The organism is Laedolimicola intestinihominis, from assembly GCF_040096155.1.
In the GTDB taxonomy this organism is placed as follows: Bacteria; Bacillota; Clostridia; order Lachnospirales; family Lachnospiraceae; genus Laedolimicola; species Laedolimicola intestinihominis.
Map to the genome: position 1 here is coordinate 57,672 of NZ_JBBMFE010000011.1, position 56,675 is coordinate 114,346.

The 56,675-nt window shown below is 45.1% G+C and carries 61 protein-coding genes (1 of these 61 only partly in view); 44 read left to right on the forward strand and 17 right to left on the reverse strand.

Features of this window, described 5'->3' with window-relative positions; all coding sequences use genetic code 11:
• On the forward strand, positions 1 to 1,113 hold the 3' portion of the coding sequence (locus tag WMO29_RS11730; RefSeq protein WP_349164915.1) for a GDSL-type esterase/lipase family protein. Its footprint begins 360 nt before the window's first position; the window shows 1,113 of its 1,473 coding nt (coding positions 361–1,473); the start codon falls outside the window, past its left edge; it ends in the stop codon at positions 1,111 to 1,113.
• Positions 1,110 to 2,285 carry a substrate-binding domain-containing protein gene (locus WMO29_RS11735; protein WP_349164916.1) on the forward strand — a complete coding sequence of 392 codons (1,176 nt, stop codon included), beginning with the start codon at positions 1,110 to 1,112 and terminating at the stop codon, positions 2,283 to 2,285. Before WMO29_RS11730 ends, WMO29_RS11735 begins: the two co-directional genes overlap by 4 nt.
• A 16-nt stretch (positions 2,286 to 2,301) precedes the next feature.
• Here the strand turns inward: WMO29_RS11735 and WMO29_RS11740 are convergent, their stop codons facing one another.
• Positions 2,302 to 3,171: a helix-turn-helix transcriptional regulator gene (locus tag WMO29_RS11740; protein ID WP_349164917.1), complete on the reverse strand. Its 870-nt coding sequence runs from the start codon at positions 3,169 to 3,171 to the stop codon at positions 2,302 to 2,304.
• A gap of 212 nt (positions 3,172 to 3,383) precedes the next feature.
• Between WMO29_RS11740 and WMO29_RS11745 the strand changes: the two genes are divergently transcribed.
• From WMO29_RS11745 to WMO29_RS11770, 6 genes are all read left to right on the forward strand, one after another.
• Positions 3,384 to 4,742, forward strand: coding sequence for a sugar phosphate nucleotidyltransferase (locus WMO29_RS11745; RefSeq protein WP_349164918.1), 1,359 nt, complete (start codon positions 3,384 to 3,386; stop codon positions 4,740 to 4,742).
• Between the two features lie 58 nt (positions 4,743 to 4,800).
• The gene (gene gmd, locus WMO29_RS11750) at positions 4,801 to 5,868 is read left to right on the forward strand and encodes a GDP-mannose 4,6-dehydratase (protein WP_349164919.1); all 1,068 of its coding nucleotides are present in this window, start codon (positions 4,801 to 4,803) and stop codon (positions 5,866 to 5,868) included.
• Positions 5,869 to 6,049: 181 nt separating this feature from the next.
• Positions 6,050 to 7,036, forward strand: coding sequence for a GDP-L-fucose synthase family protein (locus WMO29_RS11755; protein ID WP_349164920.1), 987 nt, complete (start codon positions 6,050 to 6,052; stop codon positions 7,034 to 7,036).
• A gap of 56 nt (positions 7,037 to 7,092) precedes the next feature.
• The gene (locus WMO29_RS11760; RefSeq protein WP_349164921.1) at positions 7,093 to 7,923 is read left to right on the forward strand and encodes a class I mannose-6-phosphate isomerase; all 831 of its coding nucleotides are present in this window, start codon (positions 7,093 to 7,095) and stop codon (positions 7,921 to 7,923) included.
• Positions 7,924 to 7,932: 9 nt separating this feature from the next.
• A complete protein-coding gene (locus tag WMO29_RS11765) occupies positions 7,933 to 9,423 on the forward strand; it encodes a phospho-sugar mutase (protein WP_349164922.1) in 1,491 nt (496 codons plus the stop codon).
• Between the two features lie 269 nt (positions 9,424 to 9,692).
• Entirely contained in the window at positions 9,693 to 10,355 is a 663-nt protein-coding gene (locus WMO29_RS11770) for a hypothetical protein (RefSeq protein WP_349164923.1), read from the forward strand.
• A gap of 47 nt (positions 10,356 to 10,402) precedes the next feature.
• On the opposite strand, the gene WMO29_RS11775 is transcribed toward WMO29_RS11770, so the two are convergent.
• The gene (locus tag WMO29_RS11775; protein ID WP_349164924.1) at positions 10,403 to 11,425 is read right to left on the reverse strand and encodes a LacI family DNA-binding transcriptional regulator; all 1,023 of its coding nucleotides are present in this window, start codon (positions 11,423 to 11,425) and stop codon (positions 10,403 to 10,405) included.
• Positions 11,426 to 11,687: 262 nt separating this feature from the next.
• Here WMO29_RS11775 and WMO29_RS11780 point away from each other — a divergent pair, with 262 nt between their 5' ends.
• The 16 genes from WMO29_RS11780 to larC all read left to right on the forward strand — a co-directional run bounded on the left by WMO29_RS11780 (position 11,688) and on the right by larC (position 25,800).
• Positions 11,688 to 12,812, forward strand: a complete 1,125-nt coding sequence (locus tag WMO29_RS11780) for an ABC transporter substrate-binding protein (protein ID WP_349164925.1) — start codon at positions 11,688 to 11,690, stop codon at positions 12,810 to 12,812.
• Positions 12,813 to 12,917: 105 nt separating this feature from the next.
• Complete coding sequence (locus tag WMO29_RS11785; RefSeq protein ID WP_349164926.1) at positions 12,918 to 13,763, forward strand: ABC transporter permease; 846 nt, start codon at positions 12,918 to 12,920, stop codon at positions 13,761 to 13,763.
• Positions 13,760 to 14,533 carry an ABC transporter permease gene (locus WMO29_RS11790; RefSeq protein ID WP_349164927.1) on the forward strand — a complete coding sequence of 258 codons (774 nt, stop codon included), beginning with the start codon at positions 13,760 to 13,762 and terminating at the stop codon, positions 14,531 to 14,533. Before WMO29_RS11785 ends, WMO29_RS11790 begins: the two co-directional genes overlap by 4 nt.
• Positions 14,515 to 15,267, forward strand: a complete 753-nt coding sequence (locus WMO29_RS11795; RefSeq protein WP_158361512.1) for an ABC transporter ATP-binding protein — start codon at positions 14,515 to 14,517, stop codon at positions 15,265 to 15,267. The genes WMO29_RS11790 and WMO29_RS11795 overlap by 19 nt, the downstream gene beginning before the upstream one ends.
• A gap of 14 nt (positions 15,268 to 15,281) precedes the next feature.
• A complete protein-coding gene (locus WMO29_RS11800) occupies positions 15,282 to 16,028 on the forward strand; it encodes an ABC transporter ATP-binding protein (protein ID WP_158361514.1) in 747 nt (248 codons plus the stop codon).
• A gap of 12 nt (positions 16,029 to 16,040) precedes the next feature.
• Positions 16,041 to 16,838: an SDR family NAD(P)-dependent oxidoreductase gene (locus tag WMO29_RS11805; protein ID WP_349164928.1), complete on the forward strand. Its 798-nt coding sequence runs from the start codon at positions 16,041 to 16,043 to the stop codon at positions 16,836 to 16,838.
• A gap of 16 nt (positions 16,839 to 16,854) precedes the next feature.
• Entirely contained in the window at positions 16,855 to 17,679 is an 825-nt protein-coding gene (locus WMO29_RS11810) for a transketolase (protein WP_158361518.1), read from the forward strand.
• A 5-nt stretch (positions 17,680 to 17,684) separates the two neighbouring features.
• A complete protein-coding gene (locus WMO29_RS11815; protein WP_349164929.1) occupies positions 17,685 to 18,617 on the forward strand; it encodes a transketolase family protein in 933 nt (310 codons plus the stop codon).
• Positions 18,618 to 18,621: 4 nt separating this feature from the next.
• The gene (locus WMO29_RS11820) at positions 18,622 to 19,647 is read left to right on the forward strand and encodes a zinc-dependent alcohol dehydrogenase (RefSeq protein WP_349164930.1); all 1,026 of its coding nucleotides are present in this window, start codon (positions 18,622 to 18,624) and stop codon (positions 19,645 to 19,647) included.
• A gap of 1 nt (position 19,648) precedes the next feature.
• A complete protein-coding gene (locus WMO29_RS11825; RefSeq protein ID WP_349164931.1) occupies positions 19,649 to 20,317 on the forward strand; it encodes a ribulose-phosphate 3-epimerase in 669 nt (222 codons plus the stop codon).
• Complete coding sequence (gene araD / locus WMO29_RS11830; RefSeq protein ID WP_158361525.1) at positions 20,314 to 21,051, forward strand: L-ribulose-5-phosphate 4-epimerase AraD; 738 nt, start codon at positions 20,314 to 20,316, stop codon at positions 21,049 to 21,051. The genes WMO29_RS11825 and araD overlap by 4 nt, the downstream gene beginning before the upstream one ends.
• A gap of 18 nt (positions 21,052 to 21,069) precedes the next feature.
• Complete coding sequence (locus WMO29_RS11835; protein WP_349164932.1) at positions 21,070 to 21,903, forward strand: triose-phosphate isomerase; 834 nt, start codon at positions 21,070 to 21,072, stop codon at positions 21,901 to 21,903.
• Positions 21,904 to 21,913: 10 nt separating this feature from the next.
• Entirely contained in the window at positions 21,914 to 23,368 is a 1,455-nt protein-coding gene (locus WMO29_RS11840) for a lactate racemase domain-containing protein (protein ID WP_349164933.1), read from the forward strand.
• 69 nt (positions 23,369 to 23,437) lie between these two features.
• Positions 23,438 to 24,157 carry a sulfite exporter TauE/SafE family protein gene (locus WMO29_RS11845; RefSeq protein ID WP_349164934.1) on the forward strand — a complete coding sequence of 240 codons (720 nt, stop codon included), beginning with the start codon at positions 23,438 to 23,440 and terminating at the stop codon, positions 24,155 to 24,157.
• Positions 24,158 to 24,254: 97 nt separating this feature from the next.
• Positions 24,255 to 25,043, forward strand: coding sequence for a nickel pincer cofactor biosynthesis protein LarB (gene larB / locus WMO29_RS11850; RefSeq protein ID WP_349164935.1), 789 nt, complete (start codon positions 24,255 to 24,257; stop codon positions 25,041 to 25,043).
• Positions 25,036 to 25,800 carry a nickel pincer cofactor biosynthesis protein LarC gene (larC, locus tag WMO29_RS11855; RefSeq protein ID WP_349164936.1) on the forward strand — a complete coding sequence of 255 codons (765 nt, stop codon included), beginning with the start codon at positions 25,036 to 25,038 and terminating at the stop codon, positions 25,798 to 25,800. The genes larB and larC overlap by 8 nt, the downstream gene beginning before the upstream one ends.
• A gap of 30 nt (positions 25,801 to 25,830) precedes the next feature.
• Here larC and WMO29_RS11860 read toward each other — a convergent pair whose 3' ends face one another.
• Together WMO29_RS11860 and WMO29_RS11865 are read right to left on the reverse strand one after the other, a co-directional pair.
• Positions 25,831 to 26,400: a chromate transporter gene (locus tag WMO29_RS11860; protein ID WP_349164937.1), complete on the reverse strand. Its 570-nt coding sequence runs from the start codon at positions 26,398 to 26,400 to the stop codon at positions 25,831 to 25,833.
• Between the two features lie 40 nt (positions 26,401 to 26,440).
• The gene (locus tag WMO29_RS11865; protein ID WP_349164938.1) at positions 26,441 to 27,040 is read right to left on the reverse strand and encodes a chromate transporter; all 600 of its coding nucleotides are present in this window, start codon (positions 27,038 to 27,040) and stop codon (positions 26,441 to 26,443) included.
• Between the two features lie 104 nt (positions 27,041 to 27,144).
• Between WMO29_RS11865 and WMO29_RS11870 the strand changes: the two genes are divergently transcribed.
• Both WMO29_RS11870 and larC2 read left to right on the forward strand, forming a co-directional pair.
• Complete coding sequence (locus tag WMO29_RS11870; protein WP_349164939.1) at positions 27,145 to 28,035, forward strand: LysR family transcriptional regulator; 891 nt, start codon at positions 27,145 to 27,147, stop codon at positions 28,033 to 28,035.
• Positions 28,028 to 29,032 carry a nickel pincer cofactor biosynthesis protein LarC2 gene (gene larC2 / locus WMO29_RS11875; protein ID WP_349164940.1) on the forward strand — a complete coding sequence of 335 codons (1,005 nt, stop codon included), beginning with the start codon at positions 28,028 to 28,030 and terminating at the stop codon, positions 29,030 to 29,032. The genes WMO29_RS11870 and larC2 overlap by 8 nt, the downstream gene beginning before the upstream one ends.
• Here larC2 and WMO29_RS11880 read toward each other — a convergent pair.
• The gene (locus WMO29_RS11880) at positions 28,941 to 30,323 is read right to left on the reverse strand and encodes an alanine/glycine:cation symporter family protein (RefSeq protein ID WP_349164941.1); all 1,383 of its coding nucleotides are present in this window, start codon (positions 30,321 to 30,323) and stop codon (positions 28,941 to 28,943) included. The genes larC2 and WMO29_RS11880 overlap by 92 nt on opposite strands.
• A 332-nt stretch (positions 30,324 to 30,655) precedes the next feature.
• On the opposite strand from WMO29_RS11880, the gene loaP reads away from it, so the two are divergent.
• The 13 genes from loaP (at position 30,656) to WMO29_RS11945 (ending at position 43,878) form a co-directional block, all read left to right on the forward strand.
• Positions 30,656 to 31,183, forward strand: a complete 528-nt coding sequence (loaP, locus tag WMO29_RS11885; protein WP_349164942.1) for an antiterminator LoaP — start codon at positions 30,656 to 30,658, stop codon at positions 31,181 to 31,183.
• A 91-nt stretch (positions 31,184 to 31,274) separates the two neighbouring features.
• Positions 31,275 to 32,408 carry a glycosyltransferase family 4 protein gene (locus tag WMO29_RS11890; protein WP_349164959.1) on the forward strand — a complete coding sequence of 378 codons (1,134 nt, stop codon included), beginning with the start codon at positions 31,275 to 31,277 and terminating at the stop codon, positions 32,406 to 32,408.
• A 39-nt stretch (positions 32,409 to 32,447) separates the two neighbouring features.
• Positions 32,448 to 33,569 (forward strand): glycosyltransferase family 1 protein, encoded by a 1,122-nt coding sequence (locus WMO29_RS11895; RefSeq protein ID WP_349164943.1) that lies wholly within the window; start codon positions 32,448 to 32,450, stop codon positions 33,567 to 33,569.
• A complete protein-coding gene (locus tag WMO29_RS11900; protein ID WP_349164944.1) occupies positions 33,566 to 34,804 on the forward strand; it encodes a hypothetical protein in 1,239 nt (412 codons plus the stop codon). The genes WMO29_RS11895 and WMO29_RS11900 overlap by 4 nt, the downstream gene beginning before the upstream one ends.
• Complete coding sequence (locus tag WMO29_RS11905) at positions 34,801 to 35,961, forward strand: glycosyltransferase WbsX family protein (protein WP_349164945.1); 1,161 nt, start codon at positions 34,801 to 34,803, stop codon at positions 35,959 to 35,961. The genes WMO29_RS11900 and WMO29_RS11905 overlap by 4 nt, the downstream gene beginning before the upstream one ends.
• 9 nt (positions 35,962 to 35,970) lie before the next feature.
• Positions 35,971 to 36,573 carry a CatB-related O-acetyltransferase gene (locus tag WMO29_RS11910; protein ID WP_349164946.1) on the forward strand — a complete coding sequence of 201 codons (603 nt, stop codon included), beginning with the start codon at positions 35,971 to 35,973 and terminating at the stop codon, positions 36,571 to 36,573.
• Between the two features lie 111 nt (positions 36,574 to 36,684).
• Positions 36,685 to 37,779, forward strand: coding sequence for a DegT/DnrJ/EryC1/StrS family aminotransferase (locus WMO29_RS11915; RefSeq protein ID WP_349164947.1), 1,095 nt, complete (start codon positions 36,685 to 36,687; stop codon positions 37,777 to 37,779).
• Between the two features lie 30 nt (positions 37,780 to 37,809).
• Complete coding sequence (locus WMO29_RS11920) at positions 37,810 to 38,235, forward strand: sugar 3,4-ketoisomerase (protein WP_349164948.1); 426 nt, start codon at positions 37,810 to 37,812, stop codon at positions 38,233 to 38,235.
• A complete protein-coding gene (locus tag WMO29_RS11925; RefSeq protein WP_349164949.1) occupies positions 38,228 to 39,160 on the forward strand; it encodes a glycosyltransferase family 2 protein in 933 nt (310 codons plus the stop codon). The genes WMO29_RS11920 and WMO29_RS11925 overlap by 8 nt, the downstream gene beginning before the upstream one ends.
• The gene (locus tag WMO29_RS11930; protein WP_349164950.1) at positions 39,157 to 40,131 is read left to right on the forward strand and encodes a glycosyltransferase family 92 protein; all 975 of its coding nucleotides are present in this window, start codon (positions 39,157 to 39,159) and stop codon (positions 40,129 to 40,131) included. The genes WMO29_RS11925 and WMO29_RS11930 overlap by 4 nt, the downstream gene beginning before the upstream one ends.
• Positions 40,118 to 41,218, forward strand: a complete 1,101-nt coding sequence (locus WMO29_RS11935; RefSeq protein ID WP_349164951.1) for a polysaccharide pyruvyl transferase family protein — start codon at positions 40,118 to 40,120, stop codon at positions 41,216 to 41,218. Before WMO29_RS11930 ends, WMO29_RS11935 begins: the two co-directional genes overlap by 14 nt.
• A 2-nt stretch (positions 41,219 to 41,220) precedes the next feature.
• On the forward strand, positions 41,221 to 42,678 hold the full coding sequence (locus WMO29_RS11940; RefSeq protein WP_349164952.1) for a lipopolysaccharide biosynthesis protein: 1,458 nt from the start codon (positions 41,221 to 41,223) through the stop codon (positions 42,676 to 42,678).
• A gap of 3 nt (positions 42,679 to 42,681) precedes the next feature.
• Positions 42,682 to 43,878: a Coenzyme F420 hydrogenase/dehydrogenase, beta subunit C-terminal domain gene (locus WMO29_RS11945; RefSeq protein ID WP_349164953.1), complete on the forward strand. Its 1,197-nt coding sequence runs from the start codon at positions 42,682 to 42,684 to the stop codon at positions 43,876 to 43,878.
• 185 nt (positions 43,879 to 44,063) lie between these two features.
• Here the strand turns inward: WMO29_RS11945 and WMO29_RS11950 are convergent, their stop codons facing one another.
• The 12 genes from WMO29_RS11950 to WMO29_RS12005 form a co-directional block, all read right to left on the reverse strand.
• On the reverse strand, positions 44,064 to 45,368 hold the full coding sequence (locus tag WMO29_RS11950; protein WP_117613365.1) for a tyrosine-type recombinase/integrase: 1,305 nt from the start codon (positions 45,366 to 45,368) through the stop codon (positions 44,064 to 44,066).
• Between the two features lie 3 nt (positions 45,369 to 45,371).
• The gene (locus tag WMO29_RS11955) at positions 45,372 to 45,608 is read right to left on the reverse strand and encodes a MerR family transcriptional regulator (RefSeq protein WP_065532041.1); all 237 of its coding nucleotides are present in this window, start codon (positions 45,606 to 45,608) and stop codon (positions 45,372 to 45,374) included.
• Positions 45,609 to 46,030: 422 nt separating this feature from the next.
• Positions 46,031 to 46,291: a helix-turn-helix domain-containing protein gene (locus WMO29_RS11960; protein ID WP_022263773.1), complete on the reverse strand. Its 261-nt coding sequence runs from the start codon at positions 46,289 to 46,291 to the stop codon at positions 46,031 to 46,033.
• On the reverse strand, positions 46,272 to 46,712 hold the full coding sequence (locus WMO29_RS11965; RefSeq protein ID WP_065532039.1) for an RNA polymerase sigma factor: 441 nt from the start codon (positions 46,710 to 46,712) through the stop codon (positions 46,272 to 46,274). Before WMO29_RS11965 ends, WMO29_RS11960 begins: the two co-directional genes overlap by 20 nt.
• Positions 46,713 to 47,176: 464 nt before the next feature.
• Positions 47,177 to 48,136, reverse strand: a complete 960-nt coding sequence (locus WMO29_RS11970) for a D-alanyl-D-alanine carboxypeptidase family protein (RefSeq protein WP_005422939.1) — start codon at positions 48,134 to 48,136, stop codon at positions 47,177 to 47,179.
• 44 nt (positions 48,137 to 48,180) lie between these two features.
• Complete coding sequence (locus WMO29_RS11975; RefSeq protein WP_227235243.1) at positions 48,181 to 48,672, reverse strand: hypothetical protein; 492 nt, start codon at positions 48,670 to 48,672, stop codon at positions 48,181 to 48,183.
• A 29-nt stretch (positions 48,673 to 48,701) separates the two neighbouring features.
• On the reverse strand, positions 48,702 to 49,889 hold the full coding sequence (locus WMO29_RS11980; protein WP_005422943.1) for an ABC transporter permease: 1,188 nt from the start codon (positions 49,887 to 49,889) through the stop codon (positions 48,702 to 48,704).
• The gene (locus WMO29_RS11985; RefSeq protein ID WP_005422944.1) at positions 49,879 to 50,592 is read right to left on the reverse strand and encodes an ABC transporter ATP-binding protein; all 714 of its coding nucleotides are present in this window, start codon (positions 50,590 to 50,592) and stop codon (positions 49,879 to 49,881) included. The genes WMO29_RS11980 and WMO29_RS11985 overlap by 11 nt, the downstream gene beginning before the upstream one ends.
• A gap of 8 nt (positions 50,593 to 50,600) precedes the next feature.
• Entirely contained in the window at positions 50,601 to 51,437 is an 837-nt protein-coding gene (locus WMO29_RS11990; protein WP_005422947.1) for an efflux RND transporter periplasmic adaptor subunit, read from the reverse strand.
• Between the two features lie 146 nt (positions 51,438 to 51,583).
• Complete coding sequence (locus tag WMO29_RS11995; protein WP_005422949.1) at positions 51,584 to 52,672, reverse strand: sensor histidine kinase; 1,089 nt, start codon at positions 52,670 to 52,672, stop codon at positions 51,584 to 51,586.
• A complete protein-coding gene (gene vanR, locus WMO29_RS12000; RefSeq protein ID WP_005422951.1) occupies positions 52,659 to 53,357 on the reverse strand; it encodes a VanR-ABDEGLN family response regulator transcription factor in 699 nt (232 codons plus the stop codon). Before vanR ends, WMO29_RS11995 begins: the two co-directional genes overlap by 14 nt.
• A complete protein-coding gene (locus WMO29_RS12005) occupies positions 53,350 to 53,532 on the reverse strand; it encodes a helix-turn-helix domain-containing protein (RefSeq protein WP_005422953.1) in 183 nt (60 codons plus the stop codon). The genes vanR and WMO29_RS12005 overlap by 8 nt, the downstream gene beginning before the upstream one ends.
• Before the next feature lie 160 nt (positions 53,533 to 53,692).
• On the opposite strand from WMO29_RS12005, the gene WMO29_RS12010 reads away from it, so the two are divergent.
• The 5 genes from WMO29_RS12010 (at position 53,693) to WMO29_RS12030 (ending at position 56,623) form a co-directional block, all read left to right on the forward strand.
• Positions 53,693 to 54,052: a helix-turn-helix transcriptional regulator gene (locus WMO29_RS12010; protein ID WP_173907081.1), complete on the forward strand. Its 360-nt coding sequence runs from the start codon at positions 53,693 to 53,695 to the stop codon at positions 54,050 to 54,052.
• Between the two features lie 244 nt (positions 54,053 to 54,296).
• Positions 54,297 to 54,626, forward strand: a complete 330-nt coding sequence (locus WMO29_RS12015; RefSeq protein ID WP_005422959.1) for a plasmid mobilization protein — start codon at positions 54,297 to 54,299, stop codon at positions 54,624 to 54,626.
• Complete coding sequence (locus WMO29_RS12020; protein ID WP_117688306.1) at positions 54,587 to 55,927, forward strand: relaxase/mobilization nuclease domain-containing protein; 1,341 nt, start codon at positions 54,587 to 54,589, stop codon at positions 55,925 to 55,927. Before WMO29_RS12015 ends, WMO29_RS12020 begins: the two co-directional genes overlap by 40 nt.
• A 92-nt stretch (positions 55,928 to 56,019) precedes the next feature.
• The gene (locus WMO29_RS12025; protein WP_117688307.1) at positions 56,020 to 56,250 is read left to right on the forward strand and encodes a helix-turn-helix domain-containing protein; all 231 of its coding nucleotides are present in this window, start codon (positions 56,020 to 56,022) and stop codon (positions 56,248 to 56,250) included.
• A gap of 4 nt (positions 56,251 to 56,254) precedes the next feature.
• Entirely contained in the window at positions 56,255 to 56,623 is a 369-nt protein-coding gene (locus tag WMO29_RS12030; protein WP_005928622.1) for a DUF6050 family protein, read from the forward strand.
• Positions 56,624 to 56,675: the final 52 nt, after the last annotated feature.

Here is a 56,675-nt window from a genome sequence, read left to right on the forward strand (position 1 = left end):
ATCAATAAGGCAGTCATTATGTTCGGTATGAACGAGGCCTTGCATAACTGGTCGGCCAAGCGGTATATTCAGAGTATTAACCAGCTGATTGAGCTACTGAATGACCGGGGAATTACCAACGATCAGATTATTCTGGTGGCGCCTACGCCTTACGACCAGACCCGAAGCTCCAATTATGATGAAAATGGTAAGCAGAAGGATGACACCGATGATTTGCTGAGTGAATATACCGGAGAACTGAAGATTCTGGCGGACGAGCTGGGAACTCACTATATTGATTTGCATACGCCGATGCTCTGGGTGACGGAGATCGTGCAGGGGCGCATCCCGGATGACACGCTGACAGTCACGGACAATGTGCATCCCAATGCCATGGGAAATACGATCGCCGGCTTTTTCTTCCTGTACCAGCAGGGAGCGGATAAGGAGGTGGCGTCCGTGGAAGTGGATGAGGATGAGACGGCAGTGACCCGCAATGCCACTGTGGCGAAGCTGAAGCGAAAGGGAGACCGCTATGTGTCCTTCCGCTATCAGCCACACAGTATTCCGATGGCAGTGACCTATGAATTTAACGAGGCGAGTCAGTATTTTGAGATTGTTGATGAGATAAGCTGGGAAAACCTTCAGGTAGCCGGTCTTCATCCGGATGTGACCTACCGGGTTTATATGAATCGGATTCTGGTGGGACAGTACAAAGGTTCCGAACTGGCGCAGGGCGTCAATCTGACGAACCTGGACTGGAATCCCGGTCAGGAAGCTGCCAAGCAGATGGAGACATTGAATCAGAGCTGGCACACCAATTCATCGGATTACCGGGCAGTGGTCAGACAGGCCATGAAGGGAAAGGCTACGCAGGCGGATGTGGATGCGGCTTACGGTATGTGGAGCGGAACCACAGCGGCACTGATCGGACAGATGTATGACATCGCCGGAAAAAGTGTGGAACACGCCAGAGTCGTGGAAATTGTAAGTGAAGATTATCATGTCTGGATGGGACAGGAAATCTGGCAGTGGATCGTGGCGGCAGTAGCAGTCATAGCGAGCATGGGGGGATTTATCCTATGGAGAAAGAGACGGAGACGTCTTCGGAAAGAACAGGAGAATGGAAAATGAAAAAGTTTGTAGCAATGTTGTGTGTGGCAGGGCTGCTGACCGGATGCGCGGTGAGTGGCGAGAAGAAAACAGATGAGGTAAAGCCGGAGGCTCCGGCGCAGACCGAGGAAACGAAAGAAGAGACAGCGAAGCCGGAGGAAAAGACGGAGACCGCTGCGGAGACAGAGAACGAAGGTGACGAGCAGGTTATGCCGGAAAACTTCCGGGAGCTGTTCGCGATCGAAGCGGAAGGCATTGATTATCTGTCGGTGGAAGGGATCGAGGTGCCGGAAGGCACTGCTATTTCTATGATTGGAAAGGATTCCGCAAGCGGCTTCTGGAAGCGTGTAAAAGCAGGCGCGGAGCAGGCGGTGACAGATATCAATGAAGCGCTGGGTTACACAGGAAACGCCAAAGTGAAGCTGACCTACGATGCTCCTTCCAAGGAGAATGTATCCGAGCAGATCGACATCATTGATCAGATGCTGGACAAAAACCCGGACGCCCTGATTGTGGGCTATGTTGACGTGAATTCCGGCAAGACCCAGCTGGAGCTGGCGGAGTCCAACGGCGTACCGGTGTTTGCGGTGGATTCCAGCATCCAGAATTCCCTGATTGAGACGGAAACCAAGACCGATAATTACAAGGCGGCTGCTGAAGCGGCAGACAGACTCTGTGAAGCTATCGGAGATTCCGGTGAGGTAGCGCTTCTGGTACACAGCTCCGAGACCGAGACCGGCATCGAGCGCGAGAAGGGCTTCCGGGAGGAAATCGAACAGAATCATCCGAATGTACAGATTATAGATACAACTTATGTAAACCAGGATGAGCGCAGCGCTGAGGAGATCGTGGCAGCTGTCATGGCAGAACACCCGGAACTGAAGGCATACTTTGGAACCAATGATAATGTGACCCGTGTGCTTGCCGCCGTGGTATCTAAGTTTGCGCTGGAAGGACAGACTGTACTGGCCGCAGGCTTTGATACCTCTGCCAAGCTGGTGCAGGCTGTGAAGGACGGCACATTGACAGGCATTATGGGTCAGGACGCCTTTGGCATGGGCTATGCCTGTGCCGTATCCGCGCTCCGCTCCATTGCGGGTCTGGACAATGCTTCCGTAATCGAACCGGGTTACTACTGGATTAACGCGGAAAATGCGGATGACTCCGTAACCCAGATGCTGACTTATAAATAGAATCATACAGGAAATATTAATTTTTCCATTTTTTTCGAAACTCCGAGGCGGTAATTCCCTCGGAGTTTTTAAATTGACGGTTCAGATAGCTTGCGTCATAGAAACCGCAGCTGCGGGCAATCTCATCCAGAGTCAGGACAGAGAAGCGTAGGAGTTTTTTTGCCCGGGTCAGCCGCCGGGAGATTACATACTGGTTCAGCGTGGTTCCATAGTACTGGTGAAATTCCCGGGACAGATGATATTTACTGATAAAGAACCGCTCCGAAAGCTCGTCCAGGGAGAACTTTTCCGTATAATGCTCATCCAGATATTTTTTTACCTCGGTCATCTTCAGGCGGCCCGGGTATTTTTCTTCCCTGGATTCTGTAATGTCCTGCAATAAAATGGACAGAATATCTACAATCAGACGGGCTGAATTGATCTCCGTCTGAAAATCGGAATTTTCATTCAACTCCAGAAGTCCATCCAGCTTCTGCCGCAGCGTGGGAAAATCAGCCGGCATGAAAGCCGGCGCGCTGTTGGCCGCGAAATACTGATAATATTCCCGGGAGGAGGAGCCGTTAAAATGCACCCAGATGAGCTCCCAGGGATCGGTCTCACTGCTCTGGTGATAATAGGGCACCATGCAGTCGATGAAAAAACAGGAGCCCTTATGCAGCTCATAAATCGTACCGTCATACATGAGCATGCCGCTGCCGGAGAGCACTAGCACCACCAGATAGGATTCCAGATTCTTACGGCTGGCCACGTGGCTTTCGCGAAGCTTCAGATAACCGGTTTCCTGCACATAGAAAAAGGCCGAGCGGGCGAAGGCGCTGGGCGTCTGAATCCGCCGCCGGGAGCTTTCCAGGTAGGAATCCGGGAATTTATCAAAATAGTTTTTCATGGGAAATGACCTCCTGAACGGGGAATAGCAAACAGCAATAAAATACCTATTTACGGCAATATCCTCACTTGTTAAGTATAATATACAGGTATATACTAGCAAAAGCAAGAAAAAGATAAGAAGAGATGTAGACAAAATAATACATATTTAGATGCTTTCGAAGCAGGAATGCAAGAAAGCGTGAGAGTGTAATCTGGCAAAGGAGAAGCTGTATGTACTACGTATTACTGTCCGGAGGCTCCGGAAAACGGCTCTGGCCCCTGTCCAACGACGCGCGGCCCAAGCAGTACCTGAAGGTGGTCAATAAAGAGAATAATTCCATGGAACACTGCTCTATGCTCCAGAGAGTCTGGGAGCAGCTGGGCGAAGCGGGTATCGCAGGGCAGGCCGTCATCACGGCTGGCAGCGAGCAGGTGGAGCTCATCAAAAGTCAGGTGAAGGAGGCACGGATCGCAGTGGAGCCGGGTCGCCGGGACACCTTCGCCGCTGTGCTGCTCTCCTGCGCCTGGCTTCTGAAGCACGGAGCCAGCCGGGAGGATTATGCGGCGATCATGCCGGTGGATCCCTACACCGAGGGCAGCTACTTTGAGACGGTAAAGAAGCTGGAGGCGATCATGCGGGAATCCGGCGCAGAGGTAGGACTGATGGGCGCAGCGCCCAGCTACCCGGCCACCAAATACGGTTACATCCTGCCGGGAGCGCGGAAGGACGGCTGGTTCGAAGTCCGGGGCTTTGCGGAGAAGCCGGACGAGGAAAAGGCTGGGGCCCTGCTGAAAGAGGGCGCATTGTGGAACTGCGGCGTATTCTGCGTGAAAATCGGGGATATCTTGAAGCGCACAGGGACTTACGGCGTACCGGAGGATTACGATGCCCTCTGCGCTGCCTATGAAAGCCTGCCGAAAATCAGCTTCGATTACGAGGTGCTGGAAAAAGCGGAGCACCTGGCCGCGGTGGAGTTCAACGGGTACTGGAAAGATCTGGGAACCTGGGACGCCCTGGCAGACCAGATGAGCACCGACACCATCGGAAATGTGGTGCTGGACGACACCTGCGAGAACACCCAGGTCATCAACGAGCTGAAGATGCCGGTAGCCGTCATGGGAACCCGGGATCTGGTGGTGGTGGCCGCCCAGGACGGCATTCTGGTAGCGGATAAAAGCCAGACCGCCAATGTGAAGGCCGTTGCGTCAGCCTTTGATACGAAGCCCATGTTTGAGGAGCGCCGCTGGGGCACCCTGGAGACCCTGGATGATACCGAGAGCCAGGGCCAGACAACTTTAACCCGGAAAATCTGCATTTACGATGGAATGACATCCAGTTATCACTACCATGAGCACCGGGATGAGATCTGGACGGTTCTTCGGGGTACCGGAGAATTAATTCTGGAGGGCACGAAGATTCCCTTAAGCCAGGGAAAGGCCGTCTGTATCCGCAAGAATCAGCGGCACGCGGTCAAAGCCTTCCATGATTTCGAGTACATTGAGATTCATGTGGGAACCAGCAGTGGAAATGAGGATATCAATCGAATCACATTCCATTGGGATGAGATAGAACTGAGCCATATTTTGTAACGATCAGTACAGCCGGAGGCTTTGCAGCGGAAGGTGCAGAAAAATGAGGAGAACGAAGATGAAAAAGACAGCGTTAATCACAGGAATTACAGGACAGGACGGCTCCTATCTGGCGGAGCTTCTGCTGGAGAAGGGCTATGAGGTATACGGCTTATTCCGCCGGGGCTCTACTAACACTGCGGAACGTATCGAGCACCTTTTAAAGGAGCGGGAAGCGAAAGGTGACGGCCTGCATCTGGTCTACGGCGACATGACAGACTCTATGAATCTGGTGCGCCTGATGCTGGAAATCAAGCCCGACGAAATCTATAACCTGGCGGCCCAGTCCCATGTGGCAGTTTCTTTCGAGGAGCCGGAATACACAGCCAATGCGGACGGCATCGGTGTGCTGCGGGTGCTGGAGGCAGTTCGCATCGCGGGCCTTGCGAAGACCACCCGCATTTACCAGGCGTCTACTTCCGAACTGTTCGGCAAGGTGGAGGAGATTCCCCAGAAAGAGACCACCCCGTTCCACCCCCGTTCCCCTTACGCGGTGGCAAAGATGTATGGCTACTGGATCACGAAGCATTACCGGGAGGCCTACGGCATGTTCGCGGTAAATGGTATTCTCTTCAACCATGAATCCGAGCGTCGGGGAGAGACCTTCGTAACCAGAAAGATCACCCTGGCGGTAGCCAATATTCTGGCGGGCCGTCAGGAGAAGCTGTACTTGGGCAACTTGAACGCCAAGCGCGACTGGGGCTACGCAAAGGATTATGTGGAATGTATGTGGCTGATTCTTCAGCACGATACCCCGGAGGATTTCGTCATTGCCACCGGAGAGACAAGAACCGTCCGTGAGTTCACGGAGGCGGCTTTTGCCCATGCGGGCGTACAGCTTTGCTGGGAAGGCGAGGGCGTGGACGAGAAGGGCATCGATATGGCTACGGGCCGGGTGCTGGTGGAGGTAGCTCCCGAGTTCTTCCGTCCGGCGGAGGTAGATCTGCTGCTGGGTGACCCAACCAAGGCGCGCGAGACTCTGGGCTGGAATCCGCGGAAGACTTCCTTTGACGAGCTGGTGAAAATCATGACTGAGCATGATATGGAGCTGGTGAAGAGGTCGGCGACGGCGGGCGTGTTGAAATAGAAGGAAAAGCAACTGTCAGAAAGCGGCCCATATCAGGAATGTAAAATAAACAGAAAAGATAAAGACAGGAACAGTAAAAGATAATTTGAATGACAGTAATTGTATGATGATAAAACAGATAAGTACAAAGAAATATATTTTCTAAGATTCGTAAAAGTGTAAGAAGAAAGCAGGGAATATCATGACAGAAATAAAAGAAACTCAGGCAGTCGAGCCCCTCGACCGCAACAAAAAAATCTACGTGGCAGGCCACCGCGGCCTGGTAGGCAGCGGACTGGTGCGCTGTCTTCAGAGAGCCGGATTTAAAAATATTGTAACGAGAACCCACGCCGAGCTGGACCTGACCCGTCAGGCCGATGTGGAGGCCTTCTTCGCCGAGGAAAAGCCAGACTACGTGATTTTGGCCGCAGCCAAAGTGGGAGGCATCCACGCCAACGATACCTACCCGGCGGATTTCATCATGAAAAATCTGCAGATCGAAACCAACGTTATCGACGCGGCTTATAAAAATCAGGTGCAGAAGCTGCTGTTCCTGGGAAGCTCCTGCATCTACCCCAGAGATTGCCCGCAGCCGATTAAGGAGGAGTACCTGTTAAGCGGCTATCTGGAGAAGACCAACGAAGCCTATGCCCTGGCGAAAATTGCAGGCCTGAAAATGTGCGCCTTCTACAACCGTCAGTACGGCACTCACTACATCAGCGTCATGCCCTGCAATCTCTACGGCATCAACGACAACTTCGCCTTGGAAAATTCCCATGTACTTCCGGCCCTGATCCGCAAGTTCCATGAGGCAAAAATCAACCAGGCCCCCACCGTCACCGTCTGGGGCAGCGGCAAGCCCTTGCGGGAGTTCCTGAACGTGGACGACCTGGCAGACGCCTGCCTGTATCTGATGGATCACTACGATGGCGATGACTTCTTCAACGTGGGCTACGGTCAGGAAGTGACCATCCGCGAGCTGGCCGAGCTGGTGAAGAAGGTGACCGGATATGAGGGCGAGATTGTCCAGGATCCGACGAAGCCCGACGGAACGCCCAGAAAGCTCACCGATATCAGCCGCATCAGAGCCACCGGCTGGGAGCCGAAGATCGATCTGGAGACAGGACTGCGCCAGACTTACGAGTGGTTTTGCGGGCATTATGCGACAGGTGATTTCGCGCAGCGATAAAAGAAAATGTAAAAAACTGGAACCAAAAGCACAACGCAGAAAGGGGGACGCCACGCATGCAGCCCGCACAGCCGCAGAAATTAACGCCTATCCGAAAAACCTACATCTGGGGTACCGAAGACTGGATGCTCTCCTGGTTCAACGAGGGCCTGGAGGACGTTCCCCTGCTCATTAAAATCATCAAAGCCCGGGAGGCTCTGTCTGTGCAGGTACACCCGGGCAACGCATTTGCCAGAGAAAAGGAACAGAAAAGCGGCAAGACCGAGATGTGGTATGTGCTGGACTGCGAACCCGGCGCATATCTGTATTATGGACTGAAGCACAAGATATCCGAGGACGAATTCCGCAAGCGCATCCAGAACCAGACCATTCTGGAGGTCTGCCGGAAAATGCCAGTGAAGAAGGGCGACGTCTTCTACATCCCGGCGGGGCTTCTCCACGCCATCGGCGCCGGTATCACCGTGGCGGAGATTCAGCAGAGCTCCGATGTAACCTACCGGGTCTACGACTACAACCGGGAAAATGCCAACCATGAAAAGCGCCCCCTCCACATTGAGAAAGCCGCCCTGGTGGCAGGCTTCATGCCGCCTCTGGCCGGACACCGTCCCATGGGTCCCCGTATCCGGAAAAATGGATATTCCAGAACTTTATTAGTGCAATGTCCGTATTTTGTGGTACAATTATATGAGATAAGCGAAAGTGTGACCGGCAATACCGCCGGAGGCTTTCAATCGCTTCTGATTCTGGAGGGCGAGGGCGTCCTGAAGACCCGCTTCGGGGAAATGTCCCTGAAGGCTGGAGACAGCATTTACCTTCCCAAGGAGACAGGAGACTATCAAATCATCGGAACATTACAGCTTCTCCGCTCAACCGCGGAGCGAAAGTGAGGTAAGAATATGAATCTGAAATTTGGAACAGGCGGATTGCGCGCCACCATGGGACCGGGACCGGACCATATGAATCTGGAGACCATTCAGGAAGCGACCCTGGGCGTAGCGGCTTATGCGAAGGAGCAGAGCGGCAACCCAAGCGCAGCGCTGGCCTACGACAGCCGGAACCATTCGGAGGAGTTCGCCCGCGAGGCGGCCCGGGTGCTGGCCATGCAGGGCTGCAAGGCATACATTTACCCGAAGCTGATGCCGACCCCGACCCTTTCCTTCGCAGTGCGCCATCTGAAGACAACCGTGGGCATCGTGGTGACCGCAAGCCATAACCCACGGGAATACAACGGCTACAAGGTATATGGTTCCGACGGTTGCCAGGTGACCAACGAGGCGGCGGACCGGATTCAGCAGCATATCTGGGCAGCAGATAAGAGCCAGGCCCGGGGCGGCAAGACCTTCGAAGAGTACGTGGAGGACGGACAGATCGTCCTGATCGACGAGAAGATCCTGAAAGCGTTCCTGGCGGCTATCATCCGCAAGCGGACGAAGAAGGAGCTGACCTCCGGCCTGAAGGTAGTCTACACGCCGTTGTACGGCGCAGGCCTGATTCCGGTCACCAGTATCCTGAAATACATCGGTATCAAAGATCTGCAGATCGTCACCGAGCAGGCAAAGCCCAATGGCGACTTCCCCACCTGCCCCTACCCGAATCCGGAGTCTCCGGACGCCCTGAAGATTGGCCTGGAGTGGTGTGAGAAGACCGGCGCGGATCTGCTGATTGCTACGGATCCGGACAGCGACCGTCTGGGCGTGGTGGCGAAGAAGGGCGATAAATATGAGCGCCTGAACGGAAATGAAGTGGGCATTCTTTTGCTGGAGTACATCCTGCGCTGCAGAAAGGCAGCAGGAACCCTGCCGGAGCATCCGGTGACTGTCCGCACCATCGTAAGTACCTCCATGGTCGACCGTATCGCGGAAGCCTACGGTGTGGAAGTCATCCAGACCCTGACCGGCTTCAAATGGATTGGCGAGCAGATCGGCAAGCTGGAACAGGCAGGAGAGGAAGACCGCTACGTCTTCGGCTTCGAGGAGAGCTGCGGCTACCTCATCGGCAGCTATGTACGCGATAAAGACGCCGTAGGCGCAGCCATGATGTTCTGTGAGATGGCCGATACCTACAAGGCCGAGGGCAAGACGGTCTGGGATGCACTGGATGACCTGTACGCCAAGTACGGACACTATGAGACAACTCTCAAAACCTATGAATTCAACGGCGCCGAAGCCGACAAGCGCATAGCCCAGATCCGCGAGGGCCTGAACAGCCCGGAGGGCATGAAGTTTGGGGGCTCCAAAGTAGTGCGCTATAAAGATTATAAAGACGGCGTCGACGGCCTCCCGGCCTCCAACGTCCTCCAGATGTGGATGGAAGACGGCAGCGAAGCAGTAATCCGTCCGTCGGGCACGGAGCCGAAGATTAAGGTGTATACAGAGAAGCTGGTATAAAAGCTGAGAGATAAAGAAAGGACACTTCCCATCTAGGAGGTGTCCTTTTTCATGAAGCAACCATAAGAAATTACAGCTGGTAAATTCCTACGGATAGAAAAGAGTAAAAAATCTTATAAATAAGGAGGATTTTGTAGAAAAACAGAGAAGGTGGCGAGGAATTTTGTCGTTTGATACTGTCTACGCTTTTGGAGCGAGAGGTAGGCAAGATTCATATAAATACTCAGAAGGTAATTTCGGCCGGAGCACCTAATCTCCGAGGAATACGTATGGATGTAGAAATTATCGAAAGTGCGGGGGAACTTATAAACGTATATGATATCGAACCGTGTCGCTATCATAAGAGAGGGTTGGAGAAATCAAATCGTTTTTATCAGGCAAAGATTGATAGTCGATATATGAAGAGCGGGGAACGTGATTTTACAAAATTACCCAATCTGTATATTATTACAATTTTACCGTATGATCCATTCGGAGAGAATTACATGATGTACCAGATTATAAATCAATGTCTGGAGGTACCGGGGCTTGAATATAAAGACGGATTGCGGTATATTTATTTTAATACAACAGGAAAAAAGGGCGGAAGTCCTGCAATTCGAGAATTGCTTCAATATTTTCAGAACAGTACAGAGACCAACGCTAGAAGTGAAAGATTACAGAGGATACACGAACACGTCAAAAAGGTAAAGGTATTGCCGGAGGTGAGAGAAGAATTTATGAGGTTGGATGATATTATTTACTATGAGCGGGAAGAAGCAGATCAGAATCGCGCAGTTCAGGATATCCTAGAACTGTTGGAAGACTGCGGTGAAGTATCAGAAGAACTCAAAAACAAAATCAAAGTGCAGACCGATAAAAAAACTTTGAGAAGATGGCATAAGCTTGCAGCGCGGGCAGAGAGTCTGGAGGAGTTTAAAACGAAAATGTAAAATAAGAAAGGACACTTCCTATCCCGGAGGTGTCCTTTCTTACAAGACTATTTCCTGGGTGCCGCACAGCTCTCCCGTACCGCCAGATAGAATGGAAGGGAAATCTTCATGGGCAGATGATGTCCGCCCTGAATACGGTCAATTAAAATCTTGGCGGCAGTCTGTCCCATTTCATCCAATGGCACATGAATCGTAGTAAGCATTGGTGAGAGATACTGCGCGGTATCAATATCGTCAATACTAATTACAGATACATCCGCAGGAATTTTGAATCCGGACTCCTGTAAAGCTCGCATGGCTCCGATGGCAGTCAGATCATTGGGGCAGAAGATGGCAGTCATGTCCTGCGTGCGGCTAAGCAGCGTCTTGGTGCCGTTGTAGCCGCCCTCGGAAGAAAGCATCACATGGGAAATAAATTCATTGCGGATTGGAATATTGCGCTTGCGCAGAGTGGCCAGGTATCCGGTATAACGTTCTTCATTCTTCGTTTCGCCCACATAAGCGATCCGGGTATGCCCCAGTCCAATCAGGTATTCCAGAGCTGCCTCCGTGGCCTGAAGGCTTTCGCAAAGCACCTGATCATATTTTGCATTTAAACTATTCAATCCGGCATAAATTACATAATTAAAATATTTCTTCAGGAAACTCAGCATAGGCTTATCACACCGTCCGAGAACCGCCACGCCGTCTACCTGATTGTTTGTGATCAGATGAAAGGTAGTCGGATCCTGAATATCAATAGAAGTAAAAGAATACTTCAAAATATAATTCTGCTTGAAAGCCTCTTTCTCGATACTATGGGCCAGATGGGAAAAAAACGGATCCGTAATGGCATCTGGAGTTCTGGCAAAAAGACAGGCAATGGAACGGGAAGGCTCTGTCATAACAGAGGTCATGCCGTTTTTCAGATTTCTTGCGTTGGAATTGGGAATATAACCAGTACGCCGTACAATTTCCCAGATACGATTCTGTACTTCTTTGCTTGCAACATTGGAATTCCCCTGATTGATAACGCGGGAGACGGTTGAGATAGAGACACCGGCTTCCTGAGCAATTTCTTTTAATGTCATAAAAATCTCCTCTTCTGTAATGTCTGCGATTGCTTAATAAAACTCAAACTTCCCCCGGTAATATAAGGCGCGTCCAAGTTGAAAAAGAGAAGTGTTAGAACCATAATATACAAAACAAATGAGAAAGTCAATAAATGGGAGTCAAGATCTGATATATTACACAAACGTTTGCGTAAAACCATGTTGATTATGAGGTGAAAATAAACTAAAATAAAGGCACAGAGAGGTGTAAAAACTATAAAATGTACAAGGAGGACAAGAAATGAAAAGGTTAGTTGCACTGTTACTTACAGCGACCATGATTGCCAGCCTGGCAGCGTGTGGAGGAGCGAAAGAATCGGAGACCACAGACACAGCGACAGCTACCACAGAGCAGGGGGAAAGCTCTGAAGCAGCAGAAGATGTGGATGATACAGTCTATGATATCAAGGTGAGCGGACATCCATATATTCACGCATTGCCGAGCGTATATGCGATCGAGCAGGGATACTTTAAATGCGAGGATCCGACTGTGGACATGTATTCTGGCGGCCCGGTTCAGAACGAGGCTATCGCTTCCGGTGCATGGGATGTGGGAACCACAGGTACCGGCGGTATCGTACTGGGAGCTGTTGGCTATAACCTGAAAGCAATTGGGTTTACGGCACCGGATGAAAACACCGTAGACCTTTGGGTACGTCCGGACAGCCCGCTTGCAAAGTGTACGCCGGACGAGATGGGTGTATACGGAACAGCGGACGACTGGAAGGGTCTGACCGTTCTTTGCGCGACAGGTACATCCTGTCACATGATGCTGATTGGACTTCTGGAGCATCTGGGCCTGACAGAAGACGATATCAATCTGATTGATACCTCTGTTGCAGATTCCTATGCGGCGTTCAAAGCAGGAACCGGTGATGTGGTTGCGCTGTGGTCTCCGTTTGGTTTCCAGGCAGAGGAAGATACCGATTGGGTAAAGGTAGCCAACGCAGTAGGACTTGGAATTACCCAGCCGTGTGTTATCGTAGCTACAGAGGACGCTATCCAGAATGACTGGGACGGCGTATATGCATACCTGAAGGCTTATTTAAAGGCAGCGGCCGAGCTGAACGCAGATCCGGAAGGAACCGCACAGATGCTGTATGACTTTGAAGAGGAGCAGGGCATCAGCTTAAGCGAGACAGCAGCTGTGAAGGAAGTAGAGAACAGACCGTTCGCGTCCATCGAGAGAAATGAAGAGCTCTTTACCGTAAGAGATGACGGCGGATGCGAGGCAAATGATATCCTGCTGGTATTCGCAGAGTTCTTCGAGGGCCAGGGTAAGATTTCCCAGGATGACCTGAACAAGCTTCGCGAAAATGGCATGGTAGACACTAGCTTCATGGAAGCATATATGAGTGGAAAATAGAATAAGAGCTTGCAGAATGTAACATGACATAAGTAGAGAAGGGTAGTATAGATGGCAGTTTGTACTGCCCTTCTTCTGACTTATTTACATAATGGAGAGAGGTATATGAGCGATAAATCGAAAGAAATTTCAACAGAGGTCGCCAATTCCATTCTGATAGAAGCAAAGGCCAAACGGAAAGAAAACCGACAGCTCCTGTTGATATCTACCATCAGCGTGCTGGTATTTCTGGGAATTTGGGAATTGGCTGTTCGCGTAGGATGGATCGACAGTAAATATCTGTGCGCGCCCACTACAGTAGTAAAAACATTCATACAGAAATTATCGGATCCGAAACCGGACGGAGCGGTACTGGGCGTTCATATTATAACCAGTCTGAAGCTGGTTCTGGTAGGGTACTGCAGCGCGGTTATTGTGGGCGTTCCGCTGGGACTAATCATGGGTTATTATCATACCTTTGATAAGCTGGTATCTCCGATTTTTGAAATCATTCGACCGATTCCGCCTATCGCGTGGATTCCGCTGTCAATTATCTGGCTGGGAGTCGGAACGACGGCAAAAGCCTTTATTATTTTCCTGGCTGCGTTTGTTCCCTGTGTCATCAATTCTCATACCGGCATCAAGCTGACGCCGGCCGTATATCTGAATGTGGCCAAGACGTCAGGAGCCAGCAGGTGGGAGATTTTCTGGACTGTCAGCAAAAATTACGCTATGCCACTGGCCTTTACCGGCATACAGGTAGCCTTGGGAAATGCATGGTCCACGTTAGTGGCGTCGGAGCTTCTGGCAGCTACGGCAGGTCTGGGCTATATGATTCAGCAGGGCCGTTCCCTTGTCAGACCTGACATTATCATCGTAGGAATGCTTACCATTGGCGTAATCGGAGCTATTCTGACGACGCTGTTGTCCAAGCTGGAAAATCATGTTGTGAAATGGAGGAGCAGAGGATGAAAAAGAATCGTTCGCAGGCACGGGATATCATGCTTTCCACTCTGTCTATCCTGGGACTGATTGTTGTCTGGTTTCTCGTGTCAAACAGTAAGCCGGATTTTTTTCCGACGCCTATGGCGACCATTGAACGTTTTATAAAACTGATTGAAAAACCGGTTATGAAAATTTCGATTCTGGGACATATATTTGCCAGTCTGAAGAGAGTTATGCTTGCGCTGATTGCAGCTATCATTCTCGGGGTTGGAATCGGACTGGTTATGGGCTGGAATAAAAAAGTAAGAGCAGCTATTAACCCGATTCTGATGGCGTTGCGTCCGATCCCGCCAATTGCGTGGATACCGCTTATCATCCTGCTGTTTGGTATCGGAGAGTTCCCGAAGGTACTTCTGGTATTTATCGGAGCATTTTTCCCGATTGTTATGAACACTATGTCAGGTGTTTCACTGGTAGACGATATGTATCTGAAGGTTGGAAAGATTTACAAGGCCAATACCGGGCAGATGCTGAGGCATGTGGTATTTCCTGCAGCTATGCCGGCGATTCTGGCGGGTATCAAGATCGCTATCAGTTCTGGATGGATGGTAGTGGTAGCGGCAGAAATGCTGTCCAGTAAATCCGGACTGGGATTTTTGATTAACCGTGGACGTGACAGCTATGATGTGGCCCTGATTATGGTAGCCATGATTCTGATCGGCGTGGTAGGAGCCCTGTTAAGCGCCGTATTTACACTTATTGAAAGGAAATTATGCGGATGGATGAGCAAAGAATAGTACAGGTTCGACTGGAAAATATATCCCGCTCCTTTGTATCCAGAAAGACAATTTTCGAAGCCGTTAATCATGTAAGCATTGATGTATACAAAAACGAGTTTCTGGTTTTGCTGGGACCGGGGCAGTGCGGTAAAACCGTTCTCCTGAATATGGTAAGTGGACTGGAGACGCCGACAGAGGGAAAAGTAGAATTTGTAGACAGTGATAAGACAGATTTGGGCTTTGTATTTCAGAAGACGGCAGTATTTCCGTGGAAAACCGTTATGGAAAATGTGGAAATGCCTTTGGAATTAAAGGGTGTTCCGAAAAAAGAACGCAGAGAGCGGGCACAGTATCTGATCGATCTGGTAGGCCTGCATGGATTCGAGAATGCGCTTCCGAAGCAGCTTTCCGGAGGAATGAAACAGCGAGTGGGAATTGCGAGAGCCTATTGCAATAATCCGCAGGTACTGCTGATGGATGAGCCTTTTGGAGCGCTGGACGCGCAGACCAGATATCAAATGGAAGAAGAGATCTTACGCATCTGGGAGCAGGAAAAGAGAACGGTTATCTTTGTTACGAATAATATTGAGGAAGCCGTATATCTGGCGGATCGGATTATTCTTCTGAGCGCTTGTCCGGCGACAGTAAAAGAGGTATATGAGATCGCATTGCCCAGACCGAGAGATTACGTGGATACAGAATTTTTGAAGATTCGTGAAGCGATAGAGGCAAATACAGACTTGGCGTTATAGACAGGAGGTATATCATGGAAAAACGAGAAGTGAAAGTCCAGGTAAATCATCTGACAAAGCGCTTTGGTGATTTGCTGGTATTAGACGATATCTCATTTGAGATCAACAAGGGAGAGTTTGTCTGCATTGTAGGTCCTACCGGCTGTGGAAAGACAACATTTTTGAATCTTCTGACAGGGCTTCTGGAGCCTACAGAGGGAGAAATTCTGATTGACGGAGAGCGTGCGGATCCGAAGAAGCACAGCATTTCATTTGTATTTCAGGAGCCCTCGGCTTTTCCGTGGCTGACGGCTCAGCAGAACATCGAATACGGCCTGAGAATCAAGAAGAAACCGGAACAGGAAATTGTTTCACAGCGCGAGAAAATTATCGGCCTGTTAGGTCTGGAAAAATATAGAGACGCTTATCCGCATGAAATGTCAGTCAGCATGGAGCAGAGAGTGGTTATCGGACGTGCCTTCGCGTTGAATCCGGATCTGCTTCTGATGGACGAACCCTATGGACAGATGGACATCAAGATGCGCTATTATCTGGAAGACGAGGTTATCCGGCTCTGGCAGGCGACGGGAAGCACAGTACTTTTTATCACGCATAATCTGGAAGAGGCGACTTACCTGGCAGAGCGTGTACTGATACTGACGAACAAGCCTGCGAAAATTAAGACGAGTATTGATGTGGATCTGCCCAGACCGCGACAGATTGCGGATCCGAAGTTTATTGAAATCCGAAAAGAAATTACCGATATGATCAAGTGGTGGTAGAAAGGAGCAGTTATGAAAAATCTGAAGGACAAGGTTGTATTTATTACAGGCGGCGCCCGTGGACTGGGTTATGCTATGGCAGAGAAATTCGCGGCAGAGGGCGCGAAAATTGTGATTGGTGATATTCAGGAAGCCCTTGCGATGGAATCAGCAGAGAAGATTCAGAAAGAATTCGGTGTGGAAACCTATGCGTTCCAGATGGATGTTACCAGCGTAGAGAATATCAAGGCTGCATTTGCAAAGGTGAAAGAGCGCTTCGGAAAACTGGATGTACAGGTCAATTGCGCGGGAATTCAGATTCGCTGCCCGTCTAAGGAATTCACAGAGGAAAACTGGGATAAGCTGATGAACGTGAATCTGAAGGGCGTATTCTTCTGCTGTCAGCAGGCAGCTCTCTTGATGGGCGACAGCGGCGGAGCCATCGTTAATATCTCCTCCGGAACATCCACGCAGACGACACCGGGACGCGCGCCTTATGTTATCTCCAAAGGCGGCGTAAACGCCATGACGGCAGTGCTTGCTTCGGAGTGGGCAGAGGACAGAAACGGGAAAAAGGCTATCCGTGTCAATGCGGTAGCGCCTGGCTGGATTCTGACTAATATGGTACAGGACGGCTATCGATTGGGTGTCGTATCTGAGAATCAGATTCTGGCAGCTGTTCCGTTCAAACGTCTGGCAAACCCGTCCGAGATCGCAGACGCAGTCGTATTCCTCGGCTCCGATGAGTCCAGCTATATCACAGGACAGACATTATTCGTAGACGGTGGCTGGAGCGCTCTGGGTATGCCGGCCATGGATCTGATTAAATAAGGAGGGAAGCAGGATTATGAAATTAGCTTATTCTTCAGAAGAATTGAAAAAGACCGCCAATGATATTCGCATCAATATCGTGGAGAGTATCCATTGCGGCGGCTCCGGACATCCGGGCGGCTCCCTGTCCATAGCGGAAATGATGGCCGTATTGTATTTCCACGAGATGGATGTGGACGAGAAAAATCCGAAATGGGAGGATCGGGATCGATTCGTGCTTTCCAAAGGTCATGCGGCACCCGCTTATTACGCGGCGCTTGCGGAGCGAGGCTATTTTGATAAAGAGGTACTGAAAACCCTGCGCCATATTGACAGCATTTTACAGGGACATCCGGATATGAAGAAGGTTCCAGGCGTAGATATGTCCACAGGTTCTCTGGGACAGGGAATCTCCGCAGCGGCAGGTATGGCCCGCTTTGCGAAACAGACCGGAAAAGGCTTCCGTGTATACAGCATTCTGGGCGATGGCGAGATCCAGGAAGGCCAGGTATGGGAAGCGGTTATGAGCGCAGGTCACTTTAAGCTGGATAATCTGACGGCATTTCTGGATAACAACGATCTGCAGATCGATGGCCATGTGAGTGCGGAAATGTCGGTGTATCCGATTCGGGAAAAATTCGAAGCCTTTGGCTGGAATGTGGTAGAGGCCGACGGCCATGATGTGGATGAACTGGTGGAAGCTGTAGCGAAGGCGAAAGCCTGCGAAGGAAAACCGACCCTGATCTGGTGCAAAACCGTGAAAGGAAAAGGCGTATCCTTCATGGAAAATCAGGTGGGCTGGCACGGTGGAGCCATCAACGATGAACAGTATGAGACTGCAATGAAAGAGTTAAAGGGGTGAACAGTATGAATTCAACGAGAGAAGCATATGGACAGGCACTGGCAGAATTGGGTGAGAAGTATCCGATTTATGTATTTGACGCAGACCTGTCAAAAGCCACACAGACCGTTCATTTTGCCAAAAAATTCCCGGAGCGGTTTACGAACATGGGAATTGCGGAGTCGAATATGATAGGCTACGCGGCTGGGTACGCAGCTTGCGGCGCAACCGTATTTGCCAGCACTTTCGCGGAATTCGCAGCAGGAAGAGCCTACGATCAGATTCGCAATAGTGTGGCATATCCCCATCTGAACGTGAAAATCGCCGCGACCCACGGCGGTGTGCTGATCGGAGCAGACGGCGGTTCCCACCAGTGCGTGGAGGATCTGGCCCTGATGCGCGCCATCCCCGGAATGGTGGTTTTATGCCCGGCGGATACGGAGGAGACCAGACGCTGCGTAGAGGCAGCCATTCTGTATGACGGCCCCGTCTATCTACGTTTTGGCAGAATGGGAACCCCGGAAATCTATGAAAACGGAAAGACCTGTACCTTTGAGATCGGAAAGGGAACTGTAGTAGAGGATGGAACAGATGTAACACTCATTGCAGTGGGGGATATGGTAAGCCGCGCGGCAGAGGCGGCGAAGAAGCTGAGCGAAGAAGGCATTTCCGCGGCAGTCATTGACATGGCGTCGGTAAAGCCCATCGACGAGTCACTTGTAATTGCATACGCGAAGAAGACCGGCTGTATCGTAACAGCAGAGGATCACAATATTATGGGTGGACTTGGCGGAGCAGTCAGCGAGGTACTTGCGAAGCATCAGCCGGTTCCCCAGGAGATGGTAGGACTTCAGGATCAGTTCGGACGTTCCGGAACCCCGGCGGATCTGGCGGAATATTACGGACTGACGGCGGAGAAGATTGTGGAAGCAGCGAAAAAGTGTATGCAGAGGAAATAGGACTATGAAAAAAATTGTATTTACATCCGCATTGCATACAGAGATACAGGAAGCGGCTATACCAGGCTATCAGGACAATCAGGTTCTGCTGAAGATTGAACGAATCGGCGTGTGCGGAACCGATATTCAGGTATTTGCCGGAAGAAACCGATATATGCAATTTCCGGTTGTACCATTCCATGAAGGAATTGCGCGTGTGGTAAAGGCCGGAGCAGACGTAATACACGTAAAAGCCGGGGACAGAGTAGTGATTCGTCCGATTATCAGTTGCGGGACCTGTTATTCCTGCCGTCATGGTCATGAAAACGCGTGTGAAAACTTTGATTGTCTGGGCGTCCAGTCAGACGGTCTCGGAGCAGAATATTTCGTTATCGACAGTGAATATGTTTACCCGATTCCGGAGAGCTGTCCTTTGGATGAAGCGGTGTTCATTGAGCCCTTTGCGGTGGGAATCCATGCGGCCCTTCGGGGACAGGTGCAGGGTAAGCGCGTCCTGGTGGTAGGCGCGGGAACTATCGGCAATTTTACAGCGCAGGCCTGCCAGCTTCTTGGAGCTTCGGAGGTCGCTGTGTGCGATCTGAGTGACGACAAGATTGAGATGGCGAAGCGAGCCGGTATTCAGCACTGTGTAAGCAGTGCGGGACGCTCCCTGAAGGATGTGGCTTATGAAATTTACGGAACCTTCCCGGACGTTATCCTTGACTGCGTAGGCGCGAAGGTGATTCTGCCGCAGATTCTGGAGTTGGCGGGAAAGACGACTACGGTGGTAATTGTAGGAAATTATTCGGAGCCTGTACTGATTGATGTGGCGACCATCCAGAGAAATGAGTTAAATGTATTGGGCAATATTACGTATACGGCGGAAGATTTTCAGAAGGCAGTGGAACTCATGGTGAGCGGAAAAGTATATACCGAAGGCTTTATTTCCGCAAAATTCCCCTTTGACGAGGTACAGGGCATGATGGAATTTGCGCTGGAAAAGCGGGGCGTCAATATGAAAGTAGTTCTGGAATACAACGGGGAGGGATAGCATGTATCATATTTCACCTTCTCTGCTTTGCGCAGATCAGATGGAGCTTAGGCAGACTGTCGTCGAGGTGGAAAAGCTGGGTGTTGACTGGCTGCATATCGATGTGATGGACGGCAATTTTGTACCGAATTTCGCCTTTGGAACCGACTGTATCCGGGCCATTCGGAAGGAAGCGAAGGGCCCCCTGTATGCGCATATGATGTGTACAAAACCGATAGAGTTTATCAAGCCCTTTGCGGAGCTGGGAGTGGATTATTATTGTTTTCATTATGAGGCTACCGTGAATCCGTTCCGAGTGTGTCAGGAGATAGAGAAAAATGGCATGAAGGCCGCCATCGCGTTGAATCCGTCCACGCCGGTGGAACTGCTGGAGGATCTGCTTCCGGGTCTGTCCTGTGTAACCCTGATGTCCATAGAACCGGGATTTTCCGGCCAGAAGTTTCTTACGCATACTTATAAAAAGATACGGAAACTTCGGAAAATGGCAGGCGACAGCCCGGTGCGGATTGAGATCGACGGAGGAGCCGATATTCCCATATCCATGAAATGTATCGAGAACGGAGCAGATGTGATCGTGGGCGGATACTTCAACCTGTTTGACAGCGCGTATTCGCTTTCGGACAAGTACAGAGCCTACAGTCAGGCATTGAAGAACGGAGGGATAGAGTGACAGTACAGGAATTAAAAGAAATCGTAGTTGAGGCAAACAAAGAGCTGCCGAGGCGTCATATGGTGCTATATTCCTGGGGAAATGTAAGCGCCATTGATCGGGACAAAGGAATCATTGTAATTAAGCCCGTGGGTATTCCCTACGATGATCTGACCACGGAAAATGTAAGCGTTGTGGATTTGCAGGGCAATAAGGTGGCCGGAGAGAAAAATCCGTTGAACCCGTCTGTGGATCTGGATATTCACCGGGCGCTGTATGAAAATTTCCCGGAGTGCAACGCTATCGTACATACACATTCTACCTACGCGACAGTGATGGCGCAGCTACACCGGGACGTGCCCTGCTTTGGCACAACCCATGCGGATTACTTTGCCGGATCCGTTCCCTGCGTGGAGGCTCTTTCTGACGAAGAAATCATTCATGATTACGAATGGAATACAGGCATGGCGATTGTAAAGTATTTCCAGAAATATGGTATATCACCTGCAGATGTGCCTGCGGCCCTGTCCATCAATCACGGTCCTTTTACCTGGGGCGAGGACTGCTGGGATGCAGTTCACAAGGCGGTAGTACTGGAAGAAATCTGTAAAATGGCGGTTCATATGCTGGCTATCGAACCGGACTGGCAGCCCATTCCAAAGGTCATGAGCGACAAGCATTTTTACCGTAAACACGGGGCGAACGCGTATTTTACCAATGACGATCACGGACATGGAATGGTACATAATAAATAAAAACTTACGGAGGGGTATATGAAGCATATTTATGTAAACTTAAAGCGCTTTGAAATCCCGGTTGAGCTTGGGGGCTTAAATCGGCTGGCGCCGGTATCTAAATGGGGCGAATACATCGTAACACATACACAGGAGGAGCTGAAGAAATACGATCCGCAGGAGGTGGAATTCGTTCAGATCTATCCTGAGTCCCAGATTCTGAAGGCTTCAGAGGCAAAGAGCGAGGGCAGTCCAATTAAGATCGGAGGCCAGGGCGTGTACCGGATGGATGCCGGACGGGACGGCTTCGGCGCGTTTACGACCAATTGCCCGGCGGCGTCTATGGCGGTGATGGGGGTAGATACCATCGTAATCGGCCACTGTGAGGAGCGTGCGGACAAGCTGGGCGTGATGCAGGCGGCAGGCGTGACGGACACAGCAGCAGTGAACCGGATCTTAAACGAAGAAGTGAAGCTGGCGCAGGCAAGAGGCATGAAGGTTCTTTACTGTATCGGTGAAAAGAGCGAGGAACAGGAGCACTGGCAGGAGGTTCTGGGCGAGCAGCTCCGGATAGGTCTGGATGGCGTGGACAAGACAAAGGTTGTGTTGGGGTATGAGCCTATCTGGTCCATAGGACCCGGAAAAACACCGGCAGATAAAGCGTATATTACCAAGATAGCCCGGTTCGCGAAAGAGGTGACCGGCGGCTGCGACATGGTATATGGTGGCGGCCTGAAGAAAGAAAATGCGGAAATGCTGGCTTCCATCGACGAGATTGACGGCGGGCTGATTGGCCTGACCCGTTTTACCGGCGAGATTGGCTTCTATCCGGATGAATATCTGGAGATTATCAAACTGTATCTGGGAAAGTGAGGAGAGAGGTATGAAACTTGATTTTGAATATGGCCATGGCACAATGACAGCAGAGCTTCCGGATACTACCGATGTATTTATTCCGGGAGAGACCATTCCAGATCCGCCCTGTATCCCGGAGGATCAGATCGTAGCCAAAACACGGGAATCCATACGCAATCCTATGGGAATGAAACCGCTTTCCGAGCTGGCTCATAAGGGAAGTAAAGTCGTTATTGTAATTCCGGATATTGTAAAGGGCGGTTGCCAGCCGACCTCCCACAGAAAAGTAGCGATTCGTCTGATTGTAGATGAGTTGTATGCGGCAGGCGTGGAGAAAAAAGATATTCTGCTTCTGTTTTCCAATGGCCTGCATCCCAGAACCACCACAAAAGAGGCAAAACAGATTCTGGGTAAGGAATTATTTGACGAGTTTTACTGGACCCATCAGATTACAAGTCATGATTCGGAAGATTATGAGCATCTGGTGGATCTGGGCTGTACCGAGCGCGGCGATCGGGTTCTGATGAATAAGTATGTGTTCGATTGCGATATTCCCATCCTGATTGGTCACACCCAGGGCAATCCCTACGGTGGTTATTCCGGCGGTTACAAGCACTGTGCGACCGGTATCACCCACTGGCGTTCCATAGCTACCCACCATGTTCCGGAGGTTATGCACGGACCGGATTTCACACCGGTTTCCGGGCATAGCATGATGAGAACGAAATTCAATGAGATCGGAATGCTGATGGAAGAAAAGATGGGCCATCCTTTCTTCTGCTGCGACGCGGTATTGGACACTTATTCCCGTCAGATCGAGATCAATTCCGGTTATGCGAAAGTGATGCAGCCCAAGTCCTGGATTATGGCGAATAAGCGTACCTATGTACCGTTTGCCGAGGAGAAATATGACGTCATGGTATTCGGTATGCCTCAGAATTTCCATTATGGTGACGGTATGGGAACCAATCCTATTCAGTTGATGCAGGCGCTTTCCGCGCAGGTGGTTCGCCACAAGCGCGTTATGAAGGATAATTGCGTCATCATTTGCTCCTCTATTTGCAATGGATATTTCCACGATGAGAGATGGCCGTATCTGCGTGAGCTGTACGAGATGTTCCAGCATGATTATATGAACGTCTTACCGGATATGAACCGTTACGGTGAATATTTCGCGACAAATGAAGAATATATCCGCAAATATCGTTTTGCGAATGCGTTCCATCCGTTCCACGGCTTTTCCATGATGAGCAGCGCGCATATCGCGGAAATGAATACCAGCGCCATCTACATCGTAGGCGCGCAGGAACCCGGCATCGCCAGAAGTATGGGATTGAAGACACGGGCAACCTTCGAGGAGGCTCTGGAGGATGCGAAGAAGAAATATGTAGGACCGAACCCCAATATTCTTGCGTTGCCGAAAACCTTTAAGATTGGCGCAGTTCATTTGTGCATGAAAGACGACGATTTGTCAAACGTATAGAAAACATATAAGGAAAAACTGTCGTGGCACCGCAGAATCGGGCGGTGCCACATTTATTAGAAGAATGCTATGAAATTAACATTATTTATACTTCTTGTATTTAGTTTTAACCTGATTCAGACTATAGGCGCATTCGCCGGTACTATGCTGGCGATGCCGTTTGCGATTTTGCTGTTGGGTCCGGAGCAAGCCAGGCTGATATTGACGGCAGTTGGAATCTTAAGCTGTATTTATCCCGTGTTGAGCTGCCGTAGCTTCATTGATTGGAAAGAGGTTCGGAAAATCGGTATTTATATGGCGGCAGGAATCCTGGCGGCACAATTTCTGCTGAAGTATTTGTACGGGACGGCAATTTTGACAGTGTATGGACTGCTGGTGATAGGAGTGGCCCTTCGGAATTTCAGACAGACGAATCCGCGACAGCTTCCGTCATGGTTAGACAACTTGATTTTACTGATGGCAGGCCTGGTGCACGGCGCGTTTCTTTCTGGTGGTTCCTTCCTTCTTATCTATGCAATGGAGCATTTTGCAAAGAAGGATGTACAGCGTTCCACCCTGTCTGTGCTCTGGTTAATCCTGAACGGTGGAATGGTTGTACTGTTCACAGCGCAGGGGCTGTATTGCAGGGAAAACCTGCATTATGTGTGGATCGGAGTCATTCCGGCGATTCTGGGAATTCTTTTGGGAGATTGTCTGCAGAAAAAGCTGGATGAAACCTTATTTCGAAAATTTTCAAACTGCCTGCTATTTCTGTCAGGCAGTGTGTTAGTGATAAAATGTTTTTTGTAAAAAACAAAGACAGGATTTCCACTTGTTATTATCCCAGGAACTATTTATAATATCAATAGATCTGACTAATTGAACCGACAGACCGAGGTGCTGACACATGGATGTGACAAAGCTTTTAACTCAGATAAAAAATAATGAAATATCGATAGAACAGGCCGAAGCCGAGTTGAAGAACCTCCCCTATGAGGATCTGGGCTTCGCCAAGCTGGATCATCACCGGAAGGTGCGGCAGGGCTTCGAGGAAGTGGTGTACTGCCAGGGAAAGGCGACGCCCCATCTGGTAAAGATTTATCAGACGCTGACGGCGGAGGGCATCGACGTGCTGGGCACCCGGGCCAGCCGGGAGCAGTATGAGGCGGTGAAAGAGGCAATTCCGGAGGCAGTCTGGGACGAGGTATCCCGGGTGTTGAAGGTGGAGAAGCGGGACAGGAAGCGGATAGGCCGCATCGTGGTCTGTACCGGCGGTACGGCGGATGTGCCGGTGGCGGAGGAAGCGGCCCAGGTGGCGGAATTTTTCGGCACCAATGTGACGCGCCTCTATGACGTGGGCGTGGCCGGAATCCACCGCCTGCTTTCGAATATGAAGGCCTTCCAGGGCGCCAGCTGCGTCATTGCGGTAGCAGGGATGGAGGGCGCGCTGGCCGGAGTGGTGGCGGGCCTGGTGGATGTGCCGGTCATCGCAGTGCCGACTTCCGTGGGATATGGCGCGAACTTCGGCGGCCTGTCGGCCCTTTTAACCATGCTGAATTCCTGCGCCAACGGCATTACCACGGTAAATATCGACAATGGTTACGGGGCGGCTTATGTGGCGACCCAGATCAACCGGCTGGCCTGCGGTGGCAGACATCTCAGTGAAGAGGTAGTGGAGGAAGAAAAAGATGAGTAATGGCAATACCTTATATCTGGAGTGCCGCTCCGGCATTAGCGGCGATATGACCGTGGCAGCCCTGCTGGATCTGGGCGCGACCGAGGAGAACCTGCGGGCGGAGCTTGCGAAGCTGCCGGTGGACGGCTATGAAATCCAAGTGAAGAAAATCGTAAAGAGCGGACTGCTGGTCAGCGATTTTGACGTGATCCTGGAACATGAGGTACCGGCGCATACGCATGAACATTCCCACGTGCATCCCCATGTCCATCGCAGTTGGGCCGACATCGAAAAGATGCTCCTGAAATCCGACCTGAAGCCCCGTGTCAAGGCTCTGTCCCTGCAGATGTTCCGTACCGTAGCCGAGGCTGAGGCAAAGGTCCATGGTCATCCGGTGGACGAGGTACATTTCCACGAGGTGGGCGCTGTGGATTCCATTGTGGATATTGTGGGTACGGCAGCCTGCCTGGACGAGTTAAATGTGGATAAAGTGGTCGTTTCCGAATTGACCGAGGGCTGCGGCCACATCCGCTGTCAGCACGGCGTACTGCCAGTGCCGGTTCCGGCGGTGTTGGAGATTGCGGCGGCCCATCACCTGACCTTCCACCAGATCGAGCAGGAGGGCGAAATGGTTACCCCGACCGGCGCCGCGATTGCGGCATTATCCGAGGGACAGATCCCGGCTGCTTACTGCGTGAAAAAAGTCGGCATGGGCGCAGGAAAGCGGGAGTATCAGAATACGAATATATTGCGGGCAATGCTGATCGAAGAGAAATAGAAAAGACACGGGAAATTTCCCGTGTCTTTTCTACAGAAACCCTACTACCACATCTGCAACCACCTTCATTACGCCTGCCAGCACCATCACCAGAATCGGATTCAGCTTACACTTTTGCAATAACACGATACAGAGAATGAAGATCACCACCAAATCCCAGTTGGTATCTGCCAGCGCGATGGCGGCGCTGCTACCCCAGAACGCCGTAATCAGAATCGAGATCCCCGCCGATGCAATCATGGCCACTACCGCAGGCCGGAGCGACCCCAGGATTCCCTGCAGCAGGGACAGATTCCGGTATTTCAGATAGAGTGAAGCAATCAGCGTCACGATGATACAGGAGGGCAGGATGCACCCCAGGGTCGCTATCAGTGCTCCCGGTATACCGGCGATCTTGATACCGACGAAGGTGGCCGAATTCACCGCGATAGGCCCCGGTGTCATCTGGGAAATGGTGATGAGATCGGTAAATTCAGCCATGGAGAGCCAGTGGTACTTTGTCACCACTTGAGCCTGAATCAGCGGCATGGCCGCATACCCGCCGCCGAAGCTGAAGGCTCCGATCTGCAGAAAGCTTAAAAATAATTCCAGTAAAATCATTCCAATAACCTCTTTCTATTTATAAATCATTTTCCAAAAGTCAGGACTGCCTGTCATGAGGAGTATGCGAGGTATCAGCTCGGCTGTTTCGATTTTTCACCAGCGTCCGTACCGTCCCCAGCGTCGCGCAGGCCAAAATAATATAGATGACATTGATGCCGTACACACAGGACGCGATAAAAGCTGCCAGCATAATCAGGATGGACACAATATTTTTACTGTGTACGATGCCAGAGCCCATATCATAGACCACGGAAGCGATGACTGCGCCTACGCCCGCCTGCATCCCCAGGAGCAGTCGGCTGATGACAAAATTATCGCGGAACGCCGCATAGAAGATCGAGATCACCGAGATAATCAGGAACGGCGGAATAATCGTCCCCAGAATCGCCACCAGCGTACCGGGCAGTCCCGCTAGCTTAAAGCCCACCACGATGGCTCCGTTTACCGCGATAGCGCCCGGCGATGACTGGGCGATGGCCACCAGATCCAGCATCTCATCTTCCTCGATCCAGTGATATTCATCCACAAATTTCTTCTTCATCAAAGTAACGATCACATATCCGCCGCCGAAGGTAAAGGCGCTCAGGTAGAGCGTCGAGATAAATATTTTCCATAAAACCTTCTTTTTATTATTCATTGAAAAACCCTCCTACGCAACCAGTATAAGGATTCTTGACTTATATGTAAAATAGTATTATTTTATAATTATCATAATGAATTTGTTATAAAGGAACGAAAGCCATGACACTGCGACATATGAAAATTTACGTGGCCGTCTTTCAGCACAGCAATATCACCCGGGCAGCTGAGGAGCTGCATCTGGCCCAGCCGTCGGTGAGCCTGGCGGTGAAGGAGCTGGAGGAATATTACGGTGTGCGGCTCTTCGAGCGGCGGGGACGGCGGATTCTGCCCACCGAGGCCGGGCGGGAATTCTACGGTTACGCCCTGCACATCGCGTCGCTCTTTGACGAGATGGAGACCCGCATCAAAAACTGGGACAGCATCGGTACTCTGCGGATCGGCACCAGCATCACCATCGGCACCCATATCCTGCCGGAGCTGCTGCACCGCTTCCAGGAGCAGTTCCCGGAGGTGCGGACGGAAGCGGAGATCAACAATTCCTCCCTCATCGAGCGTCGGGTGCTGGACAATGCCATCGACATCGGCCTCATCGAAAATCAGCCCGAGCACGAGGACATCTGCGCCGTGCCCTTTATGCGGGACGAGCTGGCAGTCATCCTGCCGCCCGGGCATGCGCTTGGCCGCCGGAAGAAAGTAACTCTGGAGCAATTGGCGGAGTATCCTTTTCTGATGCGGGAAAAGGGCAGCGCCGGCCGGGAAATCCTGGACGCGGCCTTTGCGCTGCGGCAGCAGGCCGTCCATCCGGTCATGGAGAGCATCAGCACCCAGGCCATCGTCCGTGGCGTGGCCGAAGGACTGGGGGTGGCCGTATTGCCCTATCTGCTGGTCCGGCGGGCCATCCGGGAGGGCGCGGTAATCCAGGTACCCCTGGCCGAGCCCATGGAACGGAACCTGAACATCATTTACCATAAGAGCAAATATCTGACGGGAAATATGAACACCTTTATCGAGTTATGTAAACAATACGGGGAGGAGATGGATCATGAGTAAGAATACACTGTATCTGGAATGCTACGAGGGAATCACCGGGGAAATGGTGCTGGGGGCGCTGAAGGATCTGGCGGAAGCCCTGGAAACAGAAGAAAAAGACCGTATTATCTTCCCCAAAGAAAGGGATTGTGCGGAAACCGGATTTTCAAAGGAAAGAATGAAACAGAATATAGAAAGACAAAGTAAGGAGCAGGGAACCATACAGGAAGAACTCCTTCCCCAGATAGACCTCCTTCTTGAGAAATTACAGATAGAAAAAATCACTGCCTCTCCCGTCTGGTCCGACAAAGGCCCCACCGATGCCCTGGGATTGGCCATCGTAGCCCGCGCCGAGGGCGCTTGCCCGGAGCGTTTTGTGGTAAAAAAGGTTGGCACCGGAACAACTTATGTAAACTTGGAGAACAACACCCGCGAACCCAGAACCCTCCGCGCCATGCTCATCGAAGAAGTCCCCGCCGGAGAGCTTTGGATCCTGGAAAGCAACATCGACGACTGCGCCGGAGAAATCCTGGGCTACACTATGGATCTCCTCTTTGAAGCCGGAGCACGGGACGTCTGGTTCACCCCCATTTTCATGAAGAAAAACCGCCCGGCTTACCAGCTGTCCGTTCTCTGCGCCGAAGACCAGATCCGCGCCCTGGACGCCATCCTCTTCCGGGAGACCACCACCATCGGCGTCCGCCGCTACCGCGTAGAGCGCACCGCCCTGCCCCGCCGCTTCTTCGAAGTCCGGGTCCCCGGCGGTACTGTCCGCATCAAAGCCTGTGAGCAGCCCGACGGCGCCGAAAAATGTTACCCGGAATACGAGGACGTGAAGCGCGTCGCGCGGGAGACGGGAAAGTCGTATCGTGAAGTGTACCAGACAGCGAAGACTACGGCGGAGCAGTTCGGATCCCTTTTCAAATTTAAATCGCATCCGGATGCCGCGTCAGCTTCACCATCGTTCCGCCAAGCAAAAACAGCGCAATCAGGTTCGGAATGGACATCAGACCATTGAAGGTATCCGCCACACCCCACAGGAGCCCCAGATCCACGGTCGCACCGAGAATCGCTACGGCAGAATAAACCACCATAAAAGGCTTATTGACCTTAGAGCCAAACAGAAACTCGATGCAGCGGGTGCCATAGAGGCCCCAGCCGATAATCGTAGACAGAGCGAAACAGCAAAGAGCCACCGCCGTAAAGATGGAAACCCAGCTGCCATAGGTGGAAGTAAATCCGCTGATGGTCAGCGCCGCGCCCGCAGCCGCGCCAAAGTTCACCGGCACGCCGCTGCACAGAATAACGAGAGCCGTCATGGTACAGATAATAATCGTATCCGTAAATACCTCAAAGATACCGAAATAACCCTGGTTCACCGCCATACTGGTATCCGCCGCCGCATGTGCGATGGAACCGGTACCGAGGCCGGCCTCATTGGAGAAGATACCACGGGATACGCCATTTTTCATACTCAGGAAAAAGGTACCGACCGCGCCGCCGGTCACGGCAGAGGGAGTAAATGCGCCCTCGAAAATCGAAGCAAAGACAGCGGGTACGCGCTGAATATTCAGCGCGATAACGCCGATGGCAAGAACAATATAAAACAGGGCCATAAACGGAACCAGCTTCTCCGTCACCTGGCCGATCCGCTTGATGCCGCCCAGCAGAATCATCGCGACCACAACGGCGATAACGATACCGATGATCAGATTCATCGTATGAATAAACTGATCCGAAGCAGAAGCATAGCTGAGCACCGCCGTGTCGATGGCCGTGGTAATCGTATTGACCTGGGTGGCGTTGCCGGTACCGAAGACGGTCAATACGCCCAGCACCGCATAGATGCAGGCCAGCCATTTGAACTTAGGTCCGAGACCATTTTTAATATAATACATGGGACCGCCGACCCAGTCGCCCTTCTCGTTCTTCTCGCGGAAATGTACAGCCAGCGTCACCTCGGAAAACTTCGTACACATGCCGAGCAGGGCCGAGCACCACATCCAGAACACCGCGCCCGGACCGCCGAGAGCGATGGCGCCCGCTACGCCTGCGATATTGCCGGTGCCGACCGTGGAGGCCAGAGCCGTACAGACCGCCTGGAACGGCGTCACTGCGCCCTCGGCGGCTCCCTTCTTATGAAAAAGCTTCCCCAAAGTCACCTTAAAGGTATAGCCAAACTTGCGAAACTGAATGCCGTGGGTTCGAATGGTCAGATACAGACCGACGCCGATGATACAGACCATAGCCGGGATTCCCCAGACAAAGCCATTGACGGCGCTGTTGATGCGTTCGATGGTTTCCAACATAATAAAATCTCCTCATAACCGTAAATAACTGAAGTATAGCGAATATTTTATAAGTTTACCATATTTTAGTGCCGATTGCGAGAAAAGATCACGTGATTTAAGGGCTTCCACCGAAAAATTTACGGCACATTAGTAAAAAAGCGGAAAAAACAAAATCAGGTTTACCTTTGAAAGGAACTGTGTTAAGATGTATTAGATAAAAAAGCATTTTTTTGAGGTCAATCGTCGCTTTGCCGCGTTGGAGGAGAAAAAAGATCAGAGCATCAAGCGGAGTCTGCTTATATTTCATAAGCGGAACGGCGAAGCCTACCCAAAAAAGGAGGAAATCAGTCATGTGGTACGTCCTACAGGTACCAACAGGACGCGAAGACCGGCTCATCGAGGAGATTCGAAGCTACCGAATCCAGGAGTATTTTGAGGAAGTATTCGCGCCGCGCTCTGTACGAAAGAAAAAATACCGGGGAAAATGGCAGATCAGCGAAGAGCTGCTCTTTCCCGGTTATCTGTTTGTCATCAGCGAGAACCCGGAGGAGCTCTACCAGGCCCTGAAACGGATTCCCCGCATGACCCGCATCCTCGGCACCGGCGAAAAATGGACCGCCATGACCGCGAATGATATTGAAACCGTCCGCCGCCTGGCGGCGCCTCATACGTCGACACATCAGGGAAAATGGCTTATGGACTTCTCCGAGGGCTATCTCAAGGGCGACAAAATCATCGTCACCGAAGGCCCCCTGCAGGGAATGGAGAGCCACATCCGCCGCATCGACCGCCACAAGCGCCTGGCCTGGCTGGACATCGACGTCCTGGGCGAATCCCGCGAGATCGCGGTGGGGCTGGAAATCATTCGAAAAGAATAAAAAACAAAGGACAGAAGAAGCCTGTATACAGCGAGAAAAGCTGTATGCAGGCTTTTGTCGTGGGAAAAACGAGGATAAATTAGTGGATGCCATGAAAAATGTGAAGAAGATAGGATGCTTTGGACACAAACGGATTCCATCACGGGAGGGTGGAGTTGAAATCGTTGTTGAAGAACTTTGCACGCGAATAGTTAAACTTGGTTATGATGTCACATGCTTTAATCGTGGCGGACATCATGTAAGTGGTGCTGAGTTTGATATAAAGAAAGCAGATAATTATAAAGGTATTCATATTAAAACAGTACCAACAATTGAAAAAAAAGGTTTAGCAGCAGTTTCATCTGCTTTTTTTGCAACACTAAAATGTGCTTTTGGAAAATATGATGTAGTGCATGTACATGCAGAAGGCCCTGCGTTGTTTTGCGGAATACTCAAATTGTTTGGGAAAAGAGTAATTATGACTTGTCACGGTCTTGATCATCAGAGGACAGGCAAGTGGAATGCTATTGCAAGACGGTGTATTCTTCAGGGAGAAAAATCGGCGGTTAAATATGCGGATGAAATAATTGTCTTAAGCAAGAATGTTCAAAAGTATTTTAAAGACACATATGGAAGAGATACGAAGTTTATTTCAAATGGAGTTAATAAGCCAGTTATCTGTGACGCAAAAGAGATAACAGAAAAGTATGGACTTGAAAAAGATTCATACTTTTTATTTTTGGGCAGAATTGTGCCGGAAAAAGGAATCCATTACCTGATTGATGCATTTAAAGATGTGAAAACAGAAAAGAAACTGGTCATCGCCGGTGGAGCAAGCGATACAGATGACTACATGCAAGAACTGAAAAATCTAGCAAAAGATGATAAGAGAATTCTATTTGCGGGATTTGTCCAAGGTGTAACACTGGATGAATTGTATAGTAATGCATATGTCTATGTGCTTCCATCTGATTTGGAAGGTATGCCGTTAAGTCTATTGGAAGCGATGAGTTATGGAAATTGCTGTATTGTCTCAGATATTCCAGAGTGTACAGAAGTGGTTGAGGATAAAGCTATTATATTTAATAAATCAGATACACACAGTTTACATGAAAAATTAGTGTTTGCTGTAACAAACGCGGAAGAGGTTATGAAGCTAAAAAATAATGCGTCAGATTTTATATGTAATAAGTATAACTGGGATGATGTTGTAAATAGAACACTTGATTTATATAGAAGCTTTTAATTATGTTGCCATTCTATTTTATAAAAAAAGGTGAAAATTATGATACGTGTTTTACAAGCTGTAAATGACATGAGAAGAGCAGGGTTGGAAACTATGCTTATGAATTATTATAGGAATATTGATCGAAATAAAGTGCAATTTGATTTTCTGACACATCGTCCTTTTGATGGTGCGTACGATGAGGAGATAAGAATGTTAGGTGGAAAAATATATCATGCGCCAAGATTATATCCCCAAAACTATCCACAGTATTTTAAATATATGAAAAAGTTTTTTAAAGAACATTCGGAATATCAAATTATACACTCGCACATTGACGCAATGTCTTATTTCCCGTTAAAGGCAGCGGAAAATAGCGGAATCCCTATTCGTATAGCACATAGCCATAGCTCTAAATTAGATAAAGATATGAAATTACCAATCAAATATTGGGCGTTAAAAAAAATACCAAGTGTTGCAAATCAAAGATGTGCTTGCGGCGAACTTGCGGGAAATTTTATGTATCCCAATCACAAATTTAAAATTGTCAGGAATGCAATTGATGTTGATAAGTTTGTATTTAATGAAAATGTAAGAAACAGGAAAAGAAAAGAGTTAAATGTTGAAGAAAAATATGTTGTTGGACATGTTGGAAGGTATTGTTATATAAAAAATCAGCTCTTTTTAATAGATATATTTGATTGTATAAGAAAGAAGAAAAAAAATTGTCATCTTTTATTAATTGGAAAGGGTGAAGATCAGAATAAATTAGAAGAAAAAATTGCAAAAATGGGATTACAAAACGAAGTTTCTTTGTTGATAGATAGAGCAGATGTGAATGAATTATATCAAACAATGGACATTTTTGTAATGCCTTCTTTATTTGAAGGTTTACCATTAGTAGGAGTAGAAGCACAGACAAACGGGTTGCCATGCATTGTTTCAGATAAAATATCAGAAGAAGTAATGATTACGAGCAATATAAAAATGTTGAATCTAAAAAAGGGTGCAGAGGTATGGGCAGATGAAATTATTAAAATAGGTACAGAGAGAAATGCTCATGCAAAGGAAGAAATTATTAAAGCAGGATATGATATTAAGGAAGAAGCGATGAAGCTTCAAAATTGGTATCTGAGTTTATCAGATAATTTGAAGTATGAAGAGGAGAATACGAAAATTTGAAAGTAAGTAAAAACTACGCCTTATTCATAGTTGTATTATATATGTTTGCATTACAATGTGCAATAATGCAGCATGTTGCGATATTTAAATATTGGGATGAGTTATATGCCTTGTTATGCATTCCCTTGGCAGTTATGAAGTATAATCGAAAAATTATAAAGAAAAATAAATATGCGCGTAATTTGGCCAAAGCATTAATACTTTTTGTTGGGGTAGGAGTAATATCTAACGGCGTTTACCGGTATCAGGTATGGCATGCAGTAGCACAGGATATTTTCTTGAACTTAAAGTTTTTTATGGGAATTGTAACAACATATTATTTGTTCCGTGATTTTAACATAAAAAAGTATAAAACTCGAATCAGGACACATGTTAAGATATTGATTTTGTTATATTTTGCTCTTGTAATACAAAATAAAATAACACATGTATTTCCTGTTGCAGATATGCGATTTGGAATGAATGCGGAAAAAATATTTTTCAATCATCCAACAGAATTGGCTTCAGCAACATTTTTCTTACTATTGATATTGATGATCTGCTATACGGGTTTAAAAAAGGATTTAGCTTATATTGTTATGGGAGCAGCAATAGTAATCTTAACGCTTAGATTTAAAGCAATAGCTGCGGTGATGATATTTTTATATATGTATTTTATTATAACAACTGGAAAGAGAATGAAATTCACATATTTTTTACCGCTTATTCCATTTTGTGTAATGGTTGGCTGGAATGAATTTTACTTTTACTTTTTTAGTGATGCTACAATGCTGATGGCAAGAGGGGCATTATCCTATGTTTCTCTGAGAGTGGCGAGAGATATGTTCCCGTTGGGAGCAGGATTTGGAACGTTTGCGTCCTGGCCTAGTGGAACATTTTATTCTCCATTATATGAAATGTATGGAATTGGAAACGTATGGGGATTGACCAGAGACTGGTCAGGTTTGGTGAGCGATGTTTTTTGGCCCATGATTATTGCTCAAAATGGTTTTTTAGGTTTTGGCCTTTATGTATACATTGTTATATGTTTAATAAAATTAATTTTACAGTGTGCGAAAATAGACAGTAGACTGTATCTGGCTGGAATGGGTGCAATATTCTATTTGTTGGTATCCAGTCTTGCGGAATCTGCATTTGTAAACCCATTAGCATTGCCGTTATCGGTTGTAATTGGGTTGACAATTTGTGCATATTATCAAAAAGAGCGAAAGGAGAATCTGGTTAAAAACTCATGACCAGAATTAAAAATATGAAAATTATAGCTTTTTATTTACCTCAATTTCATAATATTCCGGAAAATGATGAATGGTGGGGAGATGGTTTTACAGAATGGGTAAATGTAAAGAAAACGAAACCTGCATTTGAAGGTCATTCCCAACCGCGAGTTCCTCTTAATCAAAATTACTATAATTTGCTTGATGATGATGTGAAAATATGGCAGGCTGAATTGGCTAAAAAGTATGGAATTTACGGGTTCGCATATTACCACTATTGGTTTAATGGACATATGTTATTAGAAAAGCCAATGGAGCAAATGCTTGCAAACAAGAAAGTAGATATGCCGTTTTGCATAAGTTGGGCAAATGAACCCTGGACAAAAGCATGGGTGGGAAATGAAAGAAAAACGCTTATAGCGCAGCATTATGGAAACGAAAAAGAATGGAAAGAGCATTTTGATTATCTGCTACAATTTTTTAAAGATGACAGATATATAAAAGTAGAAGGGAAACCGCTGTTTATTATTTATCGCCCTGAAATCATACCGTGTCTTAATGAAATGATAGATTGTTGGAAAAAACTTGCAAAAGAAAATGGATTTGAAGGGCTGAAAATAGCATGTCAATCAAATGACTATTACTTAATAAAAAACAGAGATGACAGTCGGATAGATTATAACATAGAGTTCCAACCAGATTTTTCCTGTGGTGCGTTAAGAAGGCAGAAGTTTTCAACTCTGCGTGCAATAAGAAGAGATATTACAAGATTTGTAGGAAAACATTTTGGAATCGATTTGTATCGTATTGGGCAAAAGACATTACGTAAGTTGGACAAGACGAATAGAGTAGATTATGACAAAGTGTGGGAAAAAATAGTTAGTACAAAACCTTTCAGCAAAAAGAATATTCCTGGTGCATATGTAGGGTGGGATAATTCCCCCAGATATGGAGAAAGAGCAACTATCTATATGGGCGACACTCCGGAAAAATTTGAGCACTATATGGATTTGCAAATTAAAAATGCAAAGGAAAATTATTCGACAGATATGATGTTTATGTACGCATGGAATGAATGGGCAGAAGGCGGATATCTGGAACCGGATGAGCGTTCTGGATATAAGAATTTGGAAGCTGTAAGAAATGCATTGGTGAAAAATAATGAATTCCCATGGTAAGGAGAAGAGATGTTTTATTCTTTAAAAAAGCAGATGTTTAAAAGGAAATGGAGAAAACTTAATCCTCATAATTTTACAAATGCAGAAGATTTATTTGAGCCAGCATGTGTTAATGTGGGTAATTATACTTATGGTGGTCTGCGTGTGTTGACTTATAATAAAATTAACAAATTAAGTATTGGTAGATTTTGCTCTATTGCGCAGGAAGTGATGTTTGTATTGTCAGCGGATCACTATATAGAGCATATTTCTTCTTATCCTTATAAGGTTTGGATTATGAAGGAAGAGCAAGAAGGGATTTCAAAAGGTAACATCGTTGTTGAGGATGATGTGTGGATCGGGTTCAGAGCAACTATTTTATCGGGCGTACACATTGGACAAGGAGCGATAGTTGCTGCGGGTTCTGTTGTTACAAAAGACATACCGCCGTATGCGATTGTGGGTGGAGTACCAGCAAAAGTGATTAAATATCGCTTTTCACCGGAGATAATAGGAGAATTATTGAAAGTCGATTATAGTAAATTGACAGAAGAGATGATAAAAGACCATATTACAGATTTGTACGCTGATTTGAAAGATATGAATCAGTTGGAGTGGATGCCGAAGAAATAGTTAATGATAACATAAAGGAGCAATCTGAATAGCTGATACTACATAATATGATCAAAGACGATGAAGATAGAGCTATAAAAATGTTGCAGGATTGAGAGGAGATTGAATTATATGAAAATTATGCCAAACCGAATGGATAGAGGTTTCTATCAGTATCAAAAAGAATTTGAAGATAAAGCCTTAGAAGTGCTTCGCTCAGGATGGTATGTTTTAGGTAAAGAAGTATCTTCATTTGAAGAGGAATTTGCTGCTTATGCTGGAACAAAACATTGCGTCGGTTTAGCTTCTGGATTAGACGCGCTTTGGATTGCGTTTCGGCTGTTACATATTGGAAAAGGCGATGAGGTGTTGGTTCAGGGAAATACTTACATAGCTTCTGTAATGGGAGTTACCATGAATGGTGCAACACCGATTTTTATTGAGCCGGATGAGCATTATGGAATGGATCCGGAAAAAATTGAAAAAGCAATTACAGATAAGACAAAAGCTATCCTTGTTACCCATCTTTATGGTATGGCTTCCAGAATGGATGAGATTGTCGCAATTTGTAAAAAGCATAATTTAAAACTCGTTGAAGACTGTGCTCAGTCGCATGGAGCCTGCTTTAATGGAAAAATGACAGGAAGCTTTGGCGACATTGGTTGCTTCTCGTTTTATCCATCAAAAAATCTGGGCGCTTTTGGCGATGCAGGGGCAATTACCACAAATGATCCCGAGATTGACAGGGCTTGTAGAACATTTAGAAACTATGGCTCACAAAAGCGTTATTATAACGAGGTTGTTGGAGCTAATTCGCGTCTTGATGAATTACAGGCTGCTCTTTTGAGAGTCAGACTTGCGCACATGGATGAATTAACTGAGGAGAAGTGTAAGATAGCTGATAAATACACCAAGGGCTTAAATAATTCTAAAATTAAGCTTCCAAAACTGGCAGAAGGTGCAAGCTGCGTATGGCATCAATATGTTATTACCTGCGATGAGAGAGACAGATTGATTGATTATTTGAATGAAAAAGAAATTGGTACGATTATTCATTATCCAGTACCTCCGCATCTTCAGGAGTGCTATAAATATCTGGGACATACAGAGGGAGACTTCCCGATTACTGAAAGATTAGCAAAAACAGTCTTATCTATTCCGATGTATAACGGAATGACGGAAGAGGAACAAAATTACGTGATAGACGCAATAAATGCATTTAAGTAAGATTTTCAGGAAGAAAAGGGTGATATAAACATGAGTTTACAGGAAAAGTGTAAAATAATAAAATTTGATGATTTGGGAGATGAAAGAGGAAAACTCGTTGTTATCGAAGGAGGACAGGCGATTCCTTTCGATATTCAGAGAGTCTTTTATATCTATGGCTCAGATCCGACAGTGGTAAGAGGTGAACATGCGAATCGGGAATCAGAATTTGTACTTATCAATGTTGCAGGAACAAGTAAAGTCCGTATTACGGATGGAAAAGAAGAATTTATAGTTGAATTAAATAAACCTATGATGGGTGTTTATATTCCTAAGATGATATGGAAAGATATGTATGATTTCTCAGCAGATTCAGTTCTTTTAGTATTAGCAAGCACTCATTATGATGGGAAAGAATATATCAGAAATTATGAGGAGTATTTGAAAATTATAAGAGGTACTGTTGAAAATGAGTAATCCGATAGTCTCTTTATGCATGCCAACCAATGGGGTAATAGAATGGGTATTTCCGGTTTTAGACAGTGTCTATGAACAGGGCTGCGATAATAAGGAGTTCGAAATTATTATCACGGATAATGGTAATAATAAAGAGTTTAAAGAGAAAATTAAAAGTTATAATCAACAACATTCAAATCTGTATTACTATGAAACAAATGCATTACCTTTTATTAACGAAATTGAATCTTATAAAAGGGCTACAGGACAGTTAATTAAGTTCGTAAATCATAGAACACTTTTGAAAAGAGGAGCATTACAGCGGTTAATAGATTATGCAAAAAAGTATGCAGATATTAAACCGATTTTATATTTTGCAAATGGTGTATTGAAAAAAGAGAAAAAGAGCATGGAGTATAATACGTTTGATCAATTTGTGAACGCATTATCATATTGGTCTTCCTGGTCAACAGGAATGGCTATCTGGAAAGAAGATTTTGATAAACTTCCGGAAGATGTCGGTAACTTTAATGAACTATTTCCACACACAAATGTATTATTTGCTGAACGGAACAAAGAGAAATACATTGTCGATAATACAATTATTTTTAATGAAATGCCGCAAGGCAAGAGAGCCAAAGGGAATTACGATCTATTTTATGCATTTGGTGTAGAATATCCGTCTATTATATTGGATTTGTATAGAGACAAAAGTATTTCGGTAAATACTTTTAAAGAAGTTATAAATGATAACCTGACTTTTATTGCTCGGCTATATATTAGTTATTTTATTAAGAAAGAATATTGTTCATATGACTTGAATGGGTTGGAAGACATATATGGAATATTCTATACAAAGCAGGAATTAAAGAGGAGAAAAAATAGTTTACTCGCTGAGAAATTAGTTGGTAAGATGAAAAAAGCAGTTGGCAAGGTGAAAAAATGATGGATTCAAATAAATATTTTATTAGGGATGATCAATCACAAATAAATGTAAAATGGAAAATTCGTAGAGTAATTGCTACGCTTAAAGCAATATATTTTAGAGCAAGATTAGTGTTATCTAATCCGAAGATTTTATCGAAGAAATATAATGTTGCTATTTGTGCAATTTTCAAAAATGAAGCAGCTTATCTTAAAGAATGGATTGAATTTAATCATATAGTAGGAGTAGAACATTTTTATCTATACAATAATAATTCGGAAGATGATTATCAATCCGTGTTAAGGCCTTTTATTGACGCAGGATTAGTAACGCTTATCCAATGGCCTCATAATCAAAAACAAATGGAATGTTATATGGATTGCATAGATCAATATGCATTTGAGACAAAGTGGCTAGGCTTTATCGATATTGACGAATTTATTGTTCCAAAATCTACAGATTCAGTATATGAATTTTTAAAGCCCTTCGAAAAAAAAGCAGGGGCTGTAAATATTTATTGGAAAATATTTGGAACATCGGGGAGGATGGATAGAAATTTGTCTGGTCTGGTCTGTGAAGATTTTACGGTATGTTGGCCTAAATATATGGATCTTGGAAAATGTTTTTATAACACAGCATATGGTTTTGATAAGAATTCTAAGCATTCTGGCCAGTTACATCATAAATTCTGGGCCAATTATAAAGGCATAGATATACCGCCTGTAAATATATTTAACAGAGTTTGTGTAGGAAGTAGAAATGTTGCCAGAACTCCGGATTTTCCGATTCAAATAAATCATTATTTTACTAAGTCATATAGAGAGTATGCAATGAAGCGCGGAAAAGGAGATGTATATTTTAAGATAAATCCTCATGATGAAGATTATTTTTATGAACATGAAATGAAATGTACAAGTACAGATTATTCGGCGTATAAGTATTTAATAAAATTGAAGCTTAAGTTAGGAAGTGAGAACAGTGACGAAATATGATATAGGTATTCAAACATTTTGGAATGTACCTAATTATGGAACATTCGCTCAGGCGTATGCGTTGCAAAAAGTATTAAAAGAAATAAATGTAAATAAAGATGTTAGACAGATAGCACATTTGGATCAACATCATTTTGACTTTTATTTTAACAGGAAAGCATATTTGCGTTCATATCCTGTATGGAAAAAGACATTTTGGAAGAGTTTCTTTGTCGAATGCCAAGAAATTGAACAAAGAGAGAAAAATTTTTTCAATGCATATGACACCATTCCCCACACAGATACGATTGATGTAACAAAGTTGAATAGATATCAATTTGACAAGATATTTCTTGGAAGTGATATAGTGTGGGATTATTCTGTGGATGCGTTTAACCGAGATCCTTTACTATTTGGTGTGGGGTATTGTGCAGAAGTAGATGCTTATGCGGCAAGTTTTGGAACAGTTCCAGTTGATGCTAACTTGCCTGGTTATGTTAAAGAGGCGCTAAAACGTATGAAGCACATTTCTGTAAGAGATGAAAAGTCTGCAGAAATAGTTAAAAGAGTAACAGGAACTAAACCACAAGTCGTCTTAGATCCTACATGGTTATGGGATTTTGACAAAGACGATAATATTGTAAAACCTGATGAGGAAGATTATATTCTTGTTTATGGTCAGGATTTTACATCAGAGTTTATCAATAATCTTATAAAATATGCCAAGAATTCAAAGAAGAAAATTGTGGCATTAGATTGTAACAATGATCATTATGATTGGTGTGATAAAATGGTCAGCCAGTCGGAACTTTCGCCATTTCAATGGATTGGTTATTTTAAATATGCAACGGAAGTTGCGACAAGTACATTTCATGGTATTACATTTAGTATGATTTTTAATAAGAATTTTGCTTTTTGCAAATCAGATTTTATCATGGCAAAAATCGATAAATTTCTTAAAGAGTTGAACTTGTTTGATATATTTAACAAAGATCGAAATGGTGTCTGCGGAATGCTGAGTCATGATTTTAACTATTCATTTATTAATGGAATTATTGCAAATAAACGAGAAGAGTCATTAGATTTTCTTAGAAAGGCATGCAGTTAAAAATGGGACAAAGTGAAAAAAGTCAGGTAATTCAGGGAGCATTTTGGAAATTTGCTGAAAGAATAGCAGCACAACTGGTATCATTAGTTGTATCAATTATTTTGGCAAGATTATTGAGCCCTTCTGAATATGGAACTATTTCTTTAGTAATGGTTTTTATTACCATCGCAAATGTATTTGTTAATAGTGGTTTTGGTCAGGCATTGATCCAAAAGAAAGATGCAGATAGTTTGGATTTTTCATCCGTTTTCTATTTTTCGCTGGGTTTTACAGGACTACTATATTGTTTGCTGTTTTTTTTAGCTATACCAATAGCTGATTTTTATAACATGCCTATTTTAGTTCCAGTACTAAGGGTTTTGTCATTGAGTGTTCCTATTATGGGCATAAATTCGGTACAGCAAGCTTATGTGGCCCGAAAAATGCAATTCAAATTATTCTTTTATGCGACATTTATAGGGACAGTTATTTCTGCAATCGTTGGAATTTTTCTCGCTTATTCTGGTTTTGGTGTCTGGGCTTTAGTTGCGCAAACGTTGACCAATAATGTGATTGACACAATTGTTTTACAGATATCTATAAAATGGAAAATTACGAAGGAATTTTCTTTTGAAAGAATAAAATCATTGTTAAGTTACGGTTGGAAATTATTATTGCAAAGTCTGATTTTACAATTTTATGCCAGTTTGAGAAGTTTGTTGATAGGTAAGTTTTACACAACAGAGGATTTATCTTTTTACACGAAAGGAAATCAGTTTCCGGATTTAATCAGTTCAAATATTGATACCGGCATAAATACTGCATTATTTCCTGTAATGTCAAAAGCACAAGATTCTGTTGATAGGGTCAAGGCTATGGCACGAAAGACTACAGATTTTACCAGTTACGTAATGAGCCCGATTTTAATTGGTTTTATGGCAGTTGCCGAACCGTTTATTTCTATTTTGCTGACGGACAAATGGCTGCCGTGTGTACCATATTTAAGAATTTGCTGTATCATATTGTTATTCAGAGCTCCTCAAACGGCTATACTACAGGCAATTAAAGCTGTGGGAAGAAGTGACGCCGTATTGAAGGTAGACGTTCCGATACGTATATTTGCGATAATTATACTCTGCGTATCATTGCAACATAGTGTATATGTTTTTGCGTTATCTGAAATAGCTGTCACTATCTTTGGAACAATTTTATATGTGATAGTATCTAAGAAAATTATAAATTATTCTGGATTAGAAGTTTGCCGGGATTTTATAATAAATGTACTTATGGCATCTGTCATGGGTGTAATTGTATTTGAAATTGGAAAGGTTTTGACATTGCCCTCTTTTATCATATTGGGTTTGCAGATAATGGTTGGAGCAATCGTATATATCTTTCTTTCGATATTGACTCATGCCAGCAGTTTTACTGAAATCAAAATGATGGCTGGCAAGTATTTCTTGAAATATAAAAGAGATTGATTTATGGAGAAAAAAAGCCCAATTTTATACAAAAAAGAGAATGAATGTTGTGGATGCACAGCATGTGCGACGATTTGTCCTAAGCAAGCAATTAAATTTGTTTACAATTCAGAGGGATTTTTATACCCGAGTATAGATTTTGATAAATGTATTGGATGTCTGAAATGTGAGGAAATATGTGCATTTAAAAAGGATATAGCTACACCTATTGCAAAGAATCAAAATACAGAAATATTTGCTGCCAGATCAAAGAGTGAAGATGTGGTGATTAGTAGTTCATCAGGAGGTATGTTCACTGTGCTGTCAGATTTTTTCCTGGACAGAGGAAATAGTGTGGCTGCATGTAAATATGTGTATGAATCAGATAAGGTGTCATTGACGTTAATTTCAGATAAAACAGAACGAAATGAAGCGAGAGGATCTAAGTATATACAGGCAGAATTAGAGGATGCTTTTAGTGAAGTGATTGCTTTTTTGAGAGAATATCCGGAAAAGAAAATACTTGTCGTTGGAACTGGTTGCCAAATCGCCGGGCTTGATCTGGTTTTAAAAAGTAAAAAAATGCGAGAGCGTGCGGTTTTGGTTGATTTGATATGCCATGGAGCAGCAAGTTCAAACTTATGGAAGCAGTATATTCAGAAAGTTGAAGGGGAACAGGAAAATGAAATAGATTATATCACATTCAAGAACAAAAGATATGGATGGGAAAAGCCAAGTACATTTGTGAAAATTAGCGGCAGAGAAATACCGATAAAACCATATTCGGATTGGTTTTACATGGGATGGAGTTTGCGTGAATCCTGTTATCAGTGTCCGTATACAAGAATCGACAGAAATTCAGATCTGACCATAGGAGATTATTGGGGAATACAGAAGGTTATGCCTGATTTTTATGATCGAATGGGGGTGTCTTTGGTTATTACACATACAGATGCGGGAAGAAAATTGTTTGAAAGTGTTAAAAATAATATTGATTATCGTATCAGTAATAGAAAAGACTGTTTACAGCCACGTCTAACTTTTCCACAATCACGTCCGGCGGATAGAGATATTTTTTGGAAAGATATGCTGCAAAAGGGAATGGATTATTGTATAGAAAAGTATGTAGAACAATATGATATTTCTAATAAAGAAAAAGTAAAAAGATTTATAAAAAATGTGATAAAAAATAGTAGAATTTTTCTCTCTCGCACAAGATGAATAGAAGCCCGTTAAGGGATAGGAAAACGCCGAAAACCCGCATGAACACTACGTTTTTGTGAGTTGTCGGCGTTTCTTTTACCCTCTGTTTTCATGGTGCTTTTTCCGTAAATGGTGCCCAAATGGTGCCCAAATTCCACGCGGGCATATAAAAGGTTGTAAAGAGCAGTAAAGAGATACAGCGGTTAAAGGTCTATTTCGCTGTGTTTTTTCTTTGCTGCCCGTTTTCCTTTTTTCGGCTCGGCTTCCTTTGGTTTCTCCGGGGCTGCTTTTTCCACCGCGCTATGGTAAGCGTCCAAAACTTCTTTTTTTCGTTCAAGCCGCACGTCCACATAACGGGCGGTAACAGCTTCAAAGTTCATGGAAAGCCCAAGCGACGCGCCGATACCCGCAAGCGTATGCCCCAAGACTTCGCCAACCGTATAGAAGTCGCCTGTCAGTTGGTGCATATTGGTCGCTGCCGTATGTCGTAAATCGTGAAAACGAATGTGCGGCATATCCAAATCTTCAAGCAGCTTTCCAAATTGAGAGGACACCCACGACGCGGCGATAGGTGCGCCGTCCGGCTTTGCTACAACAAGGTCATTGTCATAGTAAGGCTTTCCGTCTTTTGCTGCCTGTTCTTTCTGTACTTCCTGCATGGCAAGCTGTTTGAGGAAGAACGGGCGGGCAAGCTCCGTAATGGGTAGCTTTCTGCCGTTGGATTTCGGCGGTGCCATTTCTTCAATGACTTTTGTTTTTGGCGGTACCTTGAAAGGTAGCTGCTCGGTAACATCAAAGGTGTTGTTCTCCAAATCCACATTGCGCCAACGCAAGCCTAAGATTTCAGAACGGCGCATACCGTAAAGCCCGCCCAAGATAACAGGCATTTCCCAAACAGTACCCTCGACGCGCTGCATTAAGGCTTTCACCTGTTCCGGCGTGTAAGGGTCAGGGGTCTTGTCGCCTTTCCCAAACTTCGTAAGGGTATCTTTTGCCGCGTTGGTTTCGATATAGCGGTATTTGCGGGCATGGCTCAACGCCACACTCAAAACACGTTTTGCCCCGGCTGCGGTGGACGGCTTCAAGCCTTTGTCTATAATCTGCTGAAACATCTTGTCTACCATAGCAGGGGTAAGCTGATTGAGGGTAACGCCGCCGATATACGGATTGATATAGTTTGCAATCGTCTTTTTATACCCGTCATAAGTAGAGGGGCGCAAGTTCACTCTTGCATAGCTTTCCACCCAGTCATTGAGATAGGCAGCGACAGTCTGTTTCCTCTGTGAAGTAATAGAAGCAACTTGCCCCGGATTTTGGAGCTTCGTTTTCATTTCCGCTTCATGCTGTGCTGCTTCCTTTTTGGTGGCAAAGCCCTTTTTTGCATACGACTTCTTTTTTCCGTCCGGGGCGGTGTACTTTATGTTTACGTCGTAGACTGTGCCGGGTCGTCCGGTCAGTACGCCGTTGCTGTCGCGTTTGTTTTTTACCTGTCTTGTTGAGATTGCCATAACTTAACCCCCTTGCTCTGCCGGGGGCTTTACGGCGGTTTTCGCTCGCTCGTACCAATCCCATATAGCGGTATCGGCAATCAAGCGGCGGTTTCCGTTTTGAACGTATTCCAGTTCGCCGTTATCCATAAGCTCGCGTAATTTATTTTCTCCAATACCGCTAACCTTGCTCATTTGCTCTACTGTTTTCAGCATAGGCAAAACAGGGGCGGCATGGTTTGTAGTTTCCTTTTTAGCCATAGGAATACCCCCTTTCAAAATGGCTCAAAGGTATGTTTTTGAATAAAAGGGGCTTTAATCGAACGGCTATTAGCATAGCTCCACGAGAATTTCACTCCTGCGTGGTTCTCACGCAGCCCTACCCATTGCCTGCGACGCTTCTAACGCTCGGACTGTGGCTGTAAGGGAGTATCATTATCCCTCTTGTGTGTCGTCGCCCGCAAGCTGCTGACTTGCTTTGCGGTGTAGTGTTGTTCGCTCGTTCCCGAAAGGGAAGTCATGGCGCACCCGCCGTATGGCTCGGCACAAAAGGAACGTATCCGATTTGCCCTATACTGCGTCGCCGTTCTCTTGCGCCGCTTTCTTTTTCAAAGAACAAGATGGCTGTTCTGCTTGCCGTAAAACGGAAAAGGGGTTACAAGACGTTTTACGGTCATGCTCAACTATTCATCAGCCCGAAATGTGAGGATAGCCCTCATCAGTCTTGCTTGCAGCCGTTCCCGTATGTCCTCGTCAACGCCATAGTAGACGTTGCCGCGCTCGTCGTAGAGCTTCCGCATGGACAGGCTCGCTATGTAGCCGCTGAAATGCTGCAAGACTATTTTCATAGCGTCCGGGTCGCCTTTGCTCGCCGCCACAATGACGGGATAGGGAACAAGGGCGATTTCCGGGTAGTCGGATTGTTTACCATTCTTCCCATTCATCAGCGTGTCCCTCCAAATATTTCTTTAACAGTTCAAAAGAGCTTGTCCGTCTGTACTGTATCGTGCTGCGCGACGTATTGAACATCTTTCCGATTTCCACGTCGGTCATGCCCTCGAAATAGTACAGCAGGATAGCAGTCCTTTTTTCCTCCGGCAAAGTGCGGATTGCTTCAAGCAGCAGTTTCGGGGTTATCTCTTTTCCTGCCATTTGATAACGCGGTTCAGCTTCTTCGTCTTGAAAATACTTGTCAACGGTGTAAAGCTGCCGTTCCTCATGCAAGGCAAGGTCGCAAAACGATACTTCCCGTTTCCTGCGTCGCCGGATTTCGTCGTGGGCGTTGCACGCTTCGTTGTGCAGCACCCGTTTACAGAAACTTTGAAAGGCACATTGCTTTTGAAATTCTCTGCGATTAGGTTCCATGTTCTCACCTCCTTTCTGTCGAAAGGTGGTAGTACCTCCCCTTTTCGCGTGATAATACAGACGACTTTTTCAAACGCCGGACGAAAGCAAAAATTTCTTTGAAAAAAGTTCTGTAAAATGCAAAATGCGCCCATCTGCAAGGCGCAGACAGACGCAAAGGAAACATAAAAAGTATTTAGATGATGTGATTGTTCATCTTTATGCCCGAAATACCCCGTTGCAGGGGATAGACTTTTTTTGATAATTGGGGGAATGTCGATTTGTGTCGATAAGTTGATAAGTGCATGGCGGCTACCTCCTAAAGCCGCCATGCCTTTACATGGTAGAGGGTCGTGGTTGGAATTTAGATGGATAAAAAGAAACGGCGGCTCTGATAATCAAAGCCGCCGAAATAGAGTAGGCGCGTGAAAATGTGTCTGCTCTGCGACGGCTTTTTTTCTTTTGCCGTCGTCCGGCAGATGAAATCATTTAGTTAAATAGTCAGATTCATCTATTGTTTTAAGAATATAATTCACATCATCATATCTTGAAGAATCCGATTGAGAGCCTAAACTACATATTAAAAATTCCTTTCCATGTTGTTGATAAAGAACAACTAAATTATAGTCATTAGATAAGGAACCTGTCTTGATACCTTTAACATTTTCATTGTAATATTCTGATGTTTGGTCAAGAAAAGTATTAGTATTCCTCCATGTCTGCGTACTTCCGTCAGGTAAAGTAGCTGTATAATTACTCTTTGAAACAATATCTCTAAACCATTGCTTCTCTAAAAGGTGAGTAGATACTGATTTTAGGTCTGAAACGGTAGTGAGAGCATTGACATCATATCCGCTTGGGTCATATAAAATTGTGTTTTCATACCCTTGATTTTGTAAGTAATTATTTAGATGTTCCATAAAAACATTAATACGTTCTTGACTATTCTTAGCTTGTGGTGAAAGAATAGAACCACAATAATCCGCGACTACATAAGCAGCGTCATTTCCAGATGGAACCAACATGGCAGCAAACAAATTGTGGAGAAAATATTTTTTCGCGTCTATATTCGCAACAGATGAACCAGGTTTAGTTAATTGGATTGCTTCATAATTTGCAGGAACAATACTATCTAAATCCGCAAGTGTTGCTGCGTATTCAATGACAAATAATTTGGCTAAGCTGGCAGGAAGCTGTTGCTCGTTTTCTCGCTTTGAAATAAATATATTGTCATTAGAAAGGTCAACTAATATGAGGGATTTTGCATTATAAAAATCTTGAAAGAAAATTCCATTCAGCCAAGAGTTGATTTTATTCTTCTCATTGCGAAAATTGTCAGGTTTCATTGCCCACGGTATGAAAAATACACCTGCTATCGTTACAGCAGTAAGGAAAACAAAAAATATTCCGAAACGAGACGTCCTTCTCTTGTATTTTCTTTTCATAAATTGCACCTCCGACAGTAATCAGTCAGATTTAATAGGTAAATCTAATTGGCATAATTTGCTCTTATACTTTCTGTAAATCCAGAGGGGTCACCTAATTTTGCTTTATCTATATTTTCGCGCAAATAATTACGAGTTGCGTCATCACACCGGTCTATTCCCATATATGGCATGTCGAAGGCTTTTTCCAATTCTTCTAATGCTTTTTCGGCTCGCTCTGGATCTGTATTATAAGTATCAAGCCATTCTTTCATCCATGAATATTCCCACAAATAAGAAGCTCTCGTTTCTCCATAACCAACCTGAAAGGAAGCTCCTGTATCTTCATCTTCCAGTTTATCAGGAAGTGCAATGCCATCAGGCCAATTCAAACTGTCAATGGTTGCAAGATATTCTTCTTCAATGTGTGCAAAATCCGTGAGTCCTCTTGAAGTAGAATTTGTTTCAGAATTTGAACAACCTGTAAACATCAGACATACCAATAAAGAAAGCATTGCTCCTAAAAAAATCGTTGTTTTCATAGATAATATTTTCATGTTTTTCCTCCAATTTTATAAAATTTATTTTATCTAAGCGCCAATGCAGGTTCAAGCTTTGCAGCTTTTAACGCTGGCAATAGTCCTCCAAGCAACGCTACAACAACGGATGTTATAACAGCTACCACTGCCGAAAGAATAGGATATTCCAGTGCCGCTACGGGAGAATCCACAGGCAGAAATAACCCCATGCCTTGAACCAAGAAAAAGGATATCAGGATTGAAACAATACAAACAAACACTGATATAGTTAATTGTGCGCCTAACACTAAAGTAACAATATTCGCACGAGAAGCGCCAATCGCCCGTCTAATTAGTAATTCGTGAGTACGTTGTTCCAAGGATGATAACCCTATGTTAATTTGTCCTAATACAGAAACAAATAACAATAAAAATGATGTTACCAAAAGTCCTAATTGAAGTACAGAAAGTACGGAATTATAAGTATCTCCAATATCACTTTTCCCTATGATATCCAAATTTCCTCCTATTGTATCTTCTAAAATGTCATGTAATGACGAATACATCTGTCTCATGGTAATTCCCGCTTCTGAATGCCAATGAACAGTTGCATTTTTTACTTTCCACATATTCGGAACAAGTAGTTCTATTGAATGGGCGTCAAGATATACAGTTGGTATATCTGTCCCGTCATTCACAGTACCTACCACATTAAATGGTGTTAATGAAAGACTACTTTCTACATTTCCAACAGCATATGAAGTATCAAAATAATTCTGTGCTGCTTTATTTACTACCATGCACAGAGTTTTATTTATTTCCGAAGAATCAAACCAATCCCCTGATGACATAGGCAAATTATAGATTTTGTTATATGTGCTTGTAGTAAAAACAACATCTACGGGTACAGTCTTTTTGTAAACAGTGTCACTTATGTCTTGTAGAGAAGAGACAGACGCTACTGGAGCAACTGTTATCTCTTCCAGCATGGAAAAGGTAACAGCCACAAAATGATCAGTATTGTAAATTTCTCGAAAAAAATTCTCCATTTTAATGGTATCTTGAAAATCTGATCCTGTAATTGAAAAAGAATATGTAGGACTCCATCCATACATCTGTGCATTGACAGAAATCAAATATTCTTTACCAAGCGTTCCCACCAAGACAGAACTAATCATTGCAATAATTCCTACAAACATCGATATACCTGTTAAGATATTTCTTAGAGGAGAAATACGAAGGTCTTTAAGAATCATATTTAACACATTGAAGCCTCCCTCCGTCCATTTCAAAAATTGTATTACAAGTCTTTGCAATATCGAGGTCATGAGTTACTATTAAAAGCATAATGCCATTTTTAAGCACAACTTGATGTAAAAGGTCCATAATTTGTTTTCCGGTTTTTTTATCTAAAGCACCAGTAGGTTCATCACATAAAATGGCTTCCGGCGATACTGCAAGTGCGCGGGCAATCGCCACTCTTTGTTGTTCGCCTCCTGATAAATTAGATGGATAATCATTTTCTTTTCCTTCTAATCCAACACTTTGCAAAAGATTTCGTATTGCTTCTTTCCGCTGTCTTGTATTCATTTTCTTTTTGGAATAAAGTAAAGGAAGCTCAATATTTTCCCAAACTCTTAAATGTTTAATTAAAGAATAGTTTTGAAAAACAAAACCGATATTACTTGCTCGAAGCATAGATAGCTGGCTATCTGTTAAAGTGGAAACAGACATACCATTATAAAGAAATTCGCCTTGATATGAGTGGTTGAGTAAACCTATAATTGATATAAGGCTTGTTTTTCCTGAACCCGATTTGCCTACAATAGCATAGCTGTTTCCTCGCTTTAGTTCCATATTTGCTTTGTTTACAGTTACTAAGGTATCACCATTATTCAAATTAACAGTCGCTACCAAGTTTTTTATTTGAATTAAATTTCCTCCATTCGTTTTTTCCATGTTACAAATTACTCCTTACTCCTTGGGTCAAGGTTTGGGGGAATAGAAGAAATTGTATCGCCCTCATTTACACCCGACAATATTTCTATATATGCACCATCAGTTGCACCCAGCATAACTTCTGTTTGAATTTGTTTTCCGTCATTTATTACGGTTACCATTCCCTTACCTTGTCTGCCCGCAATGACTGAAAGTGGTAACAAAAGCACATCTTTTCTAGTTTCGGCTGTTATGACAACGGTAGCACTTTGTCCGGGTTTTACATCAATATCTTTTCCAATTAAACATTGCAATGTGCTTTCTGCATTTTCTGATACTGGTACTACAACTGCAATCGCTTCCGTAGGTCCCACACCATCAACTACTTGAAACTTTGCTTTTAATGCTGCATTTTCCGGCAATATTTTCAAAAAATTTTCAGCTTCAATATTGAGAGCAAAACCTGTGTACTTAGCTGTTGCTAAGGGATAATTTTTGGGAACACTCTCATTAGATGAGATAATAGAAAGAATCGTTGCGTCAACTGGGGATTTTATTTCTTCTTCAGATACTTTCCCAATCACACCACCCTCAGTAATTTTGTTGCCGGCTGAGGAACAGGCTTCAAAAGTACCCTCAACAGAAGAACATAAAACAAAATCCAAAGCCGGAATAATAGTTGTGTGAGCAGATACCGTTGGAGTAAGATTACCGCGAGTAACGGATACCGTTTCAACGGATTGTACTTTTGGATTTACGTTACTGGTTTCATTTTTCTGCTCGTCAAAACAACAGGCAGATAACACAATTATTATCATACATAGCATAGGTAACGCCATAATTCGATTTTGGTATTTCACCAACATACCTCCTTGTTATTGTATATTATATTTCGTTTAAAGATAAAAGGCTTTCACCTTGATACAATAATTATATCAAAATAAAAGCCTTAATTTTGATGATTGTTCGCAAGAAAATCCTCTTTTTTGCTACGGAATTTCTTACGATTTTCCTACGAAAGTGGAAGTGTAACTATAAATTTTATACACTCGTCTTTACTATGAGCAACAATAGTCCCCTTATGTAGTTCTACAATATGTTTCGCAATCGCAAGTCCCAATCCGGCACCACCACTTGTAGTATTTCTTGATGTGTCAACTCGGTAAAACTGCTCAAATATTAGTTTTAGTTTTTCTTCTGCGATAGGATTCCCAAAATTTTCAAAAGTAATTACAATAGTGTTCTCTTGAAGTTCTGTGGTTATTGCAACTTCTGTATCTGTATAACTGTAAATTACCGCATTACGCAAGAGATTATCGAACACACGTTGTATTTTGTTTGCGTCGCAATGTAGCATAATGTCGCTTGTACTATTGAGAGTACATTTCAAATTTTTTTCCTTTAATATGGGCTTAAATTCATAGATAAGTTGTTCTAATAAACGGGTCAAATTTATGTTGCTGTATTGTAATGTTATGTTAGATAAGTTAAATCGTGTGATTTCAAAAAACTCGTTTATCAAATCTTCAAGACGTTCTGCTTTATCAAGAGAAATAGAAAGATACTTTTCTCTTAACTCCTGTGATATTTGTTGTTCATCATCATGCAGTAGTGTTAGATAGCCAATGACGGAAGAAAGCGGCGTTTTCAAATCATGTGCAAGGTACATAATCAAATCATTCTTGCGCTGTTCATTTTCCTGTGCAAGTCGCGCATTGTTTTCTGCTTCTTGCTTTAAGCGATTTATGTTGATAGCAATTTCGCTTAGTTCCGGTGAGAGTTCAATATAATCTACTGATTTATCAAATAGTTTTCCTGTTGCAGCTTGTAACTCGTAGACATAATTAACAACCTTTTTCAAAAGTTTATAAGTCAAATACAAAATGCAAACTACCCATAATATAAGCCCTACCATATAAACATAAAGTCCCCTATATATCAGGTAGTAATGTTCCACATATCTATCCAGTACCCAAGTAAGTCCCATATCTAACGAAACCGTACACACTAAGATAATTCCCGAACAAATTACACTCTGTAAGATATAACTTTTAAACAGGATTGTAAGCAGATAATTTTGTTCATTTTTATTCAATTTCATAACCTACCCCCCAAACTGTTTTGATAAATTTTGGATTTTTGGCGGGTTCATTTAATTTTTCTCTAAGCCGCCCTATATGTGCCATTACGGTGTTGTTATTATCTAAATATTTTTCTTTCCAGATATTTTCAAATAGTTCCTCAGTTGAAACAACTTTGCCTTGATGTTCACATAAATACCAAAGGATTGAAAACTCGATAGGAGTTAAAGATATTTCTTTTCCGAACAAAAAGCATTTATGCGTGTCCTTATTGATAATCAATCCTCTAATGTCATATTCACTTTTTGGAAAAAACTGCTTTTTTGTTGGATTGTTGTACTTCTGATAGCGTCTTAACTGTGTTTTCACTCTTGCAATGACTTCAAGGGGATTAAAAGGTTTTGTTATATAATCATCGGCACCTATTGTTAGCCCCATTATTTTATCGCCATCATCAATTTTAGCTGTAAGCATAATAACAGGGAAATAATAATTTTCTCTAATTTTTTGGCAAATACGGAATCCGTCTATATCAGGAAGCATAACGTCCAATATCGCCAAATCAATTTCCGTTTTCTGAATACATTCCAATGCTTCAATTCCATTGTAATATTTGTGTACTATATAATTATCGTTTTTAAGATAAACTTCAAGTAAATCTGCTATCTCTTTTTCATCATCTACAACTAAAATTTTTTCATTCATTGTCTACACTCCTTTTTATCCTTTTATCAAATGGTTTTACTGCGCTCTTGGGTATCAACCACATATAACCGATTTTTGAAACACCAGGTATTCGATTTTCTTTACAAAGTATCTGCACACGCCGTTCAGAAATACCCCATTTTTCCGCTGCTTCGGGACAAGACATATATTCCATATCGTAACCGTCCTTTCTTCAAACATTATCAATATAATTATACTCGGATAACCGAATAATAGCAAGTACATGATATGCTCTATTTCTATCCATACTATGATGTGTGTAATCATATCTTGAAAGAGAGATGAAATATACAATGTAGTTGGGTGAAATGATTATGAAGCAGAGCAAAGAAAAGTTTGATTTTAAGGCTTTCGGACAGGCTATCAAAGCGGCAAGAAAAGCAAAGGGAATTTCCCGCAACCAGTTAGCGGATAAGCTGAACATTGCGCCGCGATATATCGCGTCCATTGAAAACAGCGGGCAGCACCCAAGTTTGCAGATTTTGTATGAGCTTGTAACCCTGCTTGACGTATCGGTAGACCAGTTCTTTTTCCCGGAACGGGAACAGGAAAAGTCCACACGCCGCCGTCAGCTTGATACCATGCTCAACGGCATGAGCGAAAAGGATTTGAAAATCCTGTCAGCTACCGCAAAAGGGATTGAGGAAGCCAACAACGAAATAACGGGGGAATAAAGTTCCCTCGTTTCTTCATAGAAAAAGCAGTTTGAAACGTCGCAGTTTGCGGCGTTTTTCTTTTGTCCTGCTTTGGCAAAATCAGATTTTCCATGTAGTAGGGATAAAGGGAGAAAGTTTCTTAGCAAGCATAGGAAAGGGGTACCCTTTCCGTATTTTCGCCCTCCTGCGCTGCAGCGCGTCGGTTGAAAATTGCTTGTTGGGAAGTGTCCCAAACCCTCGGAATGGAAAGGAGTGTGAGCCGATGAACGGCAGGAAACGGACAGTACAAATTAAATTCAGAGTAACAGAGGAAGAACGGGCGTTCATTGAACAGAAAATGCAGCTCGTCCCTACCCGGAACATGGAAGCCTACTTGCGGAAAATGGCAATCGACGGGTATATCATTCAGATAGACCATGCCGACATAAAAGCTATGACAGCGGAGATACAGAAAATCGGGGTCAATGTCAATCAGATTGCAAAGCGCGTCAATGCGACGGGCAGCGTCTACCAAGAGGATATAGAAGAAATCAAGGAGGTGCTTGCGGAGATATGGCGGTTACAAAGATTAAGCCTATTAAAAGCACGTTAAAAAAAGCCCTTGACTATATCCAAAACCCGGACAAGACGGACGGGAAAATGCTGGTGTCCTCGTTCGGGTGCAGCTATGAAACGGCAGATATTGAGTTCGGATTTACATTGTCGCAAGCTCTTGACAGAGGAAACAACCTCGCACACCATTTGATACAATCTTTTGAGCCGGGGGAAGTCGATTATGAGAAAGCCCATGAAATCGGAAAACAGCTTGCCGACGCGGTAACAAAGGGGCAATATGAATACGTCCTTACCACTCACATAGATAAAGGGCATATCCATAACCACATCATTTTTTGTGCGGTAAACTTTGTAGACTACCACAAGTATGTTTCCAACAAGCGCACCTATTACGGAATACGCAACATCAGCGACAGGCTGTGCCGGGAAAACGGCTTGTCCGTCCTTGTGCCGGAGAAAGGCGGCAAGGGAAAGAATTATGCGGTGTATAAGAAAGAGAAAACCGCCAAAGCAAAATTGAAACTTGCCGTCGATACCCTTATCCCCCAAGTGTCCGACTTTGAAGAATTGCTCGCGCGGTTACAGGCAGAAGGCTTCACAATCAAACGGGGAAAATATGTGTCCTGTTTGGTTCCGGGACAGGAACGGTTTACCCGTTTGAAAACCCTCGGCGCAGATTATACAGAGGAAGCAATCCGGGAACGGATAGAGGGCAAGCGTACCCGCACCGCCAAAGCTCCCAAGACAGAACGCGGCGTGTCCCTGCTCATTGATATTGAAAACAGTATCAAGGCGGCGCAGAGCCGGGGTTATGAACAATGGGCGAAAATCCACAATCTGAAACAGGCAGCTAAGACCATGAATTTTATTACGGAACACAAGATTGAACAATACACCGACTTGACCGCAAAAATCGCAGAGATACAGACAGAGAGCGAACAGGCGGCAGACGCATTAAAGAGCGCGGAAAAACGGCTTGCAGATATGGCGGTGCTTATCAAGAATGTTTCCACGTTCCAAAAGACAAAACCCGCCTATGACGCATACCGCAAAGCAAGAAATAAGGACAGTTACCGGGCAGCCCATGAGCGCGAAATCATCTTGCATGAAGCAGCGGCAAAGGCATTAAAGGCGGCGGGCGTTTCCAAGCTCCCGAACCTCACCGCGCTGCAATCGGAATATGAAAAGCTCCAGGAACAGAAAGAAGCCCTTTACGCCGACTATGGCAGACTGAAAAAACAGGTCAAAGAGTACGACGTTATCAAACAGAACATAGACAGCATTTTACGGCAGCCAAGAGAACCGGAACGGGAAAAAGGAAAAGAACGTGGGGAGTAGCTTTGTTCATACTTGTATGATATAATAGTTCCTATCAAAAACAGTAGTTACATACCAAAGTGATACATTTTCAGCAAAGGAAGTGTCAGAGAATGGAACAGGAAATGCCGGACTATGAAACGATACGCGCCGCCGTTGTGAGCGAAAAATGGGCGTTGGAAAAAGTGCTTGCTTGTTACGGTGACGAAATCAACCGCCTTGCAATGGTAAAAAAGCGTCAGCCGGACGGAAGCGTAAAAGAGGAAATCGACGACGATTTACGGCAAACGCTCATACTGAAACTGTTAGAAGCTATCCCACAATTCCCAATAGAAAAGGAGTGATACCATGACACGCGGGGAAATTTGGAAAGACTTTTTTAAGAGAACCGTTTTGCCCGCCGTTATCGCATTGTTTTTATTCTTCATGTTTAAGAACGTCTTTACAGAGGACGGGCAGACCAATTACTTTTATGTGTGGCTGTGCTGCGGTATTCCCTTTGGTATTCGCCGTATGTTCGTATGGCTTGTACCGCATGGGTATGACATAGCCGGAACGGTGGGTATCATTGCCCTCAACTTCATTTTGGGCGGCATTATCGGTGGGGTCATTTTGATATGGCGGCTCGTCGTGGCTGCATGGTATATCCCCCTTACGATATACCGTTTACTTACCACAGATAAGGGCGCAACCCCTCAAATCAACATGGAAAAATAGCAAAGGAAAAACCGGGACGCAGACAGTCAGTAAAGACTATCCGCGCCCCGGT

Coding starts and splice junctions, on each gene's coding strand:
- WMO29_RS11805 (WP_349164928.1), top strand. CDS start 16,041: ATGAAAAATCTGAAGGACAAGGTTGTATTTATTACAGGCGGCGCCCGT.
- loaP (WP_349164942.1), top strand. CDS start 30,656: ATGTGGTACGTCCTACAGGTACCAACAGGACGCGAAGACCGGCTCATC.
- WMO29_RS11815 (WP_349164929.1), top strand. CDS start 17,685: ATGAATTCAACGAGAGAAGCATATGGACAGGCACTGGCAGAATTGGGT.
- WMO29_RS11780 (WP_349164925.1), top strand. CDS start 11,688: ATGAAAAGGTTAGTTGCACTGTTACTTACAGCGACCATGATTGCCAGC.
- WMO29_RS11960 (WP_022263773.1), bottom strand. CDS start 46,291: ATGAATGGGAAGAATGGTAAACAATCCGACTACCCGGAAATCGCCCTT.
- WMO29_RS11800 (WP_158361514.1), top strand. CDS start 15,282: ATGGAAAAACGAGAAGTGAAAGTCCAGGTAAATCATCTGACAAAGCGC.
- WMO29_RS12030 (WP_005928622.1), top strand. CDS start 56,255: ATGACACGCGGGGAAATTTGGAAAGACTTTTTTAAGAGAACCGTTTTG.
- WMO29_RS11990 (WP_005422947.1), bottom strand. CDS start 51,437: ATGTTGGTGAAATACCAAAATCGAATTATGGCGTTACCTATGCTATGT.
- WMO29_RS11795 (WP_158361512.1), top strand. CDS start 14,515: ATGGATGAGCAAAGAATAGTACAGGTTCGACTGGAAAATATATCCCGC.
- larC (WP_349164936.1), top strand. CDS start 25,036: ATGAGTAATGGCAATACCTTATATCTGGAGTGCCGCTCCGGCATTAGC.
- WMO29_RS11775 (WP_349164924.1), bottom strand. CDS start 11,425: ATGACATTAAAAGAAATTGCTCAGGAAGCCGGTGTCTCTATCTCAACC.
- WMO29_RS11970 (WP_005422939.1), bottom strand. CDS start 48,136: ATGAAAAGAAAATACAAGAGAAGGACGTCTCGTTTCGGAATATTTTTT.
- WMO29_RS11810 (WP_158361518.1), top strand. CDS start 16,855: ATGAAATTAGCTTATTCTTCAGAAGAATTGAAAAAGACCGCCAATGAT.
- WMO29_RS11790 (WP_349164927.1), top strand. CDS start 13,760: ATGAAAAAGAATCGTTCGCAGGCACGGGATATCATGCTTTCCACTCTG.
- WMO29_RS12010 (WP_173907081.1), top strand. CDS start 53,693: ATGAAGCAGAGCAAAGAAAAGTTTGATTTTAAGGCTTTCGGACAGGCT.
- WMO29_RS12005 (WP_005422953.1), bottom strand. CDS start 53,532: ATGGAATATATGTCTTGTCCCGAAGCAGCGGAAAAATGGGGTATTTCT.
- WMO29_RS11925 (WP_349164949.1), top strand. CDS start 38,228: ATGAGTAATCCGATAGTCTCTTTATGCATGCCAACCAATGGGGTAATA.
- WMO29_RS11930 (WP_349164950.1), top strand. CDS start 39,157: ATGATGGATTCAAATAAATATTTTATTAGGGATGATCAATCACAAATA.
- WMO29_RS11910 (WP_349164946.1), top strand. CDS start 35,971: ATGTTTTATTCTTTAAAAAAGCAGATGTTTAAAAGGAAATGGAGAAAA.
- WMO29_RS11765 (WP_349164922.1), top strand. CDS start 7,933: ATGAATCTGAAATTTGGAACAGGCGGATTGCGCGCCACCATGGGACCG.
- WMO29_RS11825 (WP_349164931.1), top strand. CDS start 19,649: ATGTATCATATTTCACCTTCTCTGCTTTGCGCAGATCAGATGGAGCTT.
- WMO29_RS11945 (WP_349164953.1), top strand. CDS start 42,682: ATGGAGAAAAAAAGCCCAATTTTATACAAAAAAGAGAATGAATGTTGT.
- WMO29_RS11865 (WP_349164938.1), bottom strand. CDS start 27,040: ATGAATAATAAAAAGAAGGTTTTATGGAAAATATTTATCTCGACGCTC.
- WMO29_RS12020 (WP_117688306.1), top strand. CDS start 54,587: ATGGCGGTTACAAAGATTAAGCCTATTAAAAGCACGTTAAAAAAAGCC.
- WMO29_RS11985 (WP_005422944.1), bottom strand. CDS start 50,592: ATGGAAAAAACGAATGGAGGAAATTTAATTCAAATAAAAAACTTGGTA.
- WMO29_RS11905 (WP_349164945.1), top strand. CDS start 34,801: ATGACCAGAATTAAAAATATGAAAATTATAGCTTTTTATTTACCTCAA.
- WMO29_RS11975 (WP_227235243.1), bottom strand. CDS start 48,672: ATGAAAATATTATCTATGAAAACAACGATTTTTTTAGGAGCAATGCTT.
- larC2 (WP_349164940.1), top strand. CDS start 28,028: ATGAGTAAGAATACACTGTATCTGGAATGCTACGAGGGAATCACCGGG.
- WMO29_RS11820 (WP_349164930.1), top strand. CDS start 18,622: ATGAAAAAAATTGTATTTACATCCGCATTGCATACAGAGATACAGGAA.
- WMO29_RS11840 (WP_349164933.1), top strand. CDS start 21,914: ATGAAACTTGATTTTGAATATGGCCATGGCACAATGACAGCAGAGCTT.
- WMO29_RS11880 (WP_349164941.1), bottom strand. CDS start 30,323: ATGTTGGAAACCATCGAACGCATCAACAGCGCCGTCAATGGCTTTGTC.
- WMO29_RS12015 (WP_005422959.1), top strand. CDS start 54,297: ATGAACGGCAGGAAACGGACAGTACAAATTAAATTCAGAGTAACAGAG.
- WMO29_RS11890 (WP_349164959.1), top strand. CDS start 31,275: ATGAAAAATGTGAAGAAGATAGGATGCTTTGGACACAAACGGATTCCA.
- WMO29_RS11860 (WP_349164937.1), bottom strand. CDS start 26,400: ATGATTTTACTGGAATTATTTTTAAGCTTTCTGCAGATCGGAGCCTTC.
- WMO29_RS11785 (WP_349164926.1), top strand. CDS start 12,918: ATGAGCGATAAATCGAAAGAAATTTCAACAGAGGTCGCCAATTCCATT.
- WMO29_RS11760 (WP_349164921.1), top strand. CDS start 7,093: ATGCAGCCCGCACAGCCGCAGAAATTAACGCCTATCCGAAAAACCTAC.
- WMO29_RS11955 (WP_065532041.1), bottom strand. CDS start 45,608: ATGGCTAAAAAGGAAACTACAAACCATGCCGCCCCTGTTTTGCCTATG.
- WMO29_RS11895 (WP_349164943.1), top strand. CDS start 32,448: ATGATACGTGTTTTACAAGCTGTAAATGACATGAGAAGAGCAGGGTTG.
- WMO29_RS12025 (WP_117688307.1), top strand. CDS start 56,020: ATGGAACAGGAAATGCCGGACTATGAAACGATACGCGCCGCCGTTGTG.
- WMO29_RS11965 (WP_065532039.1), bottom strand. CDS start 46,712: ATGGAACCTAATCGCAGAGAATTTCAAAAGCAATGTGCCTTTCAAAGT.
- WMO29_RS11920 (WP_349164948.1), top strand. CDS start 37,810: ATGAGTTTACAGGAAAAGTGTAAAATAATAAAATTTGATGATTTGGGA.
- WMO29_RS11755 (WP_349164920.1), top strand. CDS start 6,050: ATGACAGAAATAAAAGAAACTCAGGCAGTCGAGCCCCTCGACCGCAAC.
- WMO29_RS11845 (WP_349164934.1), top strand. CDS start 23,438: ATGAAATTAACATTATTTATACTTCTTGTATTTAGTTTTAACCTGATT.
- WMO29_RS11835 (WP_349164932.1), top strand. CDS start 21,070: ATGAAGCATATTTATGTAAACTTAAAGCGCTTTGAAATCCCGGTTGAG.
- gmd (WP_349164919.1), top strand. CDS start 4,801: ATGAAAAAGACAGCGTTAATCACAGGAATTACAGGACAGGACGGCTCC.
- WMO29_RS11980 (WP_005422943.1), bottom strand. CDS start 49,889: ATGATTCTTAAAGACCTTCGTATTTCTCCTCTAAGAAATATCTTAACA.
- WMO29_RS11940 (WP_349164952.1), top strand. CDS start 41,221: ATGGGACAAAGTGAAAAAAGTCAGGTAATTCAGGGAGCATTTTGGAAA.
- vanR (WP_005422951.1), bottom strand. CDS start 53,357: ATGAATGAAAAAATTTTAGTTGTAGATGATGAAAAAGAGATAGCAGAT.
- WMO29_RS11770 (WP_349164923.1), top strand. CDS start 9,693: ATGGATGTAGAAATTATCGAAAGTGCGGGGGAACTTATAAACGTATAT.
- WMO29_RS11995 (WP_005422949.1), bottom strand. CDS start 52,672: ATGAAATTGAATAAAAATGAACAAAATTATCTGCTTACAATCCTGTTT.
- WMO29_RS11950 (WP_117613365.1), bottom strand. CDS start 45,368: ATGGCAATCTCAACAAGACAGGTAAAAAACAAACGCGACAGCAACGGC.
- larB (WP_349164935.1), top strand. CDS start 24,255: ATGGATGTGACAAAGCTTTTAACTCAGATAAAAAATAATGAAATATCG.
- WMO29_RS11740 (WP_349164917.1), bottom strand. CDS start 3,171: ATGAAAAACTATTTTGATAAATTCCCGGATTCCTACCTGGAAAGCTCC.
- WMO29_RS11735 (WP_349164916.1), top strand. CDS start 1,110: ATGAAAAAGTTTGTAGCAATGTTGTGTGTGGCAGGGCTGCTGACCGGA.
- WMO29_RS11745 (WP_349164918.1), top strand. CDS start 3,384: ATGTACTACGTATTACTGTCCGGAGGCTCCGGAAAACGGCTCTGGCCC.
- WMO29_RS11915 (WP_349164947.1), top strand. CDS start 36,685: ATGAAAATTATGCCAAACCGAATGGATAGAGGTTTCTATCAGTATCAA.
- WMO29_RS11870 (WP_349164939.1), top strand. CDS start 27,145: ATGACACTGCGACATATGAAAATTTACGTGGCCGTCTTTCAGCACAGC.